Annotated in this window: 53 protein-coding genes and 1 tRNA gene (1 of these 54 cut by a window edge); 23 read left to right on the forward strand and 31 right to left on the reverse strand. The window is 67.3% G+C overall.

Features of this window, described 5'->3' with window-relative positions:
- Both OXC99_03875 and OXC99_03880 read right to left on the reverse strand, forming a co-directional pair.
- Window positions 1-137, reverse strand: a 137-nt coding sequence (locus OXC99_03875; GenBank protein ID MCY4624127.1) for an aromatic ring-hydroxylating dioxygenase subunit alpha, incomplete at its 3' end; no start/stop codon positions are given.
- 140 nt (window positions 138-277) lie between these two features.
- Complete coding sequence (locus tag OXC99_03880) at window positions 278-1,567, reverse strand: Rieske 2Fe-2S domain-containing protein (GenBank protein MCY4624128.1); 1,290 nt, start codon at window positions 1,565-1,567, stop codon at window positions 278-280.
- A gap of 266 nt (window positions 1,568-1,833) precedes the next feature.
- Here OXC99_03880 and OXC99_03885 point away from each other — a divergent pair, with 266 nt between their 5' ends.
- Window positions 1,834-3,114, forward strand: a complete 1,281-nt coding sequence (locus tag OXC99_03885) for an MFS transporter (protein ID MCY4624129.1) — start codon at window positions 1,834-1,836, stop codon at window positions 3,112-3,114.
- 36 nt (window positions 3,115-3,150) lie between these two features.
- On the opposite strand, the gene OXC99_03890 is transcribed toward OXC99_03885, so the two are convergent.
- Genes OXC99_03890 through OXC99_03900 form a run of 3 tightly spaced genes read right to left on the reverse strand, consistent with a single transcriptional unit; the run spans window position 3,151 to window position 5,942 of the window.
- Window positions 3,151-4,671, reverse strand: a complete 1,521-nt coding sequence (locus OXC99_03890; GenBank protein ID MCY4624130.1) for a Rid family hydrolase — start codon at window positions 4,669-4,671, stop codon at window positions 3,151-3,153.
- Window positions 4,664-5,458 (reverse strand): hypothetical protein, encoded by a 795-nt coding sequence (locus OXC99_03895; GenBank protein ID MCY4624131.1) that lies wholly within the window; start codon window positions 5,456-5,458, stop codon window positions 4,664-4,666. The genes OXC99_03890 and OXC99_03895 overlap by 8 nt, the downstream gene beginning before the upstream one ends.
- Window position 5,459: 1 nt before the next feature.
- On the reverse strand, window positions 5,460-5,942 hold the full coding sequence (locus OXC99_03900; GenBank protein MCY4624132.1) for a heme-binding protein: 483 nt from the start codon (window positions 5,940-5,942) through the stop codon (window positions 5,460-5,462).
- Window positions 5,943-6,144: 202 nt separating this feature from the next.
- On the opposite strand from OXC99_03900, the gene OXC99_03905 reads away from it, so the two are divergent.
- Window positions 6,145-6,975, forward strand: coding sequence for an SDR family NAD(P)-dependent oxidoreductase (locus OXC99_03905; GenBank protein MCY4624133.1), 831 nt, complete (start codon window positions 6,145-6,147; stop codon window positions 6,973-6,975).
- A 321-nt stretch (window positions 6,976-7,296) separates the two neighbouring features.
- Here the strand turns inward: OXC99_03905 and OXC99_03910 are convergent, their stop codons facing one another.
- Both OXC99_03910 and OXC99_03915 read right to left on the reverse strand, forming a co-directional pair.
- Entirely contained in the window at window positions 7,297-8,343 is a 1,047-nt protein-coding gene (locus OXC99_03910) for an ABC transporter permease (protein MCY4624134.1), read from the reverse strand.
- Window positions 8,330-9,280, reverse strand: coding sequence for an ABC transporter permease (locus tag OXC99_03915; protein MCY4624135.1), 951 nt, complete (start codon window positions 9,278-9,280; stop codon window positions 8,330-8,332). Before OXC99_03915 ends, OXC99_03910 begins: the two co-directional genes overlap by 14 nt.
- A gap of 130 nt (window positions 9,281-9,410) precedes the next feature.
- Here OXC99_03915 and OXC99_03920 point away from each other — a divergent pair, with 130 nt between their 5' ends.
- Entirely contained in the window at window positions 9,411-10,208 is a 798-nt protein-coding gene (locus OXC99_03920) for an alpha/beta hydrolase (GenBank protein MCY4624136.1), read from the forward strand.
- A 15-nt stretch (window positions 10,209-10,223) separates the two neighbouring features.
- Here OXC99_03920 and OXC99_03925 read toward each other — a convergent pair whose 3' ends face one another.
- The 3 genes from OXC99_03925 to nfi form a co-directional block, all read right to left on the reverse strand.
- The gene (locus tag OXC99_03925) at window positions 10,224-11,873 is read right to left on the reverse strand and encodes a peptide ABC transporter substrate-binding protein (protein ID MCY4624137.1); all 1,650 of its coding nucleotides are present in this window, start codon (window positions 11,871-11,873) and stop codon (window positions 10,224-10,226) included.
- 44 nt (window positions 11,874-11,917) lie between these two features.
- Window positions 11,918-13,028 (reverse strand): peptide chain release factor 2 gene (gene prfB / locus OXC99_03930; protein ID MCY4624138.1). Its coding sequence is split into 2 segments (ribosomal slippage): window positions 11,918-12,961 and window positions 12,963-13,028, totalling 1,110 coding nucleotides; the frame shifts between segments, so codons are not numbered across the junction.
- Between the two features lie 23 nt (window positions 13,029-13,051).
- Window positions 13,052-13,792, reverse strand: coding sequence for a deoxyribonuclease V (nfi, locus tag OXC99_03935; GenBank protein MCY4624139.1), 741 nt, complete (start codon window positions 13,790-13,792; stop codon window positions 13,052-13,054).
- 55 nt (window positions 13,793-13,847) lie between these two features.
- On the opposite strand from nfi, the gene OXC99_03940 reads away from it, so the two are divergent.
- Window positions 13,848-13,919 (forward strand) — tRNA-Phe (locus tag OXC99_03940).
- 110 nt (window positions 13,920-14,029) lie between these two features.
- Window positions 14,030-14,953, forward strand: a complete 924-nt coding sequence (locus OXC99_03945; protein ID MCY4624140.1) for a CPBP family intramembrane metalloprotease — start codon at window positions 14,030-14,032, stop codon at window positions 14,951-14,953.
- 19 nt (window positions 14,954-14,972) lie between these two features.
- On the opposite strand, the gene OXC99_03950 is transcribed toward OXC99_03945, so the two are convergent.
- Window positions 14,973-15,920, reverse strand: coding sequence for a peptidyl-alpha-hydroxyglycine alpha-amidating lyase family protein (locus tag OXC99_03950; protein ID MCY4624141.1), 948 nt, complete (start codon window positions 15,918-15,920; stop codon window positions 14,973-14,975).
- 199 nt (window positions 15,921-16,119) lie between these two features.
- Between OXC99_03950 and OXC99_03955 the strand changes: the two genes are divergently transcribed.
- A complete protein-coding gene (locus tag OXC99_03955; protein ID MCY4624142.1) occupies window positions 16,120-16,539 on the forward strand; it encodes a pyridoxamine 5'-phosphate oxidase family protein in 420 nt (139 codons plus the stop codon).
- Window positions 16,540-16,564: 25 nt separating this feature from the next.
- On the opposite strand, the gene OXC99_03960 is transcribed toward OXC99_03955, so the two are convergent.
- Together OXC99_03960 and OXC99_03965 are read right to left on the reverse strand one after the other, a co-directional pair.
- On the reverse strand, window positions 16,565-17,389 hold the full coding sequence (locus OXC99_03960) for a hypothetical protein (protein MCY4624143.1): 825 nt from the start codon (window positions 17,387-17,389) through the stop codon (window positions 16,565-16,567).
- Window positions 17,390-17,542: 153 nt separating this feature from the next.
- Window positions 17,543-18,478 carry an ABC transporter substrate-binding protein gene (locus tag OXC99_03965; GenBank protein ID MCY4624144.1) on the reverse strand — a complete coding sequence of 312 codons (936 nt, stop codon included), beginning with the start codon at window positions 18,476-18,478 and terminating at the stop codon, window positions 17,543-17,545.
- A gap of 187 nt (window positions 18,479-18,665) precedes the next feature.
- Here OXC99_03965 and aroF point away from each other — a divergent pair, with 187 nt between their 5' ends.
- From aroF to aroB, 10 genes are all read left to right on the forward strand, one after another.
- A complete protein-coding gene (gene aroF / locus OXC99_03970) occupies window positions 18,666-19,712 on the forward strand; it encodes a 3-deoxy-7-phosphoheptulonate synthase (protein MCY4624145.1) in 1,047 nt (348 codons plus the stop codon).
- 134 nt (window positions 19,713-19,846) lie between these two features.
- Complete coding sequence (locus OXC99_03975) at window positions 19,847-20,794, forward strand: bifunctional riboflavin kinase/FAD synthetase (protein MCY4624146.1); 948 nt, start codon at window positions 19,847-19,849, stop codon at window positions 20,792-20,794.
- A 156-nt stretch (window positions 20,795-20,950) separates the two neighbouring features.
- A complete protein-coding gene (gene tyrS / locus OXC99_03980) occupies window positions 20,951-22,216 on the forward strand; it encodes a tyrosine--tRNA ligase (GenBank protein MCY4624147.1) in 1,266 nt (421 codons plus the stop codon).
- Window positions 22,217-22,340: 124 nt separating this feature from the next.
- Entirely contained in the window at window positions 22,341-23,444 is a 1,104-nt protein-coding gene (locus tag OXC99_03985; GenBank protein MCY4624148.1) for an alanine--glyoxylate aminotransferase family protein, read from the forward strand.
- 85 nt (window positions 23,445-23,529) lie between these two features.
- Window positions 23,530-25,110 (forward strand): phosphoglycerate dehydrogenase, encoded by a 1,581-nt coding sequence (gene serA, locus OXC99_03990; GenBank protein ID MCY4624149.1) that lies wholly within the window; start codon window positions 23,530-23,532, stop codon window positions 25,108-25,110.
- Between the two features lie 48 nt (window positions 25,111-25,158).
- Window positions 25,159-26,628: a DNA repair protein RadA gene (radA, locus tag OXC99_03995; protein ID MCY4624150.1), complete on the forward strand. Its 1,470-nt coding sequence runs from the start codon at window positions 25,159-25,161 to the stop codon at window positions 26,626-26,628.
- Window positions 26,628-27,467 carry an ATP-dependent sacrificial sulfur transferase LarE gene (gene larE, locus OXC99_04000; GenBank protein ID MCY4624151.1) on the forward strand — a complete coding sequence of 280 codons (840 nt, stop codon included), beginning with the start codon at window positions 26,628-26,630 and terminating at the stop codon, window positions 27,465-27,467. Before radA ends, larE begins: the two co-directional genes overlap by 1 nt.
- 29 nt (window positions 27,468-27,496) lie before the next feature.
- Window positions 27,497-27,781, forward strand: a complete 285-nt coding sequence (locus tag OXC99_04005) for a hypothetical protein (protein MCY4624152.1) — start codon at window positions 27,497-27,499, stop codon at window positions 27,779-27,781.
- A gap of 4 nt (window positions 27,782-27,785) precedes the next feature.
- Complete coding sequence (locus tag OXC99_04010; protein MCY4624153.1) at window positions 27,786-28,247, forward strand: PIN domain-containing protein; 462 nt, start codon at window positions 27,786-27,788, stop codon at window positions 28,245-28,247.
- A gap of 40 nt (window positions 28,248-28,287) precedes the next feature.
- Entirely contained in the window at window positions 28,288-29,937 is a 1,650-nt protein-coding gene (aroB, locus tag OXC99_04015) for a 3-dehydroquinate synthase (protein MCY4624154.1), read from the forward strand.
- A 46-nt stretch (window positions 29,938-29,983) separates the two neighbouring features.
- On the opposite strand, the gene cofE is transcribed toward aroB, so the two are convergent.
- Window positions 29,984-30,760, reverse strand: a complete 777-nt coding sequence (cofE, locus tag OXC99_04020) for a coenzyme F420-0:L-glutamate ligase (protein ID MCY4624155.1) — start codon at window positions 30,758-30,760, stop codon at window positions 29,984-29,986.
- 173 nt (window positions 30,761-30,933) lie between these two features.
- Between cofE and OXC99_04025 the strand changes: the two genes are divergently transcribed.
- On the forward strand, window positions 30,934-32,976 hold the full coding sequence (locus tag OXC99_04025) for a hydantoinase/oxoprolinase family protein (GenBank protein MCY4624156.1): 2,043 nt from the start codon (window positions 30,934-30,936) through the stop codon (window positions 32,974-32,976).
- Window positions 32,977-32,984: 8 nt separating this feature from the next.
- Here OXC99_04025 and mazG read toward each other — a convergent pair whose 3' ends face one another.
- On the reverse strand, window positions 32,985-33,770 hold the full coding sequence (mazG, locus tag OXC99_04030) for a nucleoside triphosphate pyrophosphohydrolase (GenBank protein MCY4624157.1): 786 nt from the start codon (window positions 33,768-33,770) through the stop codon (window positions 32,985-32,987).
- 75 nt (window positions 33,771-33,845) lie between these two features.
- Between mazG and OXC99_04035 the strand changes: the two genes are divergently transcribed.
- Window positions 33,846-34,574, forward strand: coding sequence for a TIGR01906 family membrane protein (locus OXC99_04035; GenBank protein MCY4624158.1), 729 nt, complete (start codon window positions 33,846-33,848; stop codon window positions 34,572-34,574).
- Between the two features lie 76 nt (window positions 34,575-34,650).
- On the opposite strand, the gene OXC99_04040 is transcribed toward OXC99_04035, so the two are convergent.
- Window positions 34,651-34,938 (reverse strand): zinc ribbon domain-containing protein, encoded by a 288-nt coding sequence (locus OXC99_04040; protein ID MCY4624159.1) that lies wholly within the window; start codon window positions 34,936-34,938, stop codon window positions 34,651-34,653.
- A gap of 115 nt (window positions 34,939-35,053) precedes the next feature.
- Here OXC99_04040 and OXC99_04045 point away from each other — a divergent pair, with 115 nt between their 5' ends.
- Window positions 35,054-36,070: a class I SAM-dependent methyltransferase gene (locus tag OXC99_04045; protein MCY4624160.1), complete on the forward strand. Its 1,017-nt coding sequence runs from the start codon at window positions 35,054-35,056 to the stop codon at window positions 36,068-36,070.
- Between the two features lie 77 nt (window positions 36,071-36,147).
- The gene (locus OXC99_04050; GenBank protein ID MCY4624161.1) at window positions 36,148-37,143 is read left to right on the forward strand and encodes a 3-phosphoglycerate dehydrogenase; all 996 of its coding nucleotides are present in this window, start codon (window positions 36,148-36,150) and stop codon (window positions 37,141-37,143) included.
- On the opposite strand, the gene OXC99_04055 is transcribed toward OXC99_04050, so the two are convergent.
- From OXC99_04055 to aroE, 14 genes are all read right to left on the reverse strand, one after another.
- Window positions 37,136-39,715, reverse strand: coding sequence for a transglutaminase domain-containing protein (locus tag OXC99_04055; protein ID MCY4624162.1), 2,580 nt, complete (start codon window positions 39,713-39,715; stop codon window positions 37,136-37,138). The genes OXC99_04050 and OXC99_04055 overlap by 8 nt on opposite strands.
- Window positions 39,712-40,962, reverse strand: a complete 1,251-nt coding sequence (locus OXC99_04060; protein ID MCY4624163.1) for a DUF58 domain-containing protein — start codon at window positions 40,960-40,962, stop codon at window positions 39,712-39,714. Before OXC99_04060 ends, OXC99_04055 begins: the two co-directional genes overlap by 4 nt.
- Before the next feature lie 8 nt (window positions 40,963-40,970).
- Window positions 40,971-41,948: a MoxR family ATPase gene (locus OXC99_04065; GenBank protein MCY4624164.1), complete on the reverse strand. Its 978-nt coding sequence runs from the start codon at window positions 41,946-41,948 to the stop codon at window positions 40,971-40,973.
- A gap of 244 nt (window positions 41,949-42,192) precedes the next feature.
- Window positions 42,193-43,407, reverse strand: a complete 1,215-nt coding sequence (gene larC / locus OXC99_04070; GenBank protein ID MCY4624165.1) for a nickel pincer cofactor biosynthesis protein LarC — start codon at window positions 43,405-43,407, stop codon at window positions 42,193-42,195.
- Window positions 43,408-43,621: 214 nt separating this feature from the next.
- On the reverse strand, window positions 43,622-44,917 hold the full coding sequence (locus tag OXC99_04075) for a Rieske 2Fe-2S domain-containing protein (GenBank protein MCY4624166.1): 1,296 nt from the start codon (window positions 44,915-44,917) through the stop codon (window positions 43,622-43,624).
- A 79-nt stretch (window positions 44,918-44,996) separates the two neighbouring features.
- Window positions 44,997-46,865 carry an ABC transporter substrate-binding protein gene (locus OXC99_04080; protein MCY4624167.1) on the reverse strand — a complete coding sequence of 623 codons (1,869 nt, stop codon included), beginning with the start codon at window positions 46,863-46,865 and terminating at the stop codon, window positions 44,997-44,999.
- A 188-nt stretch (window positions 46,866-47,053) separates the two neighbouring features.
- On the reverse strand, window positions 47,054-47,968 hold the full coding sequence (locus OXC99_04085; GenBank protein MCY4624168.1) for an aldo/keto reductase: 915 nt from the start codon (window positions 47,966-47,968) through the stop codon (window positions 47,054-47,056).
- A complete protein-coding gene (locus OXC99_04090) occupies window positions 47,969-48,463 on the reverse strand; it encodes a hypothetical protein (protein ID MCY4624169.1) in 495 nt (164 codons plus the stop codon).
- 70 nt (window positions 48,464-48,533) lie between these two features.
- Window positions 48,534-49,406 carry an HAD family hydrolase gene (locus tag OXC99_04095; GenBank protein MCY4624170.1) on the reverse strand — a complete coding sequence of 291 codons (873 nt, stop codon included), beginning with the start codon at window positions 49,404-49,406 and terminating at the stop codon, window positions 48,534-48,536.
- Window positions 49,407-49,515: 109 nt separating this feature from the next.
- Complete coding sequence (gene aroC / locus OXC99_04100; protein MCY4624171.1) at window positions 49,516-50,712, reverse strand: chorismate synthase; 1,197 nt, start codon at window positions 50,710-50,712, stop codon at window positions 49,516-49,518.
- Between the two features lie 96 nt (window positions 50,713-50,808).
- The gene (locus OXC99_04105) at window positions 50,809-51,114 is read right to left on the reverse strand and encodes a hypothetical protein (GenBank protein MCY4624172.1); all 306 of its coding nucleotides are present in this window, start codon (window positions 51,112-51,114) and stop codon (window positions 50,809-50,811) included.
- A 113-nt stretch (window positions 51,115-51,227) separates the two neighbouring features.
- Window positions 51,228-51,734: a hypothetical protein gene (locus tag OXC99_04110; protein ID MCY4624173.1), complete on the reverse strand. Its 507-nt coding sequence runs from the start codon at window positions 51,732-51,734 to the stop codon at window positions 51,228-51,230.
- Between the two features lie 79 nt (window positions 51,735-51,813).
- The gene (locus tag OXC99_04115; GenBank protein ID MCY4624174.1) at window positions 51,814-52,143 is read right to left on the reverse strand and encodes a hypothetical protein; all 330 of its coding nucleotides are present in this window, start codon (window positions 52,141-52,143) and stop codon (window positions 51,814-51,816) included.
- Between the two features lie 88 nt (window positions 52,144-52,231).
- Window positions 52,232-53,098: a shikimate dehydrogenase gene (aroE, locus tag OXC99_04120; GenBank protein ID MCY4624175.1), complete on the reverse strand. Its 867-nt coding sequence runs from the start codon at window positions 53,096-53,098 to the stop codon at window positions 52,232-52,234.
- Window positions 53,099-53,276: 178 nt separating this feature from the next.
- Here aroE and OXC99_04125 point away from each other — a divergent pair, with 178 nt between their 5' ends.
- From OXC99_04125 to OXC99_04135, 3 genes are all read left to right on the forward strand, one after another.
- On the forward strand, window positions 53,277-53,738 hold the full coding sequence (locus OXC99_04125; protein ID MCY4624176.1) for a RidA family protein: 462 nt from the start codon (window positions 53,277-53,279) through the stop codon (window positions 53,736-53,738).
- A gap of 22 nt (window positions 53,739-53,760) precedes the next feature.
- Window positions 53,761-54,567, forward strand: a complete 807-nt coding sequence (locus OXC99_04130) for a sugar phosphate isomerase/epimerase (GenBank protein ID MCY4624177.1) — start codon at window positions 53,761-53,763, stop codon at window positions 54,565-54,567.
- Between the two features lie 70 nt (window positions 54,568-54,637).
- Entirely contained in the window at window positions 54,638-55,519 is an 882-nt protein-coding gene (locus tag OXC99_04135) for an EamA family transporter (GenBank protein ID MCY4624178.1), read from the forward strand.
- Window positions 55,520-55,620: 101 nt separating this feature from the next.
- Here the strand turns inward: OXC99_04135 and OXC99_04140 are convergent, their stop codons facing one another.
- On the reverse strand, window positions 55,621-56,542 hold the 3' portion of the coding sequence (locus tag OXC99_04140) for an amidohydrolase family protein (GenBank protein MCY4624179.1). It continues 71 nt past the right edge of the window; the window shows 922 of its 993 coding nt (coding positions 72-993); the start codon falls outside the window, past its right edge; the stop codon is at window positions 55,621-55,623.

The following is a 56,542-nucleotide window of genomic DNA, read 5'->3' on the forward strand; positions in this document are numbered from 1 at the left end:
AGGCGCGCAGGCGTGCAGTCGGGTTCGGGAATCTCCTCCGACAGCATGACCGGCACCCAGAACCGCCGGAACAGCTCGCCCATCGGCGTCCCCGGGCCCGTCCTCACCAAGAGTTCATTCTCTTCCTGTGTCAGCATCAGTCCCCTCTTCCCGTCGTATATCCTCTTGTCTGTCCTTTGGGCGGACGCTGCTGCAAGGCCAGACTCCTCACCTCAACCCACCAAGCCGCTAAAGAAGAACCCCGCAGCTAAAGCTGCGGGGTTTCTCTTTGGGTTCGTTATGCTGGCGCCAAATCCTTCAGCGCTTCCTGCAAGACCTGCATTGCCGGCTTGCCCTTCGGCGCCTGGACGGTACTCCTTCGCACCTTGAAGAGCTCCGGCCGGTGGGGTGCCGCCGGTTCCTGCCCTTCCTGCAGGTCCCGGGCCGCCTTGATGAGCTGGTGCCGGATATGGATGTTCAGCGTGTCCTGGCTCGTCAGCCGTTCCCGCGTCCGGTCCATGATTGGCCCGCCCTGGTCCTCGATCTGGCAGATGTCCTGCAGCGGGAAGTTGTTGATGCCCGAGTAGTTGTAGTCTCGCTGCATTTCCCGGTCGACCAGGTAGTCGTTGGCCTTGTTGGCGACCGGCTTGTACGTTCCCGGGATCTTCTCCGGCACCAGCCACGCGTTGTGCGCCTCCCGGAACTCCTCCAGCAGCGGCTCGTACGGGTTCCACCGCACCCGCAGCACCATGCACGTCACATCGTCGATCGGCACGCGCATCCGCTGATACCCGAGGGGGAACTTACCCCCTCCGAGGTTGTTGTATGAGGGCGAGGGGTCAAAGTTCGGAATGATGAAGTGGTCGATGCTGACCCGCTGCTCTTCTTCTTCGTTGTTCCACACCGTGGCGAAGCTGATGCCGAACTCCGTGTCGACGACAGCCGCCGGCAACCGCACGCGTGAAATGGCGCTGCCGCTGTTGAGCCCCATCTGGACGCCCGGCCCACCCTCGGTCTTGTCCCGGAAGCCGTGGGTGAAATAGAGGTGGCTCGGGTCGTTCTGCCCTTCCATCGACTGGAGCCAGTTGCACTCGCAGACGATCTTCCAGTTCTCCCGGTGGCTCTCCGGGATCGCCGCAAAGTCGAAGTCCGGGAACGGCGGCTGCAGCTCTGCAGGCCCCATGTACGCCCAGATGAACCCACCCTTGTCCAGCGCCGGGTAGGACTTGAGCTTGATCTTGCTCTTGAAGGACTCGCCCTCAGGGATGAAGGGGATGTCCACGCACTGTCCCGTGTAGTCGTACTTCCAGCCGTGGTACAGGCACCGCAGCCCGCTCTCCTCGTTCATCCCGAAGAACAGCGGCGAGAACCGGTGGGCGCAGTAGGCGTCGATGATGCCCACGTTGCCGTCGCTGTCCCTGAACGCGATGAGGTCTTCGTTCAGAACGCGCAGGCGCGCGGGCGTGCAGTCGGGTTCCGGGATCTCCTCCGACAGCATCACCGGCGTCCAGAAACGGCGGAAAAACTCGCCCATCGGGGTCCCGGGCCCCGTCCTGGTCAACAGTTCATTCTCTTCCTGGGTAAGCATATGGTCCTTCCTCCCGTAGCTGAGTCCTACGCTTATGCCTTTGGGCTGACGCTAACATAAAGCCGACCGAGTTACAATACCTCTACTCCATATGGTAATAATTCACATCCGAGGGGATCGAGTCCCCATTTGGCCGAGTCTACGCATTGTCCGCCTCCCTGAACGTCAGGGAGTGTGATACAGTCCTGACACCCAAGGCCCGTGCGCAGAATTCGAAGGGGTCCTTTCAGATAGCGTCGACCTCGCACCGACGGGAGCCACGAGCTGTGCAGAACGAACCCGAAAAAAGCTCCGGGCCTCCCATCCTTACCGCCAAGACATTTCCAATCTATGTCACGTTCTTCGCATGGGGGCTGGGCACCGGTTCCCTTCAGCTAGCCCGCCCTCTCTTCGCCTTCAAGGTCACCGGCGACATCTTTCTTGTCAGCTTCCTCGTGGGCAGCAGCTCCGTCGCCCGCATCATCGCCGGCCCCCTCACCGGCTACCTGACCGACCGCTGGGGCCGCAAGCCGCTGGTGATCGCCGGGGCCGCCCTCCGCGGGCTCACCACGCTGGGCCAGTTCTACACCGAGAGCTACCTTCCCTTCTTCATCCTGGAGTTCATTGGCCAGATGGGCGTCTCCATGTGGACCACCAGCACCGGGGTTCTCGTGGGGGATGTGACCACCCCGGAGAACCGGGGTCGAGTCATGGCGGTGCGCACCATGTCCTCCCGCATCGGATTCGTGGCGGGCCCGGCCATCGCCGGCGCCCTGGCGGTGACCCTGGGGCTCCGCTACGTCTTCCTCTTCAGCACGTTGACCAAGCTCATCAACCTTGGCGTCATGTTCTGGATCTCCGAGTCGCGGCCTGAAGAGGCGCGACAGCGTGCCCAAAAGAAGCAGGAGGAGGAGGACGCCGAGAAGAAGCCCAGCCTTTTGGCATCGCTGTTCCTGACGAAGACCTTCATCGCCCTGGCGCTGGTCACCTTCGGACTGAGCATGATGCAGATGGGCGTCTTCCAGACACTCGTCCCGGTCCACACCCAGGAGGAGGTCGGCCTCAACGAGTTTGAGATCGGCAACCTCGTCAGCTTCGCGAGCATCATCGCGCTGATCGTAGCGTTCCCGAACGGTATGGTCTCCGACCGGTTCGGACGCAAGGCCTCGCTGGTGCCGGGCATGCTGGTCCTGGGCGGCTCGGCCATCCTGCTGGCGATCAGCGGCAACTACCTGGGGATCGTTCTCATGATGCTCCTGTACGGCATCGCCGAGGGCATGGTGCAGGGCTCCACCCAGGTATACGCGGTGGACCTGGCGCCCGCCGACCGTCGAGGGACCGTCGTGGGCGTCTGGTCAATCTTCATGAGCCTGGGCGGGATGGTGACGACCCTGTTGGTGGCGACGCTCTACACGGCTTTCGGCGCAATGATTGCATTCAACGGCGTCGCCGGCTTCCTGATTGCGAGTGCGCTGGTGCTGGCGTTCATGGCAAAGGAAACCGCAGGGCGCCGCAGGCTCGCCGGCCCCTCGTCGGAAACACCTCCACCATCGCCGGAAACCACGTAACCGCCGCTCCCGAACGATGCCGCCACCGCAGGCAGGCTACATGAGCCCAAGCACCTCGATCCGCGGGTAGCCGTTGCCGCCGAGGTTGGTCTCGAGGATGTGGAGCACCGGCGGCGCCTGCCCTGTCGGCGTCAGCGCCAGCATCTCGCGCTGCACGTCCGCTCCAAATGCCGCGTCTCCCACGAACGCCGTCACCTGCGTTACGTTCGCGAAGCTGCCTCCGCCGTCGCGGAACATGGCATCCACGTTCGCGAAGACCATCGCCGTCTGCTCGGCGAGCCCGCCCTCGCGGCTGCCCGTCACCACGCGCGACGACGTCACGAGGCTGCCCGTCAGCGCGCCCATGGACATGGGGTCATTGTGGACGACGCCGGGCACCTCCAGGCACTTCCTCGGGCCCGCACCCACCAGCGCGATCACGTTCGCGGCCATGAGCACGCCCGACGGGAGGGCGCTGGGCACGTACTTGTGCGGAGGACGGTCGTCGGGGTCCGGGTACCACTCCATCCACGGCGGATTGAACTTCAGCCGCTCCGACAACTCCGGCAGGAAGTGGGTGAAGCGTGCCATGTCGTCCAGCCCCAGTCCGTTGACGCTCAGGAAACGCTCCACCTGGCCAAACATCGCGGCAAGCTGGCCGTCGAAGTCCGGGGCGGCCAGCGCGCCGCTGCACGGGTCGACGGGCTCCAGCAACGGCGCAACGACGACGTCCCCGATGCGCGCGCCGGACGGCTTGGCGTTGCCCTCCTCGCACGAGTAAACCTCGACGAACGGCTCGCCGGACGGCCCGCCGATGTCCGGCAGCATCGCCATCATCTCGATGGCGATGCTCATCCGCGACGAGACGACGTTCACGAGCTGGTGCAAGACGGGCCGCGTCGCCGGGTCGGGGAAGCGCTCCTCGAAGATGCGGCGAGCGACCTCCTTGTACGAGTCGTCGCGGCCGAACATGTTGATCTGGACGATGTTGTCCACGCTTCCGCCGGCCAGCCCCACCAGCGTCGTCAGGTTCTCGAGCGTCTGGCGCGCCTCCGCCTCCACGCCGCCCTCGACGATCTCCCCCGTCGTCTGGTCGTTGCCGTGGCAGCGCGACGTGAAGTAGACGTTGCCCACCACCACGCCGGGGTCGCGGGCGTGGACGTTGGGGATGTCGATGCGCGTCCGCTTGCCGCCAACGAGCCCGTAGGCGTCCAGGTGCACCAGATGCCCCTCCGGCAGCGGAGAGATAAGCGCCTTGAGCGCGGGGCGGTCCGCCGCGTCCGGGAAGAGGTTCTCCCACGGCCCGTAGATGGTCTCGCGGTCCTCCATGTCGGTCACGTACGCTGCGCAGCGCACGACGCCGTCGAGGTTGCCGCCCGCCGACTCCATCAGCCGCCGCAGGTGCGAGAGGATGACCCACATCTGCGCCTCGATGCCCGCAGCGGGTGCGCCGGTGACCGGGTCGACGCCCGCCAGCCCGTTCGCGTAGACGACGTCGTTGATGCGCATGCCCAGGGGCCTCGTCGCCCGCGTGTCGGCGGGGTAGATCTCGAAGAACTGCCGGAGTTGCTCAGCCATCAGCAAGCCCCCTTGTACGGGTTTCCTCGTCGATTGACGCCAACACCTCGATCATCACCTGCAGCGCACCGCCGCCATAGCGCAGGTGGTGCAGCACGGGCCGCGTCGCCGCGTCCGGGTAGAGCTGCGTCCACCGGTCGGTGACCAGCGGCAGGTTCGCGGGGTCGGCGACGAATGCGCGTCCCTGCTTGACGTTGCTCCAGTCCATGCCGCCGGTTCTCAGCAGCGCCTCCGTGTTGCGGAACAGGTGCTCCGCCTGCGACTGCACGTCCTCCGGCGGCCGGCCCGTCGTCGGATCGTAGGGCAGCACGCGTGAGGAGAAGAGGTAGGGGCCCATCCGCACGCCGAGGGGGATGGGGTTGGTGTGTGCAACGCCCTCGACGCTGAGCGTCTGCCGCGAGTGTCCCAGCACCGCGAAATAGTCCATGTACACCAGCATGTCGCCGGGGAGGTCGGCCGTCAGGAACTTGTACGTCGGGCGGTCGTTCTCGTCCGGGAAGGCGTCAACCCACGGCGGGTTCATGGCCTCCCGGTCACGGGCGAAGTCCTGGAAGTACATACTGACGTGGGCGATGTTGGCGCGGCTGCCGCCGGCGCTCTCGATGCTGCGGCGCATGTGCTCGTGGGCGAACCGGAGCTGCGCGTCGATGCCGTCGCCGAAGACGCCCGTGTCCGGGTCAGTGCCGACGATGCGGAAGCCGCGCACCAGGTCGCCGGAGCGCACTGCCACGGGCAGCGGGCTGACGCCCTGGTCGCCGAAGACTTCTGTGAGCATGTCGTTGGCCACGTTAGGCCTCGTACTCAGGCGTGTACCGGAACATGGACTCGGCATGCGTAAAACCCTCGCCGAGGGCCTGCAGGCCGATGGCGACGTAGTCCCAGTCGCCCCTGCCCTCGCCGCCGCCACCGCCCGCAACCGCGATGCCGCCGACCATCTTGCCGTCGTAGATGATGGCGTAGCCGCCGGGCAGCGTCGTGAGCATGGGGTCGTTCCAGTCGGCGGGCCCGCGGTGGCCCTCGGCCTGCTGGCGGTCCCAGAATGCGATGATGCCGCTGGTGTCCATGTCGAAGGAGGCCGCGCTGTAGGCCTTCCGCCACGCGGCCTTCATGAACCGGTACGGCCGCCCGTCCATGCGGCACCCCGCGATGAGGTCGCCGTGCTGGTCGACGATGGCGACGGCTAGCTGCGAGCCCCGCTCCTTGGCCTCCGCGATGACGGCCGCGATGACCCGGTTCGCTTCATCCAGACCAAGCCGCTTCTCCACGAGCATAGCGTCACCCTCCGGCGGTGGAATGTGCCGCTAGGCTACCATAGCCATCTACCGCGTCAAGCGGTTGCGAGGGATCGCCGCTGGCAGTACGCTCTGCACGCTTGGGTGGCTACCCCCGTTCTCCCTGACCCCTCACTTCAGCATACCGGCGAATGCCGGTATCCAGAGGGGCTGTGGCAAATCGACCGGAAAGGACTTGGACATGGACAAACCCCTGACCGGCAAGGTGGCGATGGTGACGGGCGGCTCCCGGGGCATTGGGCGCGGCATCGCGCTCTGCCTCGCAGACGAGGGCGCGACGGTCATCGTGTGCGCCCGCAGCGACGACTCGGCCGCCAACCCCTACGGCTCCATCGAGCAGACGGTGCAGGAAGCGCGCGACCTGGGCGGCGAGGCGGTCGCGATGAAGCTCGACGTCACGGACGACGACGAGGTCCGGGATGTCGTCGAGCGCATCCAGCGCGACTTTGGCCGCATGGACATCGTGGTCAACAACGCCGCGCGCATGGGCCAGGGCGGCGGCGACTTCTGGGGCAGCTCGCCGGAGAACCTCGACGCCTACTACCGCACCAACGTCCGCGCGCCATACCTCATCACGACGCTGGTGGGGCCGCACATGGAGGAGCTGGGCGGCGGCGCCATCATCAACGTCACCTCGGCCGGGGCGAGCCTTCCCCCGCCGCCGGGGCCGGACTGGAAGCTCTCGCCCGGCCGGACGTACGTCGGCTACGGCATCACCAAGGCCGCGCTGAACCGATGGGTCGCTGGCGTCGCGGGCGAACTGCGGCTGCGCAACATCGCTATCGTCGCCGTCGACCCTGGCCGGACGGTGGTAGAGCGCAACATCGTCAACCCCATCGCCGGCGTCGACTACACCACGGCCAACTCGCCAGAGGTCACGGGCCGCGCCGTAGCCTACATCTGCCGCGACGCCATGGCCTACACTGGCCGCGTCATAGAGTCCAAAGCGCTCGTCGACGAGCACGGCATCACGATGACCGGCATCGTCCCGCGCAACGCCGCGCGGGCGTAGGGTCCCGAATGCGCCCTCGGTACGCTCCGCTCCAACACACCCTGACACGGCCCCATTGCGCCTAGACTCTTCCCTTCGCTACCCTCGTCCCATGAGCAGCAAAACCAGGGCAGAACATGGTGCGGTGGCACAGTCCCCGACCGGCGCGCGTTTGCGCCCGCTACAGATACGAATTGTTTCCCATATCACAAGTATTCTTCGTAGCTGTACGAATCCTTAACAGCTACGGATTGACTTTCGAAAACAATTCCTCGGCCGCGTGATGCTGCAAAACGGGGAAATCTGGGAATGGAGAAGGGCACCTTGCCCGGAGGCGAGAAGCTACCGCGCCCGCGGGTTCAGCACGTCGTTGAGCGCGTCGCCGAGGAGGTTCCACGCGAACACCAGCAGCCCGACAACGACCACCGGCGGCAGGATGAGGTGCGGCTGGTTGCGCAGGATGGAGACGTCCTGCCCCTCGCGGATCATGCTGCCGAGGCTCGGCACCGGGTGCTGGATGCCGATGCCCAGCCAGCTCAGCACCACCTCGGCCCCCGCGATGGCCCCCATGCCCATCGTGACCACGACGATGACCGGCGGGAGCGCATTCGGCAGCAGGTGCCGCAGGATCAGCCGCGGCGCCGTCGCGCCCGTCGTCCGCGAGGCCTCGACGAAGGGCATCGCCTTCAGTTGGATGACCTGCCCGCGCACCAGCCGAGCCACGCCCACCCAGCTGAACACCGCCAGCGCGCCGAAGACCACGAGGTAGTCGGCGATCCCCCACTGCGCGAGCCCGTAGATGCCCGTCGCGTCCTCCAGCGAGCGCACCCAGTCGAGCACGCGGGGGCGCACCGTCGCCGCCAGCAGGATGACGAGCAGCAGCCCAGGGAAGGCGAGGAAGACCTCGCCAACGCGCATGACGACGGTGTCCACGCGCTTGCCGAAGTAGCCCGCCATCAGCCCCAGCGTGATCCCCAGTGCCAGGCTGCCCGTCGCGACGGCGGTCGCCGTGACGATGAGGTTGGTGCGCAGGCTGTAGATGACGCGGCTCAGGACGTCGCGGCCGACGAAGTCGGTGCCGAGGAGGTGTTCGGCGCTTGGGCCCTCGCGAGCCGCCAGCAGGTCCTGGTCGTCGAAGCCGTAGGGCGCGAGCAACGGCGCGAGGATGCCGCCGCCGTAGAGCAGCACGATCACGGTGATGCCGAACACCGCTTTCGGGCGGCGCAGGAGCTGGAGCGCGGCGCGCACCCACGGCCCCCGCGAGTGCGGTCGGCCCTCGTCCTCCGATGCCCTGGCGTTGCCGGAGGGAGACTGCCGTTCGTCCTGAGGGAAATCGAAGGATGAACGGCGGGCCCCCGGGCCGGCGGCGTTCGGGTCAACGTGCGCCATACGCCCCCAACTCCTGCCGGGTTCTCGGGTCAATGAAGCCGTAAAGCAGGTCGACGAGCATGTTGGCAAACACGAAGGCGGAGGCCACGATGAGCACCAGCGCCATGATGACCGGGTAGTCGCGGCTGAATATGGACTCCACCGCCAGCTTGCCGATGCCCGGGATGCCGAAGATGGTCTCCGTGATGAACGCGCCCTCGACAAGCGTCGCAAGGCTCAGGCCGAGGACGGTGATGAGCGGCGTCAGGGCGTTGCGCAGGACGTGCCGCGCCTGCACCGTCGCCTCCGAGAGCCCCTTGGCGCGCGCCGTGCGGACGTAGTCCTGCCCGAGCACGTCGATGGCGCTCGCCCGCGTCAGCCGCACGACCCCCGCGACGCCCGGAAGCCCCATGACGAGCGCCGGCATGACGATGCTCAGGCTGAAGAGTCCGTCCCACCCGCTGACCGGCAGCAGTCCAAACTGCACGGCGAAGAGCAGGATGAGGAAGGGCGCGGAGATGAAGACGGGCGTCGAGAGAAAGAAGAGCGTCAGGCTCACCAGCGCCGTGTCCAGCCACCGTCCCTGTTGGTACGCGGCAATCAGCCCCAGCGGGATGCCGATGCTCACGGCCAGCAGCATCGCAGCGAGGCCCAGCTGCACCGACACCCACATCCTTGGGAGGATAAGCTCGGCGACGGTGCGCCCGCGGTAGGAGAAGCTGTCGCCGAGGTCGCCGCGCACGACGTCGGCCAAGTACGAGCCGTATTGCACGAAGAAGGGCCGGTCGAGGCCGAGCTGCTCGCGGACGAGGGCCAAGGCCTCCGGCGTTGCGCGCTCGCCGAGGCGCACTTCGGCCGGGTCGCCGGGGCCGTAGTGGCCGAGCACGAACGTCACGAAGCTCACGATCACCAGCAAGACCGGCAACCACAGGAGCCTTCGGACGACAAACGTTGGCATGCGGCCTCTCTCGGGCGCCCAGTGTGGCGGGGCGCCAGGGATGATTCTACTACGCTGACGCCGCTCCATTGCCGCATCGCCTCGCGGCGGATGTATACTGGCGCCGCAGACAGCATTGGGAGGGTATGCCATGGCGGACGTGAGAGTTGAGCAGGACGTGACGGCGGTCTCCGTGGGCGGCCGTGACCTGAAGGTGGACATCTTCTACCCGGGCGACAACGCGAACGGAGCATGCCTGCTGTTCCTGCCCGGCGGCGGTTTCCGGACCGCCAACAAGGCCGGCCTGCACGAGCGGTACGCGCCCCGCATCGCCGAGCAGGGCTACGTCTTCATCGCGACGGAGTACCGCGTGATGGAGGAGGCCATGTGGCCCGCGCAGATCCAGGACGCCAAGGCGCTCATCCGCTGGACGCGCGCCAACGCCGAGCGGCTCGGCATCGACCCGGACCGCATCGTGCTGGGCGGCGCGTCTGCGGGCGGCAACCTGTCGACGCTCGCGGGCGGCACGCAGGGCAACGCGTACTACGAGGGCGACGGCGGCAACGAGGGCGTCAGCAGCGACGTCGCGGCCATTATCGGCGTCTACCCCGTGACCGACGTGACGGAGCGGGCCTACGGTGAGGGGCGGGAGCAGCTCTACGGCGTGAACCCGAGCGCGGACTTCGTGCGCGCCGCGAGCCCCATCCACCAGGTGAACCCCAGCTACCCCCCGACGCTGCTCATCCACGGCACGGGCGACTCGACGGTGCCCTACTCGCACTCGACGAGCCTTTTCGATGCGCTGGAGGCCGTCGGCGTGCCCGTCGAGCTGCACCTGTACGCCAAGCAGGAGCACATCTTCGACCGGGAGCCGGCGTTCGCGGAGTCGGTGTCGGCGGTCATGGCGCTGTTCATGGACCGCTACGTGCCCGCGGCGGTGCCGGCGTAGGGAGGCGGGGCCGGGCTAGCGGCCCTCGATCCAGACGTCCTTGAGCTTGGGGACGATGAGCGGCGTGAGTGCATAGCCCTTGACGTACGGCTTCAGCAGGACGATGTTCTCGCCGCTGAACCAGAGGAGCACCCACGGAACGTCGTCCACGATGAGCTGCTCCGCCTCGTTGTAGAGGGCCTTGCGGGTCTCCCAGTCCTGCTCCACGCGGGCGGCCTCAAGCAGGCGGTCGACCTCGGGGTTGCTGTAGCCGCTCTGGTTCAACTGGCTTTCCGAGTGGAAGAGGATGTCCAGGAAGTCCTGCGGGTCCGGGTAGTCGGCCTGCCAGCCGAGTCCGGCGAAGGCCTGCAGCCGTCCGTCGTTGAGGTCATCCCAGTAGGTGGCGGTCTCCACCTGCTGCAACTCCACCGTCAGCCCCAGCGTGTCCTCCCACATCTCCAGGATCGCCTGCAGGTCCAGGCCCGCCGAGCCGCCGGTGCCCGGGATGGTCACAATGATGCGGGACGCGCTGTCCGCGTACTTCGACTGGGCCAGCAGCTCCTGCGCCTTCACCGGGTCGAAGCCCGGGGCCTGCACGGCCGGGTTGTAGCCCGGGAATTCCGGCGGCAGGATGCCCGTCGCGGGCGCCACCAGCTCCAGCAGCACCCGGTGCGCAATGGTCTCCTTGTCGATGGCATAGGCCAGCGCGCGCCGGAAGTTCACGTCATCGAAGGGCGGCTCCGACAGGTTGAAGCCGATGTAGGCCAGGCTGAACCCCGGCGGCGCGACCACTACCTCGGCGTTCAGCGGCTCCAGCGGGTTGCTGACGCGGTCAAGCTCCGAGAGGCCGACGCCCGTGATGTCAATCTCGCCATTCTCGTACATCGCCATCGCGGAGCCGCCGGAGAGGATGAGCTCCACGCGGTCCAGCAGCGCGGGCCCACGGTAGTAGTGCTCGTTCCGCTCCAGCACGATGATCTGGCCGACGCGGTACTCGGCCAGCTTGAACGGGCCGGTGCCGTTGGGCTTGAACACCCAGTTGTCGCCCTCCGCCTCCAGGTTCTCCTTGTCCAGCACAAAGGACGTGGGGTAGGTGAGCTTGGCGAGGAAGTAGGGCTTTGGCGCGTCAATGGTGATCTCAATGGTGTTGGCGTCGATGACCCGGACGCCGGTGACCTCGTCCGCCTGCCCGGCGAGCTTGGGCAGCACGCCGACGATGTCGTCCAGGTACGCCGAAACCTCCGGCGACTGATACTCGGCATCGGTTGCCCGCTCGAAGGAGTACTTCACGTCCTCGGCGGTGACCGGCTTGCCGTTGTGGAACTTGGCGTCGGAGCGAAGGTGGAAAGTATAGGTCAACCCGTCATCGCTGACGTCCCAGCGCTCGGCCAGGTCCGGCGTCACCTGCAGCGCCGTGTTCAGGGCCACAAGCCCGCTGAACACTTCCACAAGAATGCCCGCCGACGTGGTGTCGCCCGCCTCATGCGGGTCGAGGGTGGGCGGCTCCTGCCACAGTCGTCGGAAGACGCCCTCGCCGCCTGCGCTGCCACTGTCACCTCCGAGGGTCAGGTCGTCGCCGCCCGAGCCGGTGGAGGACGCGGGCTCTTCCTCGCCGCCGCACGCAAGCGTGAGGGCTCCGAGGGCCAGGGCAGCGAACAATACCGTTATGTTGAGCCAACGTCGCATTTCACCTGTCCTGCCAACGTCGATTGTTACCCAAGAGAACGCCGCTAGCCCTCGCCGCCGTTCCCGACCGTGCGCATCAGCTCGGCGCGCAGCAGGCCGTCCAGCTCGCCGTCCAGCACCGCCTGCGGGTCCCGGGTCTCGAAGCCGCTGCGGTGGTCCTTGACCATGCGGTAAGGGTGCAGCACGTAGCTGCGTATCTGGTTGCCCCAGCCGGCCGTGACGTGCGCGCCCTTCAGCCGGGCCTGCTCTTCGGCGCGCAGCAGCTCCTCGCGCTCGATGAGGCGCGCTTGCAGGATCCTCATGGCGACGTCGCGGTTTTGCCCCTGCGAGCGCTCGTTCTGGCAGGTCACCACGATGTCCGTGGGGATGTGGGTGATGCGCACGGCAGTCTCGACTTTCTGCACGTTCTGGCCGCCGTGCCCGCTGGCCCGGAAGGTGTCCACGCGGATGTCCTCGTCGCGAATCTCGATTGCTCCGCTGTCGGCGGGCTCCGGGAGCACCTCCACCAGCGCGAAGGAGGTGTGGCGCATGTGGTCGGCGTCGAAGGGCGAGAGCCGCACCAGCCGGTGGACGCCCCGCTCTACCTTGAGCCAGCCGTAGGCGAAGGGGCCCGTGACCTCGACCATGGCGCTCTTGATGCCCGTCTCCTCACCCGGCGATGTCTCCAGCACAGAGGTGCGGCAGCCCTTTCGCTCCGACCAGCGGAGGTACATGCGCAGGAGCATCTGCGCCCAGTCCTGGGAGTCGGACCCGCCGGCCCCCGCGTGAATGGCGAAGATGGCGTTCTGGTCGTCGTGCGGGCCTGAGAAGACGAGCTCGAACTCCATGTCGGCCACCCTGGCGGCAAGCTCCGCCGTCTCCCGGCCGATGTCCTCGGTCAGGTCGGAGTCGCCTTCGTGCAGGCTCATGGTAACGAGTTCGGCCAAGCCGGCCGCTTGCGCCTCGACGCCCCGCCACGCGTCAATCTCCTGCCCCAGCGTCGACAACCGTTGCATGACGCCCTGCGCGCGCATTGGGTTGTCCCAGAATGCCGCCGCCGAGGACTGCCCGTGAAGCCGGGTTACTTCCTGCTCTTTGCCGGTAACGTCAAAGACGCTCCAGGAGATAGGAGATTCTCCCTTGAAGCGACTCGATTTGTGACCGCAGGTCCAGCATCCCAGCCCTCTCCCAGCCTGTTTTCATTGTCCGCACCGTTGCGACTGTTGGCGCGACGGCGCTGCTCCACTCTCAATGATACCGTAAAAGCCCTCCGCGAATCTGCCCGCTGCGGCAAAGTGTGCAAGCCGGGTCGGCTCGGGGACGCGGTAACGGCCGCAGCAGGTGAGCGCGAAGGCTATAGCCCCGTCCAGAGTTACGCGGTGCCCGACGGAGACGTAGATGGGCGAAACGCCCGTCCTCGACCGCACGGCAGCTCCGACGACCTCGCCCCTGTCGACGAGCGGCGCCGAGCTTCCACGCTCCTCGCCCAACTCCTCGAAGCGGCCGAGCAGGCGCGACTTGGCGCAGCCGATGGTCGGGACGCCGGCTGTCAGCCCCAGGTGGCAGGCCAGCCCGAATCGCCGCGGATGCGCCATGCCCTGCCCGTCGACGAGAATGACGTCCGGCACAGTCTCCAGTCGTTCGAGGGCGTCGGAAACGGCGGGAACCTCGCGGAAGGCGAGGTAGCCGGGGATGTAGGGCACGGGGGGCTTGTCGCGCCCGACGCGGACCTCGGCGAGCGTCAGCTCGGGCCAGCGGAGCACGGCGACGGCGCCGCGCACCCAGCCGTCGGCGTCGGGCGGCGAGACGTCCACGCCGGCGACGTAGCGGGGCAAAGCGGGGATGTCGTTGTGGGTGGAGACCATGCCGGCGAGGGCCTGCTGCAGGGCCTTCGCGGCCTCTAGAGTGCCCGGCCAATCGTATGTGGCTGCCAGCTTCACGCAGCTAGTATATCAACTTGACATGCAAGCTGAGCGCCACCTACCATGAAGGCACGCCGAGGTAGCTCAGCGGTAGAGCAACGGACTGAAAATCCGTGTGTCGGCAGTTCGATCCTGCCCCTCGGCACGCTCCCTGTTTGCCCCTTGGTTTGAGTCACGCTTCACGCATCCAACCGCAGTGTTCCTGAACCACTCTTAGACAGCGCAGGCGGGCGGCAAACACTGAGGTCTCCAGCATTGGTCAGCAACACAAAGGGTGTCGTTGCCTTCGTCCTCCTCGCCTACGGGTTAGCATGGACTCTGTGGGAGGCCGTGCTGCTGCTGGGCCTGCCCGCCGACAACCCCGTCTTTCAGCTTGCAATCCTGCCGGGCGCCATGGCTCCGGCGGCTGCCGCAGTCGTTGTGCGGAAGTGGGTAACCCGAGAGGGGTTTGCGGACGCAGGGTTCCGGCTGAACCTGGTCCACTGGCGTTACTACGCCGCCGGGTGGACCATGCCCCTCTTTGTAGTCACGGCGATTGTGCTCTTGACCGTGGCCTTCGGCGTCAGCGACCCGGACTTTACCCTCGACCGCGCCCTGCGCGAGCTGGCGCCCGAGGGCACGGAAGTATTCGAGTTGCCAACGGGCATCTTCGCGGTTGTGGTCGTGCAGGTGATGGTCTCCGCCGTTTTCGTCACACCCATCCTGTTCGGCGAGGAGTTCGGCTGGCGCGGCTACCTGCAGCCACGGTTATTCTGCGACCGGCCGCTGCTGGGCGCCGTCGCGACCGGCATCATCTGGTCGCTCTGGCACCTGCCCATCAACCTGCGAGGCTACAACTTCCCTGACGACCCGCTGCTGGGCATGTGCGTCTTCACGGGAAGCGCGATCATGCTGTCCATCATCTTCGGCTGGCTCCGCGCGAGGACAGGGAGCATCTGGGCGGCCAGTCTTGGGCACTCCGCGACGAACGCCATCGGAGGCGGCCTGACGCTGTTCCTCTTTCTCGGAGCCCCGAACTGGCTGTTCGTCAGCTACGTGGGCATCCTCGGATGGGTACCGTTGGGCGCGATTTGCGTATGGATAGTGCTGACCGGACAGCTCGACGGCAAGGGTCCCGGACAAGCCGAACAGACCACACTCAATCCGCCGAAGACCATCGACCCCGATACCGGGGTGTAAACAGCCTAGCCCCCCGGATTTACCCCACCAGCTTCAGCTTGCGGAAGCACCGGAACGTCTGCGGCGGGGCCAGGCGCCGGCCGTAGACCGTGTGCGACACCTCTCCCACGTACAGGTTCCCCTTCGAGTCCACCCCGAAGCCGTGCGGCGCGATGAACTGCGTCGGGCCGTCGCCGAGCAAGGGGTCGCCGATGCGGGCGAGGCGCTCGCCCTTGTTCGTGAAGGCGTTGAGCCGGTGGCCCACCATCGGGTAGTCGGCCAGGTCCGGCTCCATGAGCATCTCGCCCACATAGATGATGCCCTTCTGGTCCATACAGAGGGCCTGGGGCCGGTAGATGTTCTGCCAGATGGCCTGCAAGTTGCCGTTGCGGTCGAAGACCTGCAGACGGTAGTTCTCCCGGTCGGTGACGTAGACGTTCTCGTCGCTGTCCACCACGACGTTGTGCGGGATCTGGAACTCCCCCGGCTCCACGCCCGGCGCCCCCCACGACACGATGTGCTTGCCCTCGGCCGTGTAGCGGTGGACGCGGCTGTTGCCGTAGCCGTCGGTTATGTAGATGTCTCCGGTGTTGGGGGACACCGCCATGTTGGTGGGGCGGTGGAACGGGGTGCCGCTCCACTTCTCGGCCGCCTGGTTCTCATCGCCGATGACCATGACCAGCACGCCCTCGGTGGTGTACCTCTTGATGCAGTGCTGGCTGTCGTTGACGGTGTAGATGAAGTTGTCCGGGCTGCAGTGGATGCCGTGGGCGCGCTGGTCGAACTCGCCCTCGCCCCAGGAGCGGACGAAGTTGCCGTCCTTGTCCAACACGATGACAGGGTGGGCGCCCCGGTTGAGGATGTAGACGTTGTCGTCCTTGTCGACAGTGACGCCGGAGGCATCCGGGAATTCGTATCCGGCCGGGATTTTGTCCCAGCCCTCCTCGGTCTCGTAGGTGAAGCGGTCGACGCCAATCCGATCGGCCATGGCGGCCTCCTTCTGCGTGTTCGCCGCCCTCGCGAAGGCGGCCCGGTGGGTGTGGCAAGACTATAGTTGCGGAGACACCCAAGGGCAAGCGTGGGAGCCGCAGAATCGTTGACAGCCATCGCGGGCGCTGGCTACACTTGCCCTATAAACACACCTTGCTATGGCGCGGTGCGCCAATGGCGTCGGAAGGGAGCAACACATGGCAATCGAAATCACTGAGGAAATGGTGGAAGGCGTAAACACCGCGTTGGCCAACCGGGTGCCCTGCATCCTGGCCACCGCCGGCAGCGACGGCTGGCCCAGCATGGGCTACCGCGGCAGCATGATGGTCTTCGACGACACCAGCCTGGCTTTCTGGGAGCGCTCCTACAAGGACGGGATCGCCCACATCAAGGAGAACCCGCAGGTGTTGGTGATGTTCCGAAACCCGGAGACGCGCCAGGCCTGGAAGTTCTACGGCACCGCCACCATCCACGAGGACGGCGACACCCGGGAAGCCGTGTGGGGCAAGACCGTGGAGCAGGAGCGCAACGCGGACCCGGAGAAGAAGGGCTACGGCGTGGTGATCGCACTCGACCGGATCACCAACTACGGCGGCGCCGTCATGTCAGAGAAGTAGCCCACCCATAGCTGATTGACAGTACCTACGATATTCCCATATCGAACACCTGGGTCCGGGAGTATCGTAGGTATTGTTCTGTAATGAAGTTGAGCGCCTTGCGCGCCACTGCAAAGTTGTCCCGCAGCAGCTCCATCGGCTCCGCCATTCCCGCGGCGTGGGCCGTCGGGTGCTCCATGGCCGTCCCGTAGTGACGGCGGCCGATCTCCGCGTATTCCTCCACCGTCCTTCGCCCTCGACGCCCTGGCCGCATCCCGCGCTGCGCCGCCTGCGCTGCGCTGTTGGGGAAGATGCCGAGGATGAACAGGCAAACGTCCGCGATGCGCTTGAAGTACCGGAACCGGTGCTCCTCGTCCACCGACGCGGCCAGCCTGCCCAGGCTGTCGATGTCCATGTCATTGAAGCGCACCCTGCGCCACGTGCCGCGCCGGACGCGGACTGGCATGACGTAGCTCTCGACGCGCGTGAACGACGCCAGCATGGCCGCAAGGTAGTCGGTCACCGTGGGCTTTCCAAGGAAGCCGCTGACGTCGTCGGTATCGAAGACCACCACCGTGTCGGCGCCGGAGCGCTCCAGAGTGTGGCTGACCTGGCCCAGGTCCTTCTGCGCGCGGCGCAGCAGCACGCCGAAGTAGAGGACGGGCGAGATGCGGAGTAGTTCTTCGTCCGAGGCTGCCGCCTTGGAGAAGACGCGGCCGTCAGCGAGGGCAGCGTCGCGAAAACTGGGATCGCTGCGCACGAGCTGCTTGAGACGCTCCGGGTCGAGGCCGCCCGCTTCCACTTCGTCGACGACGAAGCGCAGATCGGCCTCCGTCAGCTCCAGTTCGTGGCGGCCGGGTTCCACCAACATTCACCTGCGTCGATTGGTATAGGGGAGACGCCGGTGCCCCCGCGATGCACTAGCATACCAGAGGCGTCCAGCATTGCCCTGAGTCGAGAGGGCAAGCGGCCCGCCCTCCGGTCAAGGAGAACGGGCCGCCGCCACCTTGGTCGCTACCGGTGGCTAGGCGAGGTTGACCGTGCTGGGCGCGAAGACGTCCTCCACGGCGACCCTGTTCGGGATGACCTTCTGGTCCAGGCAGGCCTGGATGATGGCCTCCATCGTGGTGCGGTTGGCCTCGATGCCGTAGGGGAGCGGGTCGCCACCGACGTCCGCGCCGTTGCGCACCAGGGCCTGGTCGGCGTCCGACAGGTCCACGCCCGCATCGAGCTTGGCGATGTAGGAAGCCTTGGCCGTCTTGAAGGTGTTGTACAGCTCCTCTGCCAGCCACGGGTTTGCCGCGAGGTGCTCGTCCTTGACGACGACGGTGTGGTTGATGGGGTAGACGCCGGTGTCGTTGAAGAACTTGACCGCCGCGTCGCGTGCGCCGCCGATGAGGGGCTTCACGTCCTCGGAGTCCACGTTGCCGACGCCGATTCCCGCCGCAAGCTCGCCGGAGGCCAGCATGTCGGGCAGGCTTGAGCCCTCCGGGGCGGGCTGCACGTTCGGTGGGTACTCGTACTCGGCCACGTGCTCGTCGCCTGCGAGAACCCATGTGATCTTGTCGATATCCACGCCGTAGCCCTGCGCCAGGATCCCGCGCACCCAGACGCCGGTGGTCACCGTCCACCCTCGAACGCCGACCTTCTTGCCCTCGAGGTCCTTGGGGCTGGAGACGCCGGCCTTGGTGTTGTGGACGATGGCCCCGTGGTGGAAGCCGCGCACAGGGAAGATCGGGATCGCCGTAATGGGCTTGTTGAACGACTTGGCGCAGAGGTACGTGGAGATCGCCATCTCTGAGACGTCGAACTCCAGGCCGCGGATCATGCGCCGGAAGGCGTTGATGATGGGGCTGACCTCCACCCATTCGAGGGCTAGCTGGTCATTGTTCAGTGCGCCATCAACGATGTCCTTGGTGTGGCCGTAATTCCCGGTGGCGGTCGTCAGTGTGAGGGCCATGGTTATTCCTCCTTCGCAGCATGGGACAAGGGCAAGTGTTCAGGCCTTGCCCTTGTGTAGCAGAAACGCAGTATGGGGTCAACCCGCAGGCTTGCGGGCACAAGCCTGCCCGCTCGTTTACAGCCGACTACGGTTTGGCCCATACTACAAGCAATCTACTGGCAATACTGTCTGAAGGAAGTGTCCCATGATCGTGGTCATGCAACAGGGCTGCACCGACGAGCAGATCGAGCGAGTGCAGGAGGCCATCGAGAGCAAGCCGGGCTTCAAGGCGCCCGTTTGGCGCGGCGAGGAACGCTCCGTCATCGGTGTCATCGGCAGCATCTACCCGGAGTTGCAGTCGGAGTTGGAGCTGCTCCCCGGTGTGGTGCAGGTGTTGCGAGTCTCGAAGCCGTACAAACTGGCTGGACGGGAGTTTCACCCCGACGACACGCGGATCACCGTCAGGGACGTGACCATCGGCGGCAATGAGATGGTAGTGATGGCGGGCCCGTGCTCCGTGGAGGGCGAGGAGCAGCTTCTCTCGACGGCGCGCATTGCGAAGGAATCAGGGGCCCGCATCCTCAGGGGCGGCGCGTTCAAGCCGAGGTCGTCGCCGTACAGCTTCCGCGGCATGGGCGTCGAGGGACTCAAGCTCCTGGCGGAGGCGCGCGACGAGACGGGGCTCCCCGTGGTCACAGAGGTGATGACGGCGGAGGACGTCGAGGTCGTCGCGGAGTACGCCGACATCCTGCAGGTTGGCGCACGGAACGTTCAGAACTTCATCCTCCTGGACGAGGTGGGCAAGTTGCGCAAGCCCGTGCTGCTGAAGCGCGGTTTCGCCACCACGTACGAGGAGTTGCTCCTCTCCGCCGAGTACATCATGGCCGGGGGCAACAGCGAGGTCATCCTCTGCGAACGGGGCATCCGCACGTTTGAGGAGTACACCCGCAACACCCTTGACCTTGCGGCCATTCCCGTCATCAAGCGGCTGAGCCACCTGCCCATCGTCGCGGACCCCAGCCACGGGACAGGGCGCTGGCACCTGGTGCCGTCGATGGCGCTGGCCGCTGTGGCCGCGGGCTGCCACGGCCTCATCATCGAGGTGCACCCGAACCCGGACAAGGCGTTGTCGGACGGGCCGCAGTCGTTGACCTTCGAGAATTTCCAGACCCTGATGAACGGCATCCGCGCCGTCGCCGACGCGATTGGCCGCGAGGTGGCGCCGCCCGTGGAGGCGGCCGCCGGGGGCTAGCGTTTGTACGGGCGGTCCGGATGACGCCAATGGGGAACCGCGGGCCATACGCCTGCGTTGACCCTCTCGTAGGGCCATGCTAGGATTCGCCAACTACGCCGTGGAGCGGCCCGCCAACGCCACGTAAGGCGCATATGACCGTACTCGACGAACTTGCCCGGCTGCACTCGGACAACCCCACCGTCGTCACTGTCGGCATGTTCGATGGCGTGCACCGGGGGCACCAGCACCTCATCGAGCGGCTCAAGGAGGCCGCCGCCCGGAAGGGCTGCGCCAGCGCCGTCATCACCTTCACCAACCACCCCCGTTCCGTCATGCGGCCGGACGCGCGCGTCCCGCTGCTCAACACCCCCGAGGACCGGCTGCGGCTCATCAGCGAACAAGGCGTCGACCTCGTTGTGCCGCTGAGCTTCACCCTGGAGTTCTCCTACCTGCGGGCCCGGGAGTTTGTACAGGTACTCCAGAGCAGCCTCAATATGCAGGGTCTTGTCGTTGGCCCCGACTTTGCCTTTGGGTACCAGCGGGAGGGCACTGTGGAGGTGCTGTCGGCGCTCGGTGATGAGCTCGGCTTTTCGGTGGAAGTGGTACACCCTGTCACCTTCGACGACCTCGTGGTGAGCAGCACCGAGGTGCGCAAGTGCGTCGAGGCCGGCGACATGTCGCACGCCGCCGAGATGCTGGGGCATGCTTTCACCATCTCCGGGTTCGTCATCGAGGGCGATAGGCGGGGACGGACCATCGGCTTCCCCACCGCGAACATTGCTGTGGACCCGGGGTGCATCGTGCCGGGGCACGGCGTCTACGCCACGTGGACGCAGGCGGACGGCCGGTCGCACCTCTCGGCGACGAACATCGGCGTGCGGCCCACCTTCGGCGGCGGCGGCCGGCAGATCGAGACGCACCTGCTGGACTACGACGGCGACCTGTACAACGCCAAGCTCTGGGTCGCCTTCGCGCGGAAGCTGCGCGACGAGCGGCCGTTCAGCGGCATCGACGCGCTCGTGGAACAGCTGCGCCGCGACGTGGCGGCCGCGCGGGAAGCGCTGGAGGAGGACCGGGCGCTGCTGCCGGGCGGCTGGTAGGGAAAGCGCTCCCATCCCGGCTCCGTAAACTCCCCTCCATTCGCCCTCGCCGACACTCTCCCTTCCCCAGCACGTGATGGTCGTCCACTTCTCTGCAGACTCCCCAATCGTGTCTTACAATGGACACCAAGATTGCCACTGACGGAGAGGTGTCCCATGGCCATATCGCAAGAAGACCTGCGGACCGTAATGGACCGGGGCGTCGCTGAGATCATTGACCGCAACGAACTTCGCCGGATGCTGGAGCGGGACACGCCCCTCCGGCTGAAGATGGGTTTCGACCCCTCGAGCAAGGACATCCACCTGGGCCATGTGGTCGGGCTGCGGAAACTGCGGCAACTCCAGGACATCGGGCACAAGGTCGTGCTCATCGTCGGGGACTGGACGGCGCAGATCGGCGACCCGAGCGGGGTATCGGCCACGCGCCCCGTGCTCACCCACGAGCAGGTGCAGGAGAACGCCCAGACATACATGCGACAGTTCTTCAAGGTGGTGGACCGCGATCGCACGGAAGTTTTCTGGCAGAGCGAGTGGTTCGGCAAGTTCACGCTGGCGGACGTTGTGCGCCTCACCGGCAGCTTCACCGTCGCGCAGATGATCGCGAGAGAGGACTTCCGGCGGCGTTGGGACGCCAACCGCCCCATCGCCATCACGGAGCTGCTGTACCCGCTGCTGCAGGCGTACGATTCCGTCATGGTGGAAGCGGACGTGGAGTTCGGCGGGACGGACCAGAAGTTCAACCTGCTGATGGGCCGGGAGCTGCAGGAAATGCGCGGCCAACGCCCGCAGCAGTGTTTCATGGTGCCCATCCTGGAGGGCACGGACGGCGTCCAGAAGATGAGCAAGAGCCTGGGCAACTACATTGGCGTGGATGAGCCGCCGGAGGAGCAGTACGGCAAGGCGCTCTCGCTGCCAGACAGCCTCATCATTCCCTACTTCAGCCTGCTCAGCGACCTGCCCACACCGGAGGTCGACGAGATGAGCGAGGCGATGGAGCACGGCGCGAATCCCATGGAGTTCAAGAAGCGCCTGGGCCGGGAGATCGTCTCGACATTCTGGTCGGACGAGGACGCCGCAGCAGCGGAAGCGCACTTCGAGCAGACTGTGCAGCGGGGGCAGGCCCCGGACGAGGCGCCCACGCTGTGGTTCACGCGCCCGGACGGCGTGTCCGAGGCCGTCGCCGTTTCCGGCGAACCGGGCGGCGTGAAGACGCTCGTGTCCCTTGCAACGGTCGAGTTCATCTTCCACCACCACGCGGAGCTGGGGCTCAACCAGAGCCGAACGGCCGCCAAGCGGATGGTGTCGCAGGGAGCCGTGGAGGTGGACGGGGAGCGCGCGGGCGACGTGATCGCGTTGCGGGACGGCGCCGTGGTGCGCGTAGGCAAGCGCCGCTACCTGCGGCTGAGGGAGGACAGGGGTTGACGACGGATTTCGCAGCGTAGCCGGCGTCAGCAGCGCAGACTGGCCCGATTCCGCCTTTCAACGCTGCGGGGCCTATGCTACCATCGAAACGGCGAATCTTTTGAACACACCAAGGAGGCCCGTAGTGAACTTGCGCATACCCGGCCCCACGCCCTGCCCGGAGGACGTGCTGCTCGCCGGGGCCCAGCAGATGATAGACCACCGTGGTCCTGAGTTTGCTGAAATCATCGACCGGGTACACTCCGGCCTCCAGACCATATTCTCCACCAAGAACGACGTCGCAATCCTGACCTCCTCCGGCACGGGCGCCATGGAGGGGGCCATCGTCAACACGCTGTCTCCGGGCGACCGGGTGATGAACGTCAGCATCGGCGTCTTCGGCGACCGCTTCGGGCAGATCGCAGAGGCCTACGGCGCGGAGGTCGTGAAGCCCCACACCGAGTTTGGGACCGCGGCGGACCCGGACATGGTCAGCTCCATGCTGGCCGATGACCCCGGCATCAAGGCGGTGCTGGTCACTCACAACGAGACCTCCACCGGCGTCACCAACGACATCGCCTCAATCTCCAAGGTGGTCCGCAGCCACGACAGGCTGCTGCTTGTCGACGCCATCAGCAGCGTCGGCTGCATCCCCATGGAGACCGACGCGTGGGACCTGGACGTGGTGGTGACGGGCTCGCAGAAGGGCTTCATGGTGCCGCCCGGCTTGGCGTTTGCGGCGGTGGGCCCGCGGGCGCGAGAGGCAGCCAAGACGGCGACGATGCCCCGCTTCTACTTTGACTTTGAAAAAGCCTTCAGCTACTTCCAGCAGGGCCAGACCCCCTTTACACCGGCGGTGTCCGTAATCTTCTCGCTGGACCTCGCCATACGGAAGCTCCTGGACGACGGCATGGAAGCCGTCTACACCAAGCACGCAAAGATCGCATCGGACGTTCGGACAGGCGTAAAGGAACTGGGGTTGGAACTCTTCCCCAAGGACGAGGCCACCGCGTCCAACACGGTCACTGCAGTAAAGGTCCCGGAGGGCGTCGATCTTGCGAAGTTGCGCGGCCTCCTGCGCACTGACCGGAACGTCGTGGTCGCAGGCGGACAGGGTTCCCTGAGCGGCAAGATCTTCCGCGTAGGCCACATGGGCCACATCACGGAGGACGACGTGGCCGACGTGATGGAATCGCTGGCGGCGGTGCTGCCCAGGGCCGGCTTCCCCGTGGGTGCATCCGCCGGGTAGGTCCTCGCGCGGCTAGCGGAATAGGTAATGTGGGAGCGCCGACCGGCAGGGCGGTCATAGCCAACTGAGAGAAAGCCAGGCTCACGTGAAAGTCCTCATCACCGATCCCATTCACCAAGAGGGCATCGACATCCTGGAGGCCCAGCCGGGCCTTACCATCGAGCGTCTGTCGCGCGCTCCTGAGGTCGAGCTCCTTGCGGCGGTGGCCACCGCCGACGCGCTCATCGTGCGCAGCGAGACGCAGGTCACGGCTGAGGTCATCGAGGCGGGAGCGCGGTTGCAGGTCGTTGGCCGGGCCGGCGTCGGCGTGGACAACATCGACGTCGACGCGGCCACACGGCGGGGCATCGCGGTGGTCAACGCCCCGACGGGCAACACCATCGCCGCCGCCGAGCACACCATCGCCATCATGCTCTCCATGGCCCGCAACATCCCGCAGGCCAACGCCTTGATGCGGGACGAGAAGTGGAACCGCTCCGCCTTCCTGGGCACTGAGGTCAAGGGCAAGACCCTTGGCATCGTCGGCCTCGGCCGGGTGGGATCAGAGGTTGCCAAGCGGGCGATAGGCATGGAGATGCGGGTCCTCGGCTACGACCCGTACCTAGTGCCGGAGCGGGCTGCGAGGCTGGGCGTGGAAATCGCAGCGTTCGACGAGTTGCTGGCGAAGTCCGACATCCTGACGCTGCACACGCCGCTGACCGACACCACCAAGAGCCTCATCGGGCCGGACGAGCTGGCGAAGATGAAGCCGACCGCGCGGCTGGTGAACGTGGCCCGAGGCGGGCTGGTCGATGAGTCGGCGCTGCTGGAGGCCCTCGACGAGGAGCGGCTGGCCGGGGCAGCAATTGACGTCTTCGTCGACGAGCCGCTCAAGGACTTCACCATCGCGCAGCACCCCAGGATCGTCTGCACGCCGCACCTCGGCGCGTCCACGGAAGAGGCGCAGGCGGGCGTGACGCTCGAAGTGGTCGACCAGGTACTGACGGTGCTGCGGGGCCAGCCTGCCCGCTTCACCGTGAACGCGCCTCTAGTTTCGCAGGAGGTGCACGAGCTCCTGGAACCGTTCCTCTCGGTCTGCGTGGACATCGGCAAGATTGCCATCCAGATGGCGCCGGGCCTTCCCACCGCCGCCACCATCGTCTACCACGGCGAGTTGGCCGCGGGGCAGACGGGCCCGCTGCGGGCCGCGGTGCTCATGGGCCTCCTGCAGCCGGGACGCGAGGAGCGCGTCAACCTGGTCAACGCCAACCTTCTGGCAGAGGACCAAGGTTTGCGCGTCGCGGAGGAAAAGGACCCGGCGCGCGAGGACTTCGCCAACGAGGTCATCGTCAGGCTGGCCACCACGGGCGGCGAGGTCACGGTCGGCGGGACACACCTGCGCGAACAGACCCATGTCACGCGAATGGGGGACTACCATCTGGACGTCATCATCGACAGCCCGTTCCTGCTGGTGTTGGAGAACGAGGACCGCCCCGGCATCATCGGCGCTGTCGGCAGCCTGGCGGGCAAGCACGACATCAACATCAGCTTCATGGAAGTGGGACGCGTCCGCACAAGGGGCCGGGCGACCATGGTGGTGGGCCTCGACGACCCCATGCCTGACGCGCTGCTGCAGGAGCTGGTGAAAGAGCCCGCCATTACGGCCATTCGTCTCGTGCGGCTGTAGTCTTCTCCTTGGTACAATCGCCGCACCGGGAGCGGAGGTAGTCCCACCATGCCTGACGGCATCCAGTACATCTGCCCCGATTGCGGCACGGGCCACAGCCAGTGGATGGGCTTCTGCTACGCGTGCGGCTCCGGTCAGCCCCTTGTGGAGGCGGCGCCGCAGCGCTCCGCCTTCGCGCCATCGCGCGGCGGCAGGGCGTCGACTTCGAGGCAGCCAAGCGACACGCACGGCCCCGTGGAGCTCGCGGGCGTCTCCCTCGACGACGACCCGCGTATTGTGCTGCCCTACCCGGAGCTGGACCGCGTGCTCGGCGGCGGGCTGGTGCCCGGCTCCGTCGCGCTAATTGCGGGCGACCCGGGCATCGGCAAATCGACGCTGATGCTGCAGGTGGCCGGGGCGCTGGCGCCGGCGGTCGAACTCGCGGACAACCGCGGCGGCGTGCTGTATGTCGCGGGCGAGGAATCGGCCGCGCAGATCCGCATGCGCGCCCAGCGGCTGGGTGTCAACGGACGCAACCTGCTGCTGCTGAACGAGACCGCCGCGCCGGACGTCCTCGGCTGGATGGACCGGGTACAGCCGTGCGCCGTGCTGATCGACTCCATTCAGACGCTGCACTCGGACGCGAACTCCGCCGCGCCGGGCAGCGTGGTGCAGATCCGTGAGTGCGCGCGGCTGCTCATCGCGTGGGCCAAGACCACGCGCACGCCGGTCATCATCGCGGGCCACGTAACCAAGGAAGGCGACGTCGCCGGACCGCGCGTGCTGGAGCACATGGTCGACGTGGTGCTCTACTTGGAGGGCGAGCCGATGAGCGCCCTGCGGCTGCTGCGGAGCGAGAAGAACCGCTACGGCTCCACCAACGAGGTGGCGCTGTTCCAGATGGAGGCCGCCGGGCTCGTGGAGGTGGCAGACCCGTCGCGGCAGTTGCTCGCGAACCGGAGGGGGCCGCTGGTGGGCTCCGTGCTGGCGCCGGTGCTGCAAGGCACACGGCCCATGCTCGTCGAGGTCCAAGCGCTCACGGCGCCCGTCGTTGGGCCGACGCCGCGCCGGGTGGCGAACGGGCTGGACGGCAGCCGGCTGGTGATGCTGGCGACAGTCCTCAGCCGGCGCTCCGGCGTCCCGCTGGGGTCGCAGGACGTGGTGGTCAACGTCACCGGCGGGCTGCGCGTCAGCGAGACCGCCGCCGACCTGGCGCTCGCCCTCGCGATGGCGTCCAGCTTCCGCGACCAGCCGCTCGACGCGGGCGTGGCGGCCGTCGGCGAGGTGGGCCTTGGAGGCGAGGTCCGGCCGGTGTCGCAGATGGGACGGCGGCTGCAGGAGGCGGCGCGCCTGGGCCTGAAGCGCGTGGTCGCTCCGGAGTCCTCCGAGGTGGACTCCGCCGAGACGAACGGCCTGGAGGTCGTGCGCGTGAGCACGGTATCGCAGGCCATCCGCGCGCTCTTCCCGCGGCGCGCCGTGCCGGGCGTGATGGAGGCCGGCCGCCCGGCAGATCCTATGAACGTGGAGACCCCCGCATGATGGAGCTTAAAGCCAAGCGCGACCGGCTGCACACAATCCTGGAGGAGATGGGCTCCGTCATGGTGGCCTACTCCGGCGGCGTCGACAGCACGCTGCTGGCCGTCGCGGCGTGGGACGCGCTGGGCGAGCGTTCGCTGGCCGTCACAGCGGCGTCGCCGTCGCTGGCCCCCGAGGAGCTTGAGGACGCCCGCGCGTACGCCGGGCAGTTCGGCTTCGCGCACCGCATCGTCGAGACGCAGGAGGTCGACGACCCGCGCTACGCCGCCAACGACGGCGCTCGCTGCTACTTCTGCAAGGTGAACCTGTACAGTGTCCTGCAGCCGCTGGCGGTGGCTGAGGGCTACGCCTGGATCGCCAACGGCACCAACTTGGACGACCTCGGCGACTACCGGCCGGGCATCGCGGCGGGTAAGGAGCACGGGGCGCGGAGCCCGCTGGTCGAGGCGGAGCTGACCAAGGCAGACGTGCGGGCGCTGTCGAAGGAGCGGGGGCTGCCATCGTGGGACAAGCCGGCGCAGGCGTGCCTCTCGTCGCGCATCCCCTACGGCACCACCGTCACCGTGGAGGCGCTCACCCGCGTCGCCCGCGCCGAGTCGTACCTGCGCGCGCACGGCTTCCGGCAACTCCGTGTACGGCACCACGATACCATCGCCCGCATAGAGCTTGGCCCGGAGGACTTCGGACGGCTGGCGGACGGCAACGTGCGGCGCGGCGTCGTGGAGCGCCTGCGGTCGCTGGGGTACCTTTATGTCACGCTCGACCTTGCGGGCTACGAGATGGGCAGCCTGAACAAGGCGCTTGGGAACCATAAAGAAGCCGAGCGGCGGCATCCGACCTAGTGGTAGAATGAGAGTGAGGCAAAACACCAATGATGACAGTAAAGGACGCCGTCGAGACGGCGAAGAACCATGTGCTCCTGCTCTTTGGGGCAGAGGACATTGGCGACTTGGGTTTGGAAGAGATCTACTTTGACCCTGACGCCGATTGCTGGAACATAACCATCGGCTTCACGCGCCCCTGGGACCGAAAGTTGCCCTTGGCCACTTCACTATACGAGAAGACGCTCGCCCGTTCCTACAAGACTGTGAGCATCAATACTTCCAACGGCGACGTGCTGTGGGTAAAAGACCGGATTCTGAAAGCGTGGGACTAAACTAGTGCCGTTCAGAGGCATCTACGTCGATACTAACTTGCTTTTGCTCTACGTCGTGGGTAGAACTGGCCACGAATACATCGCCAAACACCGTCGTCTCAGTCAGTACACTGTCGGTGACTACCACACCCTCCTGAACGTTGTGAACCGTGCGGAGGCCGTCTACGTAACGCCAAACACACTGACGGAGACCACCAACCTGTTGGGACAACACCGTGAACCAGAGCGGTCACGCTTCATGATTATGTTGCGCCACATCATCCATGACAGCCAGGAGGTATACGTGGCCAGTTCCCAAGCCTCTTCCCGGCAGGATTTCCTTCAGTTCGGCCTCACTGATGCTGTCTTGTTGGACGCCGCGTCAGAGGAAACGCCATTGCTGACCGTAGATCAGAGATTGCACTCCGCCGCCCTCGCAAAGGGGGACGGCGCGGCGTTGAATTTTCTTGAGTTGCGTAGCTTCTAGCCCCTTAGACAACCCCCGTACCCGCGACTACACTATCTCCATGGACAACATCTTCCTCACCGGCTTCATGGGCGTGGGCAAGACGTCCGTCGGGCAGGCCGTGGCGCGGCAGCTTGGGTGGGCGTACGTCGACACTGACGACGTGCTGGAGCGCATCGCGGGCAAGTCCATCGAGGCCGTGTTTGCCGAGGACGGCGAGGACGCCTTTCGCCTGCTGGAGTCGCAGGCGCTTGCACAGGTCTGCGAGGGCGAGCGGCAGGTGATTTCGACCGGCGGGGGCATGGTGAAGTCGACCGCCAACCGCGGGCTCATGCGGGCGTCCGGGTTCGTGGTCTGCCTGGAGGCGGCGCCGGAGACCATTGTGCAGCGGCTCTACCCCAACGGCGTTGGGCAGGGGACGGTCCGGCCCCTCCTCAGCGGCCCAACCGGCGAGACGCCTCTGGAGCGGGCGCACACCCTGAAGGCCGAGCGGGCCGCCGCCTACTCGGATGCCCACTGGACGGTGCACACAGACGCCCTCACGGTCACGGACGCGGCGCAGGAGGTGCTCCGCGCGGCAAGGACCGTCGGCGGCGTGGACAACGGGCCATCGCGGGACGCGCCGGAGCTTGCCGCCATTGTGCGCTCCTCGGCGCACTCGTGCCCCATCTTTGCGGGCACCGGCGTCGTGGACCGCCTTGGCGAGCTCTGCCGCGGCGTGGGGCTGACGACGACGGCCTACCTCATCTCCGACAGCAACGTCTTCTACTCGCACGGCCGCCGGGCGCAGATTGCGCTGGAGTCGGCGGACATCCCGGTGCACACCTTTGTCGTGCCCGCGGGCGAGAACTCCAAGAGCCTGGAGACGCTGGAGTCGGTGTACCAGTGGCTGGCTGAGCAGCGGGCCGAGCGGGGGCACTTCATCGTCGGACTCGGCGGCGGCGTTGTTGGCGACCTCGCGGGCTACGCGGCGGCGACGTTCAACCGGGGGCTGCCGCTGGTGCAGGCCCCGACGTCGCTGGCGGCCATGGTGGACGCGTCCATCGGCGGCAAGACGGCGGTAAACCTGCAGGCGGGCAAGAACCTGGTGGGCGCCTTCCACCAGCCGCGGCTCGTCGTCGCGGAGGTGGACGCGCTGCAGTCGCTGCCGGAGCGCGAGCTGGCGTCCGGCTGGGCGGAGGCGATCAAGCACGGCCTCATCCTGGACGAGGACCTCTTCCGCACCTTCGAGGAGCACGCCGAGGCCATCTGCCGGCTTGAGCGCCCCCTGTCCGACGACGTCGTGCGGCGCAGCATGGCGGTGAAGGCCGACGTGGTCAGCCGCGACGAGCGCGAGACGCTGGGGCTGCGCATCCTGCTGAACTACGGCCACACCATCGGCCACGCACTGGAGGCGGCGACGGCCTACGGCGAGCTGCTTCACGGCGAGGCCGTCGCCATCGGCATGACGGCAGCGGTGCGCATCAGCCGCTCGATGGGCCTCATCGACGACGACCTCGTGGCGCGGCAGGACGCGCTGCTGCGCCGCTTCAACCTCCCCACGTCGCTGCCCGGCGCCGACCGCGACGCCGTGCGCCAGGCGATGAGTGTCGACAAGAAAACGGCCGCGGGCTCGATCCGGTGGGTGCTGCTCGAGGGCTGCGGACGCTCGACCACGCGCAACGACGTGCCGGCGGATATCGTCGAAGACGCGCTGGCGGCGGTCACCTAGCCCCCTCTAATCGCCTGAGCCTGTCGAAGGGTGAATGGGGGCGTACCTAGCGGAAGAGGTCCATAGACGCCTCGCGGATGATGACGTCCGCCCCCTCCTCGGACACATCGTAAGGCAGCCCGCGCACGATGGTCACCGGCACGCCGATGGTCTTGCGCGTCACAAGCTCCGCCGCGCCCGCGGCCTCGTCGGCGACGGCCGCCACGGAGACCTGCAGCGTGCGCCCGTCGCGGTCCACCATGCCGCGGTAGTCCTTGAGCGGCGCAATCCCCGCGCAACCGATGGCGATGTCCGTCGTCCCCACGCGCCACGGGCGTCCAAATGTGTCCGAGATGATGACGGCCACCGTGCGGCCCGCGCGCTCCCGGACGGCGTCGCGGATGCGGCGGGCCGAGGCGTCGGGGTCCTTCGGCAGCAGGCAGAGCACGTCGTCGCCGGTGACGTTGGACGCGTCGACGCCCGCGTTGGCGCAGATGAGGCCGTGGTGCGTTTCGGTGATGAGCACGCCCCGCTCCATGCGGACGATGCGGCGGCTCTCGCGCAGCACCACCTCGACGTGGCGCGGGTCCTTCATCTCCCCGGCGATGGTCAGCGCGAGCGGGCTCGGCTCCACGTCCGCCAGGTTTACGAGGGCGCCCTCCGCCTTGGAGACCACCTTCTGGGTGACGACGACGATGTCGCCGTCCTCGACCGGCGTACCCTGCCCCTCGGCGGCGGCGAGGATGATGCCGGGGAGATCGTCGCCCACCTGTATCTCCGGCACGCCCGTTATGCCGATGACCCGGAACTCCGGGAATCGGGTCTGATTCTGCGCGTCTGTCATGCGTTCACTACCCTGCCTGCGATGGCACAGTCCATGTGCGATTGGCCCGACATTGGCACAGGAAGGGTACCACGCAATGGGGGGCGCAGGGAGTCATGCGTACGTGTCCGGCGGCGCGCGTGGTACGATTGTCGGGATGGCCTGTAGCTGAGACGGATACCCGGAGGGCTGGATTGACGGCGATTGTGGTGGGGGTGGACACAGGCGGGACGTTCACGGACCTCGTGCTGATGGGGCCCGGCGGACTGCGCGTCCACAAGGTCCCGTCCACGCCCAATGACCCGTCGCGGTCCATCCTGCGGGGGCTGGCGGAGCTGGGCGCGTGGCGCGACGGCACATGGTCGCAGCGCGACACCGAGCTCGTGCACGGCACCACCGTCGCGACGAACGCGCTGCTCGAGCGCAAGGGCGCGCGGACGGCGCTGGTCACTACGGCGGGCTTTGAGGACCTGCTGGAGCTGGCGCGGCAGACCCGCCCCTCGCTGTACGACTTCATGCAGCAGAAGCCGCCGCCGCTCGCGCCGCCGGAGCTGTGCTTCGGCCTCGAGGAGCGCGTGCTGGCCGACGGCAGCGTCGAGCGCGCGCCCTCGGCTGAAGCTGTCCGCCGCGTCGTCGAAGCCGTGCGCGACGCGGGGGCGGAGGCCGTCGCGATCTCCCTGCTGTTCTCCTTCCTCCACCCGGCGCACGAGGAGCTGGTCGCCAAGGCGCTGGGCGAGCTTGATCCCCCGCCGTTCATCTCCGTCTCCAACCGCGTCCTGCCGCAGTACCGGGAGTATGAGCGCACAAGCACCGTGACGGCCAACGCCTACGTGGGCCCGGTCATGGCCGGCTACCTGAGGCGGCTGGAGGCGGCCCTCGGCGCCGAGGGCGCAATCCCCGGCCGCGGCCGCGTCATGCAGTCCTCGGGCGGGAGCGTCTCGCTGGGGGCGGCGGCGCAGGAGCCGGTGCGCACCGTGCTGAGCGGGCCCGCCGGGGGCGTCGTCGGGGCGCTGGCGGTAGCGCGGTTGGCGGGCTACCCGGACATCATCACGCTGGACATGGGCGGCACCTCCACCGACGTCTCGCTGTGCCCGGGGAGGATGCAGGAGACGGTGGCGGCGTCGCTGGGCGGCGTGCCCATCGGTGTGCCGATGCTGGACGTGCACACCGTCGGGGCCGGCGGCGGATCCATCGCCCACGTCGACGCCGGCGGCGCGCTCACGGTGGGGCCGGAGTCGGCGGGCGCCGACCCGGGCCCGGCCTGCTACGGCGTCGGCGACGCGCCCACTGTCACAGACGCCAACCTCGTATTGGGGCGCATCCGGGCGGAGGACTTCCGCGGCGGGCGGATGCCCCTCGACCGCGGCGCGGCGGGCGCGGCCCTGGCGCGGCTCGCCGAGGCGATGGGCGCGGACGCCGCCGCGGCGGCGCTGGGCGTCGTCCGCGTGGTGAACGCGACGATGGAGCGGGCCGTCCGTGCCATCTCGCTGGAGCGCGGCTTCGACCCGCGCGAGTTCACGCTGGTGGCCTTCGGCGGGGCCGGGCCGCAGCACGCCTGCGAGCTGGCCGAGGGACTCGGCATCACCCGCGTGCTGGCGCCGACGACGCCCGGCGCGCTGTCTGCGTACGGCGTGGCCATCGCCGACATCACGAAGGACTACTCGCAGACGGTGCTGCTGCCGCAGGACGAGGTCACCGCGGACCGGCTGCGGCAGGGCCTCGCGGGGCTGCGCTCCCGCGCGATGGCCGAGCTCCGCGACGAGGGCGTTCCCCGGCGCCGCATCCGGCTGCAGCCGCTGCTCGACATGCGGTACGTGGGGCAGTCCTACGAGCTGACCGTCGACTGCCCACGTCTCGGCGTAGCGGTCGCGGCGAGCGCGGCGCGGGCCTTCCACGCCGCCCACGCGCAGCGGTTCGGGTACGCCGACGACCGCGCGCCGATCGAGGTGGTGAACCTCCGGCTCAAGGCCGTCGGCGTCTCGGCCGTCGAGCAGCCGGGCGCGGCCCCGCCGACCGTCAGCGCCGACGGCGACGCGCTCGTGGCCGAGGACACCGTCGTGTTCGCGGACGGGCCGCGTCGGACGCCGTTCTTGCGCCGCGAAGCGCTGCGAACTGACGCTGTCGTGGCGGGGCCTGCCGTCGTGCTGCAAATGGACGCGACCACCGTCGTGCCGCCGGGGTGGACGGCGAGGGTGGACGGCTACGGGAACTTGGTGATCTCGCACGTGTCGAGGTAGAGCGAGGCCTACCCTCTAGCGGCCTCTGCGCGCTTGGCCTCGTCCCACAGGCCGAGCTTCTCGTCCATCGACGCCGCGCGCAGATCGAGGCCCGAGGCGCGGGCCGCCGACTCCACGCGGGTGAAGCGGCCGTAGAAGCGCGCGTTCGCCTGCCGCAGCGCGGTCTCGGCGTCGACGCCCATCCACCGAGCGGCGTTCACAAGCGCCAACAGCGCGTCGCCGAGCTCTTCCTCCTGCCGCTGCGTCCCTTCCGCCTGCTCCAGCTCCACCAACTCCTCGCGGACCTTGGCCATCACGTCGGTGAGGCCCGCCCACTCGAAGCCCGCGTGGGCCGCGCGGTTGGAGATGGCCTGCCCGTAGCCGAGCGCCGGCATGCCCCTGGCGACGCCGTCGAGGGCGGACACGTCGTCGCCGCGCTCCTGCCGCTTGGTCTGCTCCCAGTTCGACTCGACCTCGCGGGCATCGCGCACGGTCACGTCGCCGAAGACGTGGGGGTGGCGGCGCACGAGCTTCTCGCAGATGTGGCGGAACATGTCGTCCTGCGTGAACGTGCCGTTTTCCTCGGCGATCTGGCAGTGGAAGACGATCTGCACGATGACGTCGCCGAGCTCCTCGGCAAGCGCGCCGGGCTGCTCGGCATCCAGCGCCTCGAGGGCCTCGTAGCACTCTTCGAGGAGGTTGCGGCGGAGCGACTGGTGCGTCTGCTCGCGGTCCCACGGGCAGCCGCCGGGCGCCCGCAGCCGGTTGACGATGTCCCACAGCGCCTGGTACGTGTGCTGCCCGTGCTCCTGCATGCGCGTTACTCCTGTAGGGATGCGCCCATTATACTGGTGAGAGCAGCCACCAGACAGGCGAGAAAGGTTGACGCTTTGGACGCATGGATCGAGAGGTGGTCACGGGTCTCGCCCGGAGTGTTCCGGTGGGCGGGCGTGGCCGTGCTGGTCGCCCTGCCGATCTTCCTGGTCACCCTCAACGTGCGGGCGCTCTTCAACGCGCCCCTGGTGTACAACACGGGCTTCGAGCGCAACCGCATCGCGGAGAACACCGGATTGCCGGCGAGCGAGATAGAGCGCGTGGGCGACGAGATCCGCGAGTACCTCGGCAACGAACAGGAGTACATGACCATATTCCTCCACGCTCGCCCGCTGTTCACGGCGCGGGAAGTCGAGCACATGCGCGACGTGAAGGCGCTGCTGGGGCTGGTGTACACGGTCACGTACGTGACCGGCGCGGCGGTTTTGGTCTACGCCGCGTGGGGTTTCCGCCGCGAGGGGGTGCGCTTCCTGCGCCGGACGTCGATGGCCGGTGCGGTGGGCGGAGTGGGGCTCGTCGCGACGGGCATCGTGCTGGCGCTGGGCTTTCCCGTGTTCTTCACGCTCTTCCACCAGATCAGCTTCAGCAATGACTACTGGATCCTGAACCCAAGCGAGCACTTCCTTGTGGTGCTGTTCCCCTACCGGTTCTGGCTTGAGGCTACGGTGTTGCTCGCCGTCCTGACGGTCGCGGAGGCGGCGGCCATCTGGGGCGTGAGCCGCTACCTGCACCGCCGGCTCGCCTCTGGGCCGGAGGACGCCGAAACTCCGAACCCGACAGCCTGACATCCAGCGTGAGGAACAAAAAGCAGAAGCCCCGGCAGGACCGGGGCTTCGTAGTGTCTTGCGTTATGTCTTGTGATTAGTGACAGCCGCAGGCGCCCCCGCAGCATCCGCCCCCGCCGTCCGCCATGGGCATGGAGGACTCGCCGGGGCCGCCGGCCGTGATGGCCGCGAAGACGGAGAGCACGCGCCGGCCCGCGCCGCGGCAGGTTGGGCATGTCGCCGGGTCGTTGCCCTTGGACATGGGCCGCAGGACTTCAAAGCGCTCGTTGCAGGGCTCGCAGTGGTACTCGTACAGCGGCATGGCGCCCTCCTCAGTCTCGGTGACGGGGTTGATTGTATCGGCGCGGAGGAGGTTGGTCAACAAGGCAGGGCTTGGGGGCATGCCCTCGCCGAGACAGGAGGGATTACACAACGACGCGCTCAACGGGTACAATGGCGGGTACGAATTGCGTAATTCTCGAATAGAGGTCGCCGCCAATATGCCCACTTCTCCAAAGCACATCCAGGAAATGCTCACCGCCTTCTGGATGTCCAAGACGCTCTTCACCGGCGTGGAGCTCGGCGTGTTCGACGAGCTCGCGAAGGGACCCGCCAGCGCCGAGGTGCTGGCCTACCGGCTGCGGCTGCACCCCGGCGCGCTGGAGCGGCTGATGAACGCGCTGGTGGCGCTGGAGCTCATCCAGAAGGAGAACGGACGCTTCAGCAACACGGAGGAGGCCGCGCTCTACCTGGTCAAGGGGCAGCAGGGGTACCTCGGCGCGCAGGTGGAGCACCTGAGCCAACTGCACTGGCGGCTGTGGCAACTGCTGCCGGGCGCGGTCCGGGAGAACACGCCGCGGGTGAAGGAGGTCTTCGGCCCCGGTTTCGACATGCTGGCCGCCGTCTACGCCGAGCCTCGGCAGCTCCGCGGGTTCGTGCAGGGCATGCACAACCTGACCGTTCCAGACGCGCAGGAAATTGTCGACGCCGTGGACTTCACGCCATACCGCTGCCTGCTGGACGTGGGCGGCACCTCCGGCGCGCTGGTCATCGCCGCGCTGCGCAAGTACCAGCACCTGCACGGCATCGTCTTCGAGCAGCCGGCCGTCTGCGCCATCGCCGACGACTACCTGCGCCAGTACGGCGTCGATGACCGAGCGCGCACGCACCCCGGCGACTTCTTCGAGCAGGGCAGTCTGCCGGCGGAGGCCGACGTCATCGCCCTCGGCTGGATCCTGCACGACTGGCCGGATGAGCAATGCCACACCATTCTGCGCCACTGCTTCCAGGCGCTGCAGCCGGGCGGCGCCATCCTGGTGTGCGAGAAGCTGCTGGACGAGAGTGGCACGGGCCCGCTGCTGACCACGCTGATGGACCTTCACGCGCTGGTGTCGACGGGCGGGCAGGAGCGCTCCGCCGCGGTGTACGGCGCATGGCTAGAGCAGGCAGGGTTCCGGGACGTGGATGTGCGGCTCCTGGAGGGCAGCAGGGACCTCGTCATCGCGTACAAGCCCTAACCGGCGCCCGCTCTCCGCGCCGGCGTCGCGCCCCCGCGCCGGCGTCGCGCCTCTCAGCCGCCCGCAAAGGAGCGCCCATGACAAACGCACCTGAAAGTACGCTGCGCATCGTCGTGCCGGACGACGAACCGCCGGCCATTGGCGGCTCGCCGCAGGAGCAGAAGCTCCGTGACCTCGGCGAGCTCCGCGTCCACGACTCCCTCGCGCTGGGGCAGGAGATGCTGCTCGAACGCATCCGCGACGCGCACGTCGCCATCTGCATCCGCAACTCCAGCCAGTTCACGGCTGAGGTGCTGGACCAGTGCGCGGACATGCGGCACATCGTGGTGTTCGGCATCGGCGTGGACATGGTGGACCTGGAGGCTTGCAGGCGGCTGGGGATCCTGGTCACCAACACGCCCGGCTACTCCGCGCCCGCCGTCGCCGAGCACGCCATCGCGCTTGCGATGGCCGTCGCCAAGCGCGTGGTCACAAACGACCGCCTGGTGCGCGAGGGCGGGTGGGCAAAGGACGCGGTGGGGCAGCTCTACGGCAAGACGCTCGGGGTTGTCGGGGCTGGGCCCATCGGCAAGCGCGCGGCAGAGCTGGGCCGGGGCATCGGCATGAACGTCATCGCGTGGACGTACCATCCCGACGAGGACTGGGGCGAGCGCGCCGGCGTCCGTTGGGCTCAGCTTGATGAGGTGATGCGCACCGCCGACATCGTAACCGTGCACCTGCGGCTCTCCGACCGGAGCCGCGGGCTGCTGGACCGCTCCCTGCTCGAGTCAATGAAGCCGGGCGCGATCTTCGTGAACACGGCGCGCGGCGCGATCGCGGACGAGGAGGCGCTGCTGGAGCTGCTCGCCGCCGGGCGCATCGCCGGGGCTGGGCTGGACGTGTTCAGCCGGGAGCCGCTGCCGCCGGGGCACCCGTTCACGGCACTCGACAACGTCGTCCTCGCGCCCCACGTCGCCTCATCCACGCCGGAGGCGGACGCCGACGGCCTTGAGATGGTGGTGGACAACATCCGGCAGTGGCTGGCGGGCACGCCCGTCCACATGATGACGCAGGACGTCGGCTTCCCTACGTGAACGGAATGTGCAGGACCGCTCGGCGGAAGAGCAGCTTCCGCACGTGCGTCCAGGCGCGTCCGACCTGTTCAGACTGGAGCTGCGAGAGCGACCGGCGACTGTAACGCTCGACGGCGTGCGCGTTGCCGAGGATGCGCAGGTCCCCTGAGGCGCCGGGGAAGACCCGGGCCAGGCGCGACGTGTACTCGGCCGGCGTCTGGTTGCGGTGGTGCGGCAAGCCCGCCCACGCGCCAAGCCAGCACATGCGCTCGAACACCGTCGTCGGCACGCTCACCTTGACGAAGGTGCGACGGTAGCCGTACCACGTTGCCCATACCACGAAGAGGACCGCCAGCGACCACGCCATCACGGTCCCGCTGATGAACGGGTCTTCCTCTACGTCCAGGTCCCCGACGGTCAGAAAGGCATCTTCCTCAAAGAACTCGTCTTCATCAAAGAAGTCCTCGGCGCCGGTCGCGGTGACGTTGGCGCCCTCGAAAAGGAAGGATTCCGGTGCGGCGGGAAGCTGCCAGTTCGGCGTCGGCTCGAACTCCACCCAGCCATAGCCGGGGAAGTAGGCCTCCGCCCAGCCGTGGCTGTCGGCCTCTCGCACGATCCAGTGGCCGGCGTTCGGGTCGTACTCCCTCGGCGTGTAACCGACGACCATGCGCGCCGGCACCTCGACCTCGCGCAGCAGCACGGCCATGGCTGACCCGAAGTACTCGCTGTAGCCGCGTTCCAGCTCAAAGATGAAGTGCTCAACGCCGTCCACGTCATAGGGCGGGGCTGGAATCTCCTGGTCGTATCCCAGGGTATGGAGGAAATTCTCGATGGCCTTGGCCTTGTCGTAGGGGTTGGTGATGCCCAACGTGATCTCCCTGGCCAGGTCGCTCACGCGCTTCGGTTGATCGGCCGGGAGCTGCAGGTAACGGTCGCTCACCCAGCCGGGGTAGTCGTTGCCGGCCGCGCGCAACTGGTCGGGCGACGCCGTCGACAGGGACGACGTGATGGAGTACGTGTCGCCAGGGTCAAGTTTGCCCGCGCTGCGGAGCGCCACGATGTCCGGCGGGTCTGGCGGCCGCCGCGACACCTGCACCCAAGTCAGCGAGCGGATGTCGCGGCGCAGCGTCGCCTCCAGGGCCTCGCGCTCCGTGGCCGCCTCGCCCGCCTCCGGCTCCGCGACGCGGTAGGCCCGCTCGTTGCCCCCCTCCGGCGTGTCGCGGAAGGCCACCTGCGTGACGACGGAATCCTCCGGGACCATTGCCAGGATGACATCGGCCTGCGTGGTCACGTCCCGCTCATAAAGGCGCGCCGCCTGCAGCACCGGGACAATGAGCTCAATATCGGCGGGAAGGCCGGGGTCAGCGTTCAGGTGCCCGGCCAGCGGCAGCCAGAATGTGGGCGCCGGCAGCGCCTGCACCTTCACGGCGGCGTCTCCTTCATGGAGGAGCGGCAGATTGGAGACCGGCATGGTGTCCGTGCTGAAAAGCGGGACAACGCTGTGTTCCAGTTCCTGCCGCTGCTGATAGCCGCGAGGCCGGCTCCAGGGCAGGTCGTCGTCAAAGGTAACGGTCTGCATCTGCCCGGTCGTCCAGCCTTGCGCGGTGTAGACCGGGTAGGCGCGGGCGCGCAGATAGGCCGGCTGCGGCGACTCGAACAGGAAGAGGGGCTCGTCGCTCAGGGAGATGGAACCCTGGAAGGGAAGGTGCGTCCCAAAGTTCAGGTTGAGGCCGCCCTTCCGGTCGGGCAGGGCCGCGAAAAGCCGGTCGAGGTCCTCCTCGATGGTGTCGAGCGGGGCGCGCGTCCACTCCCAGGCGGTGTCCAGCCACGGCGACTGCCACGGCCTCGACGGCAGTATGAAGGCGATGAGCAGCACCGCCAGAATGTACCAACTCCCGCGGAACAGCGCGCGCAGCCCGTAGGACGGTAGTATCGAGAGCCCGTCCCCGGACCACGCGGTCCACTGGTTCAGGGAATTCATCCGCACGATGAGCAGCATGGCGAATGCCAGGTAGATGAACATCTGGAAGCCGAACTGCTCCGGCAGGTAGCTCAGGTTCGAGAACATCGCCAAGCCGCCGGGGACCACGGAGAGCCACACGCTGCGCCGCCGGAACGCCGCCCACGTCGACACGTAGGCGATGACCCACGCCATCGCCGTCAAGAACAGGGCGAACGGCATGGTGTCCGTGCTGATGCCGCCCTCGGTAGCAGTCTCGCCCCACTCAGCCAGGCGCATGTTGAGGACGCGGAAGGGCTCGACCCACCCGGCGGCTTCCGTGAGGGTGGAAAGCTGCCAGTAGACGAAGGCCGCTCCCACCAGGACGGCGCCGGCGTGCCAGGCGGTCTGCCAGCCGGGCGCCTTTGCGACGCCGAGCCCGATGAGCGCGCCGACGAGGAGCACGTATTGCAGCGACGGCGTCTCGGCCCAGGCCGCTTCCGAGATGGTCCACGCGATGACGAAGAGCGGCGCCAGCACGGCCACCAAGGTCAGCCAGCCCTCGGAGGGCGTGAACTGCCGCAGCGGATGGAATGAGAGCCGCCCTCTGGCCAGGAGGTCCCCGGTGGTCCGCACGGAAGCGGCGGTCGTCATGCCGGCGCCTCCGTCTTCCGGGGCGTGAGGATCCGGCCGGATGGAAGGTAGAGCGGCCGGGCTAGCGCCTGCGACAGCGCGTCGCCCTTGCGGACGGCGTAGGTGCGGACGCCGCCCGACGCGAGCCGGTCCGCCACCGCCGGGACCTCGCCCTCGCCGCCGAAGGACGCCGGGTCAAGCAGCACCGTGCTCACCTGCGAGCCGTGGCGGAACAGCCAGTTGGCCGCCTCCGGCCATCTTGGGTCAACGGAGGGGGTGATGATGACCATGGTGCTCTGGTCCAATCCCAGGCGCCGCCCCTCCTCCAACGCCGACTCCAGGGGCCTGCCGCCCATCGCCCGCGCCGTCGCCAGCGAGCGGAAGATGCGGTCCTGGTGGGCGTAGCCACGTCCGGGCAGCATGTGAATGGGCTCCTCGCCGAATGCAAACAGCCCCACGGCGAGGCCGGAGTCGAGGAGGCGGTGCGCCAGGGACGCCGCTATGGTGACGCCGTACTCCTCGGTGGAATCGTCGCCCTCACCGGCCTGCACGTTGCGGTGAAGGTCAAGCACCAGCCACACGTCGCTGCCGGTGTCCTGCTCAAACTGCTTCACCATGAGCTGGCCGGTGCGGGCCGTCGACGGCCAATGGATGCGGCCAAAGGTGTCCGACGGCAGGTATTCACGGACGCTCGTCACCATTGGGCTGGTGCTCGAGAAGGGGCTGCGCCGTTCGCCCTCGCCCGGCGAGCCCCGGCGCGGCAGCGCGAAGAGCGGCAGCGGCACCGTCGCCGGGTACACCATCACCTGCTGCGCCGTCCCGAAGGTGCGCCGGTGCCGGAAGATGCCGAGGGGATCGCTGGAAGAAACGGTAATGGGGCCAATGATGTAGTCGCCCCTGCGGGTGGCAATGATGCGGTTGGCCCACATCTCGGTCGAGTGCGTGCTGAGGTTGATGACGCGGCCGCCGCCGGGGCCGGGGAAGGTCGTATGCTCCTGCACCACCAGCAACGGCTTGGGGCCGGCCGAGTTGGTGACGCTGATCTGCGACACGAAGTTGCCGCCGACCTCTCGATAGCCCAGCCGCCGCTGTACCCGCACGTCCAGCCCCCACAGGCCAACCTTCCCCCAGACGTACGTGCCGGCGAGCGCAAGGACCAGCGCGTAGCCGACCCGGTAGTACACCGTAAACCCCGTGGCCATGGCGTACAGGACTGACAGGGCCAGCAGCAACAGGACGACCTGAAACCGCGTCGGGCGATAGCTCATGACCGTCCCTACCGTGCCGGGGCTCTTTGTCCCGATCTCACGCCAGGGACCGCCACCTCCTCCAACGCGCCTTCAACAATGGTCCTGCCGTCGATGCCGCGCATTCGGGCGGAGGGCGGCACGATGACCCGGTGGGCAAGCACGGGGACCGCCATCTCTTTGACGTCGTCCGGGAGCGTGTAATCGCGTCCCCGCAACAGCGCCAGCGCCTGGCTCACGCGGAAGAGCGCCAGCGAGCCGCGCGGCGACGCCCCAAGCTCCGCCTCAGGGTGCCGTCGCGTCACCTGCGCGAGGCTCACGGCGTATTCCATGATTGCCCGGTCGGCATGGATCTGCCGCACCGCGTCCTGCAGCTCGATCACCTCTTCAGGCGACACCACCGGCTCAAGCGCCTCGATGGGGTGCTGGGTCACCTGGTGCTCCACCACCGACACCTCCGTCTCGAGGTCCGGATAGCCCAAGTTGATGCGCAGCATGAAACGGTCGAGCTGGCCCTCCGGCAGGGGGAACGTGCCCTCGTACTCGATGGGGTTGAGCGTGGCCAGCACCATGGCCGGACGGGGCAGCGCGTGCGTGGTGCCGTCCACGGTGACCTGGTGTTCCTCCATCGCTTCCAGCAGCGCCGACTGCGTCTTGGGCGTGGTGCGGTTCAGCTCATCTGCGAGCACCATCTGCGCCATGATTGGCCCGGCCCGGAACTCGAACTCGCCCGACTGCTGGTTGTAGACGGACACGCCGGTGATGTCGCTGGGCAGGAGATCGGGCGTGAACTGGATGCGCCCGAAGCTGCAGCCGGTCGACCTCGCGACGCTGCGCGCGAGCATCGTCTTGCCGACGCCCGGCACGTCCTCTATGAGTATGTGTCCGCCGCAGAGCAGCGCGATGACCGCATGCTCCACAGACTCGCGCTTGCCCAGGATCACGCGGGACACGTTGTCGATAAGCCTGGTTATTTTCGTCTGCGCGCTTGCGCCGTCCTGCACCATGACCTCCTTGGGCTGGCGCGGTCCGGGGGCCTGCGGCCCACGGCGCTCCACCGACACGGTTATCGGATCTGCGTGTCCATTCGGAACGTCTCGAATCATTGGCCCGCCGCATAGCTGAAGCAACGCCGCTGGCCCCATAGGCATTGGGTTCTATACAGGATAGCGCAAATGTCCATGTCGGTACAGCGATACCGCCAAATGCGAGCCCTCCTGGGTGGGGTGTTGTTGTGAATGAAGGTTCCGGCTACGGCGCAGGGGACGGCTCGGCCAGCAGCTGCTCCCGCGCCGCCTGGCCCACACGTGCCAGGACTTCCTGCAGCGGCAGCCCCCGCTCGACGGCGATGGCGCGGCAGGCGTCGTATTCCGGCGCGGCGGCGACGGGCCTACCGTCGAGCAGCTTCACCTTGACCGCCACGGGCCCGAACTCCGTGTGCACGTCGCGCATCTCCCTCCCGGCCTCGTACCGCTCGACCTCCCGGCGGCGCACGCCGAGGGTCGTCGTTTCACGCAGCAGCATTGCGACGGCGTCAGCCTCCAGGGACGCCGGGACCAGGACGCTGAGCAAGGTTCCCGGCCGGTTCTTCTTCATCTGGATGGGCGTGTGCCAAACGTCAAGCGCGCCCATTTCAAAGAGCCGCTCCTGCGCGTAGCCGAGAAGCTGCGGGCTGGCGTCGTCGATGTTGGTCTCCAGCAGCGTGACCTGCCGCCGCGCCGGCACGGCCTCCGCCTCACCCACCCACAGCGCGACGGCGTTGGGGAAGCTCTCCGGGTTCCGCGTGCCGAGCCCGTACCCGACGCGTTCCAGCCGCATCGCCGGCCGCTCGAAGGTCGCGAGGCCCGTTACGAGCGCCGCGCCGGTCGGCGTGACGAGCTCGCCGGTGTAGCCGTGGGGCGGCGGAGTGACGGGCGCGTTCGCCATGACCGCGAGGGCCATCGTCGCGGGCGCAGACGCCGGAAGCGGGCCGTGGGCGGCCTTGATGACGCCGGACCCCATCGGGATGGGGCTTGCGTACAACCGCTCGACGCCCAGCAGCTCAAGCCCCGCCACCGTGCCGACGACGTCGACGAGCGTGTCCAGCGTGCCCAGCTCATGCGGGTGCGGCGAGGGGTCGCCGGGCGCCGCGCCGTGCACCGACCGCTCCGCCTCCTCCAGAAGCCGCAGGACGCGGAGGCTCCGCTCAGCGACCGAGGGCGCAAGCCCGCTGCCGTTGATGGCGTCGGCGAAGTCCTGCCAGCCCATGCGGACGGACTCGGCGCCGGAGCCGCCGGTGTCCAGCGTGACGTGGACGCCGGGCAGGCCGCCCCGGTGACCGCGTGTAGCGGCAATGGCGCAGCCGGGCACCGGCAGCTTCATCAGCTCCGCCTCGAGGTCGGCCGGGCTGAGGCCGGCGTCGAGCAACGCGCCCAGCAGCATATCGCCGCTGGCCCCGCCGATCATGTGGATGTACCCAACGCGCATCGCGACCCTCACACCCTCAAGACTCTCGCCGCCACACCCGGAACGATGCAGACACTGAGGACGTGATCGCTCCGGGCGCGAAAGAGGTCAGACGCCAATTATCCCCCACCGCCCTAGATGCCGCCAACACCCCCGCACGGCGCGGAAGCTGACCAACTGAAAGGGAGCCCCTAAGCGGGGCTCCCTTCGAGTGCTCGAGCGAATGCAGGCCTGTCTACGCCGGCACGTACTCCGGCGTGTAGGGTGCGCCGTCGTACAGCTCGGACCAGAGGGCGTTACGCCACTCCGTTCCGAGGGGCAAGACCTTCTCAATTGGCCGAAGCTGGTGTGCGTTGCGGCCCAGTCCCGGCGGCGTCCCGCCGTCCTCGACGCGCCGTACGGCGTCGAGCAGGATCTTGCGGGCCATGATGATGGCGCGGTCCGTGGTGCCCAAGTGCTCGCGGGTGCGGTCGCAGATGGGGCCCATGGTGTCCTGCACGGCGCGGTCCTGGGTGTTGGTGCCCGGGATGCCGGAGAAGGTCTGGGTACGCTGGACCTCACGGTCGATGAGGTAGTCGTTCTCTGCGCTGGCCCTCGATCTGAAGCCCGCTGCGACGTCGATGTCTTTGCCGAACTCGTTCCCCGAGCCCGTCTGCCGCCGCTCCGACTCCGCCATCTCGTTGCCGTCGAAGCGGTAGCTGAAGTTCCACACCATTGTGTTCTCGTCGTCGATGGGCACCCAGATGTGGCCGGAGGCCCGGCCGTGCCGCCGCTGGAGCTGCCCGCCCGGCCGCAGCTGGTAGAAGGGCGCGATGTAGTGGTAGGCGCGGACGTAGTTGCCCTCGTCGTCGCTGACGGTGCGGATGCCGGCGTAGGTGTAGCCGTAGTCGGTCGGCGTGACCTCGACGTGGGCGGCCAGGGAGTTGGCGCGGGCCCGGTCCATGACGTCCGTGCCGGATCCCGCAAACCGACGGTGCAGGAAGTTGGTGTGCACCGAGTCGATTCCGCCCTCGAGACCCTGGAGCCAGTTGCAGCGCTGCACCACCTTGGTCGTGCCGCGGTGCAGCTCCGGCACCTGCGTCCACTCGAAGGCCGGCGGTTCCGGCTCCAGTTCCTTGGGGCCCATGTAGACCCAGACTATGCCGCCGAGCTCGGCGGTGGGGTACGCCGTGATCTTCACCTTGTCCCTGAAATTGCTCTCCACGGGTTCCGAGGGCATGTCGACACAGTCGCCGCGCACGTCGAACTTCCAGCCGTGGTAGACGCAGCGCAGCCCGCTCTCCTCGTTCCGGCCGAAGAAGAGGCTCGCCCGGCGGTGCGGGCAGTAGTTGTCGAGGATGCCAACGTCGCCGTCGGTGTCGCGGAATGCGACCAGGTCCTCGCCCAGCAGCCGCACACGGATGGGCGGGCAGTCGGGCTCAGGCAGCTCCCACGAGAGGACGGCGGGCATCCAGTAGCGGCGCATCACCGCGCCCATCGGCGTGCCCGGCCCGACGCGGGCCAGGGTCTCGTTTTCCTGAAACGTCAGCATGGGTCATCCTCCCAAAATGCGATGTCCGGGACACCCCGAAATCGGAGCGCCCCGGACATTGTCTTCAAGCCTGCTTGCCCTACTGCCGGACTGCCTTGATCAGCTCGTAGTGCGTCCAGAGGTCGGAGATGTTGCCCGGGAAGTTGTAGGACTCAACGTACGTTGGGTTGTAGACCAGCTCCGCCGGGATCCAGTAGAGGAAGATGCCCATGTGGAGCGGGTACGCCAGGTCGCCGAGTTCCCGCATCAGCCTGGTCTGCTCGTCCAGGTCCAGCGTCATCTGGATCGTGTCGATCAGGTCCCTGGTCTCCTGGAGCTCCAGCGAGCTGCCCCTGGGGGAGACGTGGGAGTTGTAGACGCGCCAGCCCTGGATGTCGAAGGAGAAGGTGGCGCCGAATCCGACGTGGTTCTTGTACTGGAACCCGCGGCTTGCCGCCCGGCGAGCCGCCGCGTCGGTCACGTCAAGTCCGGCCTTGATGCCCACGTCCTCCCAGAAGCCCGCCAGGGCCTCCAGCACGTCCGCGGACTGGCTGAATTGGGCGTGGGTGGAAATCTGGACCTCAATCTCCAAGGGGTTGTTCTCGTTGTATCCGGCCTCTGCCAACAGGGCGCGTGCCGCCGCCGGGTCGAAGCCGTACTCGGACTCGAAGTTCTGGTCCCACGCGGGGTTGTGGTACGCGGCGCCGGGCCGGTGGTGGTTCATGACCATGATCTGGCCCTTGTTGCCGAAGTACGCCTCGTTCAGGAGGTGCCGGTCAATGGCCTTGTTCATCGCCTTGCGGACGCGGACGTCCAGGAAGGGCGAGTCACAGTGCGCGTAGCCGCATTCGGTGCCCTGCGCCTCATAGGTCCCCCAGTTTCTGTCCAAGAAGACGCCCTGGAAGCCCACGAACACGCGTTGCGCCCCGTGCTTGCCCGTCGAGACCACCATGCCCTTGGCCTCAGCCTCCGGCTTCTGGTCCTCGGCCAGCTGGGTCAGGTGCACTTCGTCCGTCAGGAGCGCCGCGTAGCGGGTGGACGCCTCGCCTACCCACTTGAACTCCAACTCCTGGAAGTCCGGGTTGGAACGCCAGTGCTGGTAGGGCACCTTCTCAAACAACATGCCCTGGCCCTGCGTCCGGCTGACAAACTGGTAGGCGTTCGTCCCCGGGAGCGGGGCGCCCGTCAGGTCAGCCTGGTTCCCGAGGGCATCGGCGGGATCGCCTGCGCTAACGCCCGCGGCGCTTGCGCTCTGGATCTGAATGGAGCCCACCTGCTCGGAGATCATCCGCATGAACTCCGCGTTTGCCCTGCTGTGGCGGAACACGACCTCGTAGTCGTTCACTTCCTCGATCGTTGCCAGGCGCAGCCGTGAGCGGTGGGGGTGGATGGACTCCGGCTGGGTGAGCTGCGCGTGCGTGTAGACGACGTCGCGCGAGGTGAACTCACCGTTGTTGCCGTGGAACGGGACGCCCTTTCGCAGCAGGAAGCGGATGGAAATGCCGTCCGGCTCCACGCTCCAGCTGGTGGCGAGCTGCGGCTCCAGGACGCCAGTGTCAGCGTTGAACCCGACGAGGTTCTCGTAGATCGGCCGGACCTGGAAGGTGCTCAGCGGGCCGAGGTCCCTGCCGGGGTTGTTCGACTCGTTGCCCGGCGCCGGGTTGGCGATGACCAGCCGTTCGACAAGCGCCGCACCGGTTGGTTCAGCGGGCCTCTCCATCATCGTACCCTCGGGCTGCGCCGGCGCCTCGGGAATGATGGGCGCGGACGCTACGGACGAGGGCGCCTGCGGGATCGCAGCTTCCGCCGGAGCCTGCGGCGCCGTGGGCGCTGCTGAGGACGTTGTCGTCGTCGTTGTCGCGGAGCTGCTCGTGTCGTCGCTTCCGCCGCATGCCGCAAGCCCGAGAACCAGCGCTAACGCGGCCGCGAGAAGCCAAGCGTGTCGTAACCTGTTTCCAATCGTCGTCATTGTCCCCCTCCTACTGAATCTGTAAGAGCACCCAACCAAATCCGCATGAGGTGTGGTTGCAGTTGCGCATACTACCAGCGCATACTCCCGTAGGTCAATCAGCCTATTGGCCAGTTGTCCGTAGGATATGCGCACGGCGCACTCACCTGCCTAGACGCATTCCGAGAAGAATCGGTTCCCTACTGCGTCTACTCCGCCTCCGAGAGCCGTCGCTGTGCCTCGGCGTACACGTCCGGGGGCAGCGGGCCGAGCTCCGCCGTGCGCAGGTTGTCCGCCAGGTGATCGGCGTTCGCCGTGCCGACGATGGTGGTGTGCATGCTCGGATTGGAGATGGTGTAGCGCAGCATGAACTGCGTGCGCGTCATCCCTTCCAGCAGCTCGTTCAGGTTGGCCTTGTCCCACAGCGCCCACCGGTCGCCGCCGTGGCCGCCGCCGTCCGGGTCGCCCTTGGCGACGCCGCCGCGAACGATGACGCCCGCGCCCGCCTCGCAGGCCCGCGCCATCGCGTCCTCGTGCTCCCGTTCGACGGCCGAGTAGGGTATCTGGAAGGCGTCGAACACGCCCAGGCCGATCTGGTCGGGCAGGTTGGGCAGCGTGCCGGACATGCCCAGGAAGCGGATCTTGCCCTCGCGCTGCAGGTCCAGCAGCGCCTCCACGGCGCCGTGCTGCTCCAGCACTGACGGGGACGGGCTGGCGTGGAACTGCACCAGGTCAAGATGGTCCGTGTTCATCCGGCGCAGGCTCTGCTCGACGCCGGCGACGATGTTCTTGCGCGTGAAGACGTGGGGGAATCGCCCGCCCGTCAGCGCCGCGTCCGCGGGAGGCTCGCTGTCGCCGGCCCAGCAGCCGCACTTGGACGCCAGGAAGTACTCGTTCCGGCGGTGCGGGATGTACCGGCCGATGAGCTCCTCGCTCACGCCGTAGTCGATGGACGTGTCGATCATGTTGATCCCGCCGTCCAGCGCCGCGTTCAGGATGCGCCCGGCCTCCTCCGGGTCGATGTCCCGGCCGCGCGGCGCGCCCCGCAGCTCCATCGCGCCGTAGGCCAGCGCCGTAACCTCGTATCCGGTGCGCCCCAGGGTCCGTTTCACAATGTCCGCCATCTAGTCCTCCCTTTCGTTTGTGATCTCTCTCAACGCTTCCTGAAAAAGCTCAGACTCCGGCCAACGCTCCAGCAGCCGCTGCAAGACGGGCGCCGCCCGCTGTTCCCGAAACCCCATCAGTTGCCCCACCACTACTTGCGCTATGCCCGGCGAGGTAAAGGGATACCTGTCACGGGAGACAACGTGCGCAAGTCCGTCCAGCATATTCAGCAGCGCGAGCCTGACCTCCTCCGTGTCGGGCGACTCCACCCACACTTTCCGATTGCCATTGGAATCGCCGGTGAACACCGGCCCAACCGGGACAGGCCCGCCCTCCGGCATGTGGTGCGGGTGATTGGCGCAGTAGGTGTAGAAGGGAGTCTCGATGGCAAGGCCGCGGATCTCGCAGTGGTCCTTGATTCCCTTGCCTACTCCGGACCGCTCGTAGCCCGCCGTGCCCTCGTTGACGCGGTTGTACCAGCACGTTCCGCAGCAGTCAGAGCCGCCGTTTGGCATGAAGTTCCTCCTGTCCCTGCCCCGCGCGCACCGAGGGCGGGTCCGATGGGTGGTGAGCTGTGTGCGTCCCCTAGAACCCCGGCGCCGGAATGATCGTCGCCTCCGAGCCGCCCTTGCGCCGCTCGACGATGGCGTCGGCAATCTCCAGGATGCGGTATTCCAGCAGCCTCCAGAGGTGGGTGCCTCGCTGGTAGTTGGCAGGGGCAATCTCCTCGACCCGATCGGCCCTGCGCAGGTTCATGCACTTGTTGAAGGAGTTCTGGTCATCGGGGTCGTAGACGGCCATCGTGTGGCCCTCCATCTGCGTCATCACGGCGAAGCAGGGCACGTCCGTCGGCCCGTCGCCGATGTACACCATGTTGGCGAAGGGGATGCGGTGCTCCTCGTGCGGCACGTGGTCGTTCACGTCCTTGTGCAGGTCCAGATAGCCCTTGTTGACGCGAAAGAGGTACTGCGTCTTCTGCGTGTGGCTGATGGCGCGCTTGGGGAAATAGAGCTTGCCCGCCGCGTCCTCATCAAACTCAGACCCGAAGATCGACTTGACGTAGGGACGGATGTTGCTGCCCTCGATGATCTCGCGCAGGCCGGAGGTGATGATGTAGTGCTCCACCGTCACCCCCTGCTCGTGGTACCTGGGCTGGTCGACGACGGCCGAGAGCTCATTGAAGACCTCTGGCACGCCGGGATAGAAGACGAGGGACATCCCCATGTGGCGAAGGTCCTGGTTGGAGAGTTGCCGGAACGCCTCGTTTTCCAGCAGCAGGCGCATCCACGCCAGCTCCGCCTCGTACGTGGTCTCCGCGACCAGCCGGTCCGTCTCCTGCCAGAACGACGCCGGGTTGAGCCCAAGTCGGGGCAGCACGGTGTCCTCGTGCATGGAATGGGGGCTCAGCGTCTTGTCGAAGTCGTAGACGATGCCGATGATGTTCTGCGGCTGCGGCATGTTCCCCCGCCATTACGAACGCCTGCCTGCGTTCGCAGCTGCGATTCTCCCGCTTGGACAGTCCCTCGACCGCCAGTCCCTAGAACGCCGTTCTTTAGAACGCCGGGCTTTAGCCCGCCGCCACCGGCCACGACCGGGGGCCAATGGTCTTCTGGTACGCCTCGAAGTTGCGCCGGGTCTCCTCGATGTGGTCGCCGCCGAATTTCTCGAGGAAGGCGTCGGCCAGCACGAAGGCCACGGCGGCCTCGCCGATGACCCCGGCGGGCGGCACGTTGCACACGTCCGAGCGCTCGTAGTGGGCCTGCACGGTCTGGCCCGTGACCAGATCGACGGACGGCAGCGGCTTGGCCAGCGTCGCGATGGGCTTGATGGCGAACCGCGCCACCACGGGCATGCCCGTGCTCATGCCGCCCTCGATGCCGCCCGTGCGGTTGGTGGCGCGGTGCCACGGCCCGCTGGCGCTTGGGTACGGCCGCTCGGCGGCGTGCCCGTTGGACTCGATGGGTTGCAGGATGTCGTGGTACTGGGAGCCGAGCAGCTCCGCGGCCTCCCACCCGTTGCCGATGGCCACGGCCTTGCACGCCTGGATCGACATGAGGGCCAGCGAAATGCGGGCATCCAGCTTGCGCTCGTAGTGGACGTGGGCGCCGAGGCCGATGGGCACGCCCGTCGCGACCACCTCCACCATGCCCCCCACGGTGTCGCCGTCCTCCTTGGCCTTGTCGATGAGCTTGATCATCTCGGCCTCGGCCGCCGGGTCGGCGCACTGCACCGGGGACTCGACGACGCGCGCCCAGTCGACGGGGTGGTCGTAGTTGGCCCAGACGCCGCCGATGCAGACGATGTGGGAGTGCACCTCCACGCCGAACTCGCGCAGAAAGTGCTTGGCAACCGAGCCCGCGGCAACACGGGCCGCCGTCTCGCGAGCGGAAGCGCGCTCGAGGATGTTGCGGACGTCGCTCTGGCCGTACTTGATGGTGCCCGGCATGTCGGCGTGTCCGGCGCGGAGGCGCGTGACCGTGTTGCCCGGCTCCTCGACGGGCTCCGTGCTCATCACCTTGTGCCAGTTGGCAAAGTCCTTGTTCTCCAGCCACATGGAGATGGGCGAACCCATCGTCAGGCCGTGGCGGACGCCGGAGAGCAGCTCGGCCCGGTCCTTCTCGATGAGTTGCCGGCCGCCGCGTCCGTAGCCGCGCTGCCGCCGGGCCAGGTCCTCCTGGATGCCGTCCTCGCTGATGGCGAAGCCCGCGGGGAAGCCCTCGACAATGATCGTGAGCCCCTTGCCGTGCGACTCGCCCGCCGTCATGTACTTGACCACAGGATGCTCCTTCTGAGGTGATTCATCAGCCCACTTCAGGCCCACGACAAAGATGGCCCCTAGCTAGGCTTGCAATCCACCACACTACAACAGAGGGTCGTCCCCCACTGCTTCTCTATCGTGCATCTGTTCCGCCGTATCCGACCAAACTTGCTGAGTTTCGTCCCAATGCGCGAATGTGAGCTCTGTATCCTTTATAACCGTGTAGTTTATGCCTCCCCTCACGTGCCACGTTCGCATCCTTGTCTCCCTATGCGGTGCAATCATAGTGCTTCTTATCCACGCATAGCTGTTTGGGACATCCCGAATCTTCGCCTCCAAGTGTAGATAGTAGTCATAGGCTGCTTTGGCCATCGACTCGATAATTATTTCTGGCTCGTCATCGGACAATTCACTAGGGTGTTTCCATGGATACGCCTGATTCATTGCTTCATCCTGCTAAAGTCGTGCGGACCGACCCTTGTCTGGTCGGCGGTCCACAGTGGCATTATAGCGGAAGCTGGTCAGGGGAACAGGGCCGCGGGCCGCGCGGCGGGAAAACGCCCATGGCTCTCTCCCAGCGACTCCACAGCCTCGGCTGCGCCGCCGCTGCCCACTGGCTCGACGCCGTGTTCCAGCAGCAGGTGCGCCAGGAACTGCTCGATGGTGACGAGGCCGCTCGGCAGGTGCAGGCGGTCCATCGGGGCGGCGGTGTGCTTGTGGACGGCGTTGACGTGGAGGTGGGCGTGGGGCTGGCCGGGGAGGGGCGTCAGGCTGAACTCATAGCGGAGGACCCAGGCGTCGTCATGACGGAGGTCAGAGGAGGTGGAGAAGCGGTAGTTGCAGGTGTGGAGGATGATTTCATCATTGTCGACACGGATACGCTGCTGGAAGAACAGGAAGGTTCCAAGGGGCCGCAATTCCAACGGCAAAGAGCTAAAGCCCTGTTGCCTGCGTTCTACGATCCAGCCGCCCTGGCCGTCCCGATCCGACACAGCCAATCGGCTTTCCGTGACTGTGGTGTTGAGCATCCTATTCAAACGGTCCACATAGCGCTGCACGAGCGATCGGGGTCTCCGTCCCACCGGCGAGGTCATGCGACGGACTTACCTACTTGCTTCGCCGCGTGATGTTTGGCCTCACGCTATAGGCGCCCGGCGCTGAGGGGCCTTCAGCGCATTCTTGTCCGCTCTTCGCCTCTGTCATCTCACGCAGCATCACTCGTGCGGCGGGTCGTTCATCCTCGTTGACCATGCTATAGAGTGACCACACCCAGTGGTCATTGAGGCCGCGGCCCAACTCACCCGCCTCGGCCCGCGTGACGAACTCAATGCCGCTCATGTCCGTGAGGAACCGGGCCTCCTGGTCAAAGCGATTGAGCCACTCTTCAAGCGTGTAAGTAACCACTTCCACTTGTTTAGCTTCTTTTCGCTTTGCCATAGCCGCCCGCTCCCGTGGGCCGTTTTCGCAAGAACGTTTCCGTTATACCGCAGAGGCCATCAGATGGCAAGGGCGGCCACCCCGTCCCCTACCCGCCCTCCACGGCCTTCCGCGCCGCCGCCATCATGACGTCCACCGGCGCGTCGAGGCCCGTCCACAGCCGAAAGCCCCTGGCGCCCTGGTAGACGAGCATCGGCAGGCCGTTCAACATCCGGGCGCCGGCGCCCCGCGCGAGCTCCATGATTGGCGTCACCGGCGGGTTGTACACGAGGTCGTACACGAAGGCGTCGGGCGGAATGAGCGCCGCCGAGATGGGCGACGCGCCCTCGGCCGGCCCGTGCAGCATGCCCATCGACGTGCAGTTGACGATGAGGCCGACAGGCCCCCGATTGCCCAGCGCAGACGCGATTGCGGCGTCGTCGAGGGCGACGGACTGCACGGGAACGCCGTGGCGGTCGATGTCCGCAAGCAGTGACTCGGCGCGGGAGACGGTGCGGTTCGCGAGCGTCAGCGACGCCACTCCCTCGCGCAGCAGGACGCCGCACACGGCCCGCGACACCCCGACCGCTCCCAGCACGAGCACGTCCTGTCCCCGGACGTCAAACCCCCCTTCCTGCTGCAGCGCGTGCAGGAAGCCGTAGGTGTCCGTGTTGTAGCCGACAAGCCCGTAGTTTTCGGTGACCACGACGGTGTTCACTGCGCCTACCGAAGCCGCGTCCTCGTCCACATGGTCGAGCACCTTGATGATCTCCGTCTTGTGCGGCACGGTGACGCCGAATCCGAGCAGGTCCGAGCGGTCCTGGCTCCAGACCCATTTCGATAGCTCATCGGGCGCGACCTCCCACGCCGTGAACGTCGCGTCGACGCCGCAGTGCTGGAGGGCCGCGTTCTGGAACGCCGGCGAGGCCGAGTGCCGGATGGGGTAGCCTATGATGCCAACGCGCTTGGCCGCCAAGTGGGCCTCCTGTTTCGTAGTCGGGTCACATTGCGCGGGGGGCGACGTGTTTGTCTGCCGCTGGAGAGTATATCAGCCCTTCCGGTCGGGCCGCCGCGTTGTACCGACAGCGCGCCGTGCCGTAGTATGTCGCTTGGCGTTTGCGTAAACCCATGTATTCGATTGAGGAGGACTCGCCATGCAGGTCGAGGCAAAGATTGAGGAGCTGGGACTGACCCTGCCCACCCCCGGCACGCCCATGGGCAACTACGTCCCCGGCGTCCGCACCGGCAACCTGGTGTTCCTGAGCGGCGTCGGGCCCGGACAGGCCGGCGGCCAGCAGTGGTCGGGCAAGGTTGGCCGCGACTACACCACCGAAGAGGGTTACGAGGCCGCCCGCGGCTGCGCCCTGAACCTCCTCGGCAACCTGAAGAGCGTCATCGGCGACCTCGACAAGGTGACCCGCGTCCTCAAGGTGCTCGGCATGGTCAACGCCGACCCCGAGTTCACGTCGCCGCCCGCGGTCATCAACGGCTGCTCGGACCTGCTGGTGGAGCTCTTCGGCGAGCGCGGTCGCCACGCACGTTCCGCCGTCGGCATGGCCGCGCTCCCCAACGCCATCCCGGTCGAGATCGAGATGGTCGTGGAGGTCGAGGACTAGCCCAGCCACAGAAGGAGGAGTCATGGACTTCAAAGACCGCATTGGCAACGATTCCGGCGGCACGCGGCTCGAGGACGCCCTGGCGTGGGCCGCTGCCAACGGCATCCGCTTCCTCGACTTCAGCGCGGACCTCGGCCCGAACGTGCTCGGTTCGTGGGACGACGAGCGCATTGCGGGCGTGCGGGCCGCATGCCGCGAGCACGACATCCACATCGGCCTGCACACGCTGTCCGGCGTCAACGTCGCCGAGTTCTCGCCCTACATCTCGGACGCCGTAGACGCGTACCTCCGCGCCTACATCGACCTCGCGCAGCGCATGGCGTGCGAGTGGACCATCGTGCACGGGGGACTCCACTTCGGCTCCAACATCCAGCAGCGCTTCGACGCCTCGCTGGCGCGGCTGCAGCGGACCACTGAGTACGCCGAGTCCAGGGGCGTCCGGCTGCTGCTGGAGAACCTGAACTTCGAGCCGGACGACGCGGAGGTGCACTACCTGGCCCACAACATCGAGGAGTGCAAGTACTACTTCGACGCGATCCAGTCGCCGAACTTCGGCATGGCCTTCACCGTGAACCACGCCAACTTGGTGCCGGAGGGGATCGACGGCTTCCTTGACGCCTTTGGCGTCGACCGCGTCGGCGAGGTGCGGCTGGCGGACAACAACGGCGACAAGGAAGTGCACCTCCTTCCCGGTGAGGGCAACATCGACTTCCCCGCCGTCTTCCGCCGCATAGAGGGCCTCGGCTACACCGGCCACTACTCCATGGCGTTCGGCAACCTCGACGACCGCATCCGCGCGCGTGACGAGTTCGCGGGATACGCGGGGTAGGCTTGGTCAACGCCATCCGGGGCGGAAGCGGCCCACACCGCACGGCGTCGTCTTGGCGCGCCGGAAGGGGGTGCCCATAGACTCGCTCGCGGGAATACTCTGGGGCGCCGTCGGCCTGCTCTGCTGGGGCACGGGCGACTACCTTGCACGCTTCGTCGCGATGCGCGTGGGCAGCCTCAGCACGGCGTTGCTCATTCAGGTGCTCGGGCTCTCCGTCCCCCTCGCATTCGTCCTCGCCTACCTCGTCGCAGGCTCCCTGCCCGAGGTCGACTGGCGCTCCGTCGCCGTCTGGGCGCCCCTGAGCGCCGCCTTCCTTGGCGGCGGCTATGCCTCCTTCTACACGGGCCTCCAGCGCGGGACCGTGACCATTGTGTCGAGCGCCTCCTCCGCGTGGCTCGCCGTCACGGTCGTCGTGGCCGTTCTCCTGTTCGGGGAACGGGTGTCCGCCGGACAGGCCCTGCTGCTGGCGATGGTGCTGGGCGGCATTCTCATGCTCTCCGCCCACCCCTCCACCCGCACCGGGCAGAGCACGGGGATGCTCTGGGGCCTGGGGGCGACGGTCGGCCTCGGCATGGCCCTCGCGTTCCTCGACCAGGTGACGGAGGCCGCGGGACCCATGCTCGCCGTGCTGGTTGTGCGAGCCCTCTCCACCGTCCCCATTGCCGCGCTGATGCGTACCCAGGGCGAGTCCCTGCGCCTGCCGAGCGGGGGCAAAGCGCTGCTGTTGCTCGCCGCCGTCGCCGTACTGGACGCCGGGGGCTTCGTCGGCTTCAACCTCGGCGTCGATGCGGCGCCCGTGTCCGTCGTCGCGCCGGTCGCCTCCGCGCATCCCGTCGTGACCGGCGGCCTCGCCGTCCTCCTCCTCCGTGAGCGCCCGCGAGTGCTCCAATGGACGGGCGCCGCCGTCACCGTCGTGGCGGTCGTTGCCCTGAGCGCGTTCACCGGCGCATAGCGGATGGAGGCGGCTTCCTGCGCGAAAGAGAAGCGCCCCCGGGTCGTGTGTGACCCGGGGGCGCTTGATGTCCTGTTCCGGCAGACCTGCCGGCCTGCGCCTTAGACGAGTTCGCCCACCTTGGTGAATACCTTGAGCGGGTTGCTGTGGAAGATGGTCTTCTTGTCGTCGTCCGTCAGAAACTCCAGCCCGTCGATGGTGCGCACCAGGTCGTCGCCGGGCCGCCCCGTCTCCGGTCGAACCGCGCGCCCCGAGCCGGGCACCTCGGTGCCGAAGCACATCTGGCTCACCCCGCGCTGCTTGATGGCGGCCTCCAGGAACACCGGGTCCAGCGCGTTGCTGTCGTAGAAGAGGTTCTCGCTGAAGTCCTTGTCCGGCCCCGAGTGCTGGTAGTCCGTCGGGATGAACCGTTGCAGCGCGCCGCCGCAGTGGCAGATGCACACCTTCAGCTCCGGGTACCGGTCGAAGACGCCGCCGTACATGTACAGCATGCTGGCGATGTACTCCTCCACCACGTTGTTGATCTGGTAGTTGGCGGGGACCACCTGCAGCCTGGGGTCCTCCGACGGGCACGGGTGTACCAGGACCTGGACGCCCAGCTCCAGGCACTTCTCGTACAGGTCGAACCAGTATGGCTCGTGAACGCCGGGGGCCGTGCGCTTGCCGTCCGGGTCGGGGTTCAGGTAGCAGCCGACGAAACCCAGCTCGTTGACCGTGTACTCCAGCTCCTCGAGCGTGTGCTTGGTGTCCGGCGCGCTGGCGTCCTGCGGCAGGTGCGTCATCCCCGCGAACCGGTCCGGGTGCAGCCGCACCGACTGCGCAATGTGGTCGTTCGTGGCCCGCGCCCACGATCGCTGCAGGAACATGGGCATCCACTGCCACTGGTCGACGGGCCGCGGCCCGACGAGCTGGAAGTCGATCAGCCGGTCGTCCATGTCGGCGAGGTGGCGCTGGAAGGCGGGCTCCGCAACGTCGTCCGGAATGTTCATCTTCGCCGGCGTCCGGTTGGACATGAGCCCGGCC

The organism is Chloroflexota bacterium (assembly GCA_026713825.1).
GTDB lineage: Bacteria > Chloroflexota > Dehalococcoidia > Lucifugimonadales > UBA1127 > UBA1127.

What these genes read in the sequence shown, in the direction of transcription:
- OXC99_04055 (MCY4624162.1), bottom strand. Translation starts at nt 39,715, where the DNA reads ATGACGACCGCCGCTTCCGTGCGGACCACCGGGGACCTCCTGGCCAGA.
- tyrS (MCY4624147.1), top strand. Translation starts at nt 20,951, where the DNA reads ATGGCCATATCGCAAGAAGACCTGCGGACCGTAATGGACCGGGGCGTC.
- aroC (MCY4624171.1), bottom strand. Translation starts at nt 50,712, where the DNA reads ATGACGGCGGGCGAGTCGCACGGCAAGGGGCTCACGATCATTGTCGAG.
- cofE (MCY4624155.1), bottom strand. Translation starts at nt 30,760, where the DNA reads ATGACAGACGCGCAGAATCAGACCCGATTCCCGGAGTTCCGGGTCATC.
- OXC99_04050 (MCY4624161.1), top strand. Translation starts at nt 36,148, where the DNA reads ATGACAAACGCACCTGAAAGTACGCTGCGCATCGTCGTGCCGGACGAC.
- OXC99_03890 (MCY4624130.1), bottom strand. Translation starts at nt 4,671, where the DNA reads ATGGCTGAGCAACTCCGGCAGTTCTTCGAGATCTACCCCGCCGACACG.
- larC (MCY4624165.1), bottom strand. Translation starts at nt 43,407, where the DNA reads ATGCGCGTTGGGTACATCCACATGATCGGCGGGGCCAGCGGCGATATG.
- OXC99_03975 (MCY4624146.1), top strand. Translation starts at nt 19,847, where the DNA reads ATGACCGTACTCGACGAACTTGCCCGGCTGCACTCGGACAACCCCACC.
- OXC99_04085 (MCY4624168.1), bottom strand. Translation starts at nt 47,968, where the DNA reads ATGGCGGACATTGTGAAACGGACCCTGGGGCGCACCGGATACGAGGTT.
- OXC99_03965 (MCY4624144.1), bottom strand. Translation starts at nt 18,478, where the DNA reads ATGGCCCTCACACTGACGACCGCCACCGGGAATTACGGCCACACCAAG.
- larE (MCY4624151.1), top strand. Translation starts at nt 26,628, where the DNA reads ATGGAGCTTAAAGCCAAGCGCGACCGGCTGCACACAATCCTGGAGGAG.
- OXC99_04110 (MCY4624173.1), bottom strand. Translation starts at nt 51,734, where the DNA reads ATGCTCAACACCACAGTCACGGAAAGCCGATTGGCTGTGTCGGATCGG.
- OXC99_03900 (MCY4624132.1), bottom strand. Translation starts at nt 5,942, where the DNA reads ATGCTCGTGGAGAAGCGGCTTGGTCTGGATGAAGCGAACCGGGTCATC.
- OXC99_03955 (MCY4624142.1), top strand. Translation starts at nt 16,120, where the DNA reads ATGGCAATCGAAATCACTGAGGAAATGGTGGAAGGCGTAAACACCGCG.
- OXC99_03905 (MCY4624133.1), top strand. Translation starts at nt 6,145, where the DNA reads ATGGACAAACCCCTGACCGGCAAGGTGGCGATGGTGACGGGCGGCTCC.
- OXC99_03920 (MCY4624136.1), top strand. Translation starts at nt 9,411, where the DNA reads ATGGCGGACGTGAGAGTTGAGCAGGACGTGACGGCGGTCTCCGTGGGC.
- OXC99_03960 (MCY4624143.1), bottom strand. Translation starts at nt 17,389, where the DNA reads ATGTTGGTGGAACCCGGCCGCCACGAACTGGAGCTGACGGAGGCCGAT.
- OXC99_04005 (MCY4624152.1), top strand. Translation starts at nt 27,497, where the DNA reads ATGATGACAGTAAAGGACGCCGTCGAGACGGCGAAGAACCATGTGCTC.
- OXC99_03880 (MCY4624128.1), bottom strand. Translation starts at nt 1,567, where the DNA reads ATGCTTACCCAGGAAGAGAATGAACTGTTGACCAGGACGGGGCCCGGG.
- OXC99_04075 (MCY4624166.1), bottom strand. Translation starts at nt 44,917, where the DNA reads ATGCTGACGTTTCAGGAAAACGAGACCCTGGCCCGCGTCGGGCCGGGC.
- radA (MCY4624150.1), top strand. Translation starts at nt 25,159, where the DNA reads ATGCCTGACGGCATCCAGTACATCTGCCCCGATTGCGGCACGGGCCAC.
- aroB (MCY4624154.1), top strand. Translation starts at nt 28,288, where the DNA reads ATGGACAACATCTTCCTCACCGGCTTCATGGGCGTGGGCAAGACGTCC.
- OXC99_04080 (MCY4624167.1), bottom strand. Translation starts at nt 46,865, where the DNA reads ATGACGACGATTGGAAACAGGTTACGACACGCTTGGCTTCTCGCGGCC.
- OXC99_04045 (MCY4624160.1), top strand. Translation starts at nt 35,054, where the DNA reads ATGCCCACTTCTCCAAAGCACATCCAGGAAATGCTCACCGCCTTCTGG.
- mazG (MCY4624157.1), bottom strand. Translation starts at nt 33,770, where the DNA reads ATGCAGGAGCACGGGCAGCACACGTACCAGGCGCTGTGGGACATCGTC.
- OXC99_04130 (MCY4624177.1), top strand. Translation starts at nt 53,761, where the DNA reads ATGGACTTCAAAGACCGCATTGGCAACGATTCCGGCGGCACGCGGCTC.
- OXC99_03910 (MCY4624134.1), bottom strand. Translation starts at nt 8,343, where the DNA reads ATGGCGCACGTTGACCCGAACGCCGCCGGCCCGGGGGCCCGCCGTTCA.
- OXC99_04095 (MCY4624170.1), bottom strand. Translation starts at nt 49,406, where the DNA reads ATGCCGCAGCCGCAGAACATCATCGGCATCGTCTACGACTTCGACAAG.
- OXC99_04115 (MCY4624174.1), bottom strand. Translation starts at nt 52,143, where the DNA reads ATGGCAAAGCGAAAAGAAGCTAAACAAGTGGAAGTGGTTACTTACACG.
- OXC99_04065 (MCY4624164.1), bottom strand. Translation starts at nt 41,948, where the DNA reads ATGGTGCAGGACGGCGCAAGCGCGCAGACGAAAATAACCAGGCTTATC.
- OXC99_04090 (MCY4624169.1), bottom strand. Translation starts at nt 48,463, where the DNA reads ATGCCAAACGGCGGCTCTGACTGCTGCGGAACGTGCTGGTACAACCGC.
- aroF (MCY4624145.1), top strand. Translation starts at nt 18,666, where the DNA reads ATGATCGTGGTCATGCAACAGGGCTGCACCGACGAGCAGATCGAGCGA.
- OXC99_03915 (MCY4624135.1), bottom strand. Translation starts at nt 9,280, where the DNA reads ATGCCAACGTTTGTCGTCCGAAGGCTCCTGTGGTTGCCGGTCTTGCTG.
- OXC99_03950 (MCY4624141.1), bottom strand. Translation starts at nt 15,920, where the DNA reads ATGGCCGATCGGATTGGCGTCGACCGCTTCACCTACGAGACCGAGGAG.
- OXC99_04060 (MCY4624163.1), bottom strand. Translation starts at nt 40,962, where the DNA reads ATGAGCTATCGCCCGACGCGGTTTCAGGTCGTCCTGTTGCTGCTGGCC.
- OXC99_03925 (MCY4624137.1), bottom strand. Translation starts at nt 11,873, where the DNA reads ATGCGACGTTGGCTCAACATAACGGTATTGTTCGCTGCCCTGGCCCTC.
- OXC99_04125 (MCY4624176.1), top strand. Translation starts at nt 53,277, where the DNA reads ATGCAGGTCGAGGCAAAGATTGAGGAGCTGGGACTGACCCTGCCCACC.